Here is a 57,134-nt window from a genome sequence, read left to right as displayed (position 1 = left end):
CCGAGCCGGTGCGGACCAACTGGATCGCCGTGGTCTCGGCCGACCGGGACTACTTCACCGACATGATGGCCCGCAGCGGCCCCGAGGCGGCCGGCCTGTTCTTCCCGCCGTACTGCCCCGAGCGCCGGATCCCGCTGACCGGCCGCGGCCAGCTGCGGATCGGGCGGCGCAGCCAGCACCGCGGCACGGTGCCGGAGATCGACCTGTCCGTCCCGCCGGAGGACCCGGGCGCCTCGCACCAGCACGCGCTGCTCGCCGAACAGGCGGACGGCAGCTGGGTCCTGGTGGACCAGGACTCGACCAATGGCACCACCATGAACGGCGGCGCGGAGCCCGTCCCGCCGCACACCGCGGTACCGCTGAACGACGGCGACCGGATCCACATCGGCGCCTGGACCACCATCACCGTGCACCGCGGCTGACCGGCCGTCGGTCGGAGGGGATTCTCCGACTGAAAACCCGTCAAATCGTTACCTGACCACACGTCGGTGACAACTCCGGCCGGGCCGGGCGGAATTCGACATCCGCCCGGCTCGGATTTGTTTGGACCATCCTCAAAATATCCGCAAATTCGCTGCCGCAGGCGTGCGCCGGAGCCTTCCCTGCCCCTAGGCTCAGGCCACATGACTGCTGCTATATCCGCTGACGGCATCCGCCAGCGGTACGGGGATGTGCAGGCCGTCGACGGGGTGTCGTTCACCGTCGAGGCCGGCGAGTTCTACGGGATCCTGGGCCCGAACGGCGCCGGGAAGACCACCACGATGGAGATCCTGGAGGGCGTCCGGAAACCGGACGAGGGCCGGGTCGAGCTGCTGGGCATGGCGCCCTGGCCGCGAAATCCGAAACTGCTGCCGCGAATCGGCGTGCAGTTCCAGGCCTCCGCTTTCTTCCGGAAACTGACGGCCCGGGAGACCATCCGCACCTTCGCGTCGTTCTACGGGGTCGGCCCCAAGCGGGCCGACGCGATGCTGGAGCGGGTCGGCCTCTCGGACAAGGCCGAGACCCTGACCGACCAGATGTCCGGCGGCCAGGCCCAGCGCCTGTCGATCGCCTGCGCGCTGGCCCACGACCCGGAGCTCGTCTTCCTGGACGAGCCCACCACCGGGCTGGACCCGCAGGCCCGGCGCAACCTCTGGGACCTCCTGCGGGACATCAACGCCGAGGGCCGCACGGTCGTGCTGACCACGCACTACCTCGACGAGGCCGAGGTGCTCTGCGACCGGGTCTCGATCATGGACCACGGCAAGATCCTGCACACCGGCGCCCCGGCGGCGCTGATCCGCGAGATCGACGACACCGTCCGGATCAGCGTGGCCTCCGGCCAGCTCCCGCTCGAGCGCGCCCGGGAGCTGCTGACCGCGGCCGGCGCGGAGATCGCCACCCTGGAGGACGACAGCGTCTCGCTCTCCGTCTCCACCCGCCTCCCGGCTCCGGTGCTCAGCGTCCTCGCCGAGCAGAACGCGCTGCGCGGCCTGGAAGTGCGCGGCGCCACCCTGGAGGACGTCTTCCTCCAGCTGACCGGACGGGAGTTCCGCGCATGACCGCCACCACCCCCACCGAGCCGCAGGCCCCCGCCCGGCGCGGCGGCCCGGCCGCCGGCGAGCGGGAGCGGGTCAGCGCGTTCTGGAGCCTGTCCCGCGCCATGCTGCTCGGGATGAAGCGCGACCGCACCGCGGCCTTCTTCATCCTGCTGTTCCCGCTGGTGTTCCTGGTCTTCTTCGGCTCCGTGACCAAGGGCTCCGGCAGCCCGCACGCCAAGGTGGCGCAGGTCGGCGCGGTGAGGCTGTTCGACTCGATCCAGGGCGAGGACCGGGCCGGGCTGGACAAGGTCCTCACCATCACGAAGACCGACGACGAGGCCGGCACGCTGGAGAAGGTCCGCAAGGGCGACTACGACGCGCTGATCAAGCAGGGCCCGAACGGCACGGTCGAGCTGCGCTACACCGCCGCCGACCAGGTCCGGGCCGGCGCGCTCCAGGGCATCCTCAACTCGGTGGTCCAGAGCGCCAACCAGGCCGCCACCGGGCAGAAGCCGGCCTTCGTGCTGGACTCCCAGCAGGTCGAGGACAAGTCGCTCAAGCCGATCCAGTTCCTCACCCCCGGCCTGCTCGGCTGGGCCGTCGCCACCGGCGCGGTGTTCGGTGCCGCGCTGACCCTGGTCAACTGGCGCAAGACCAAGGTGCTGCGCCGGCTGCGGCTGGCCCCGCTCAGCGCCGGAACCGTGATCAGCTCCCGGATCCTGGTCTCGCTGCTGACCGCGTTCCTGCAGACCGCCGTCTTCCTGGTGGTCGCGACCGGCTTCTTCGGGCTCAAACTCACCGGCAACTGGTGGCTGGTCATCCCGCTGGTGGCCTGCGCGACGCTCGCCTTCATGTCGATCGGCCTGCTGGCCGGCTCGGTCGCCAAGACCGAGGAGGCGGCCAACGGCATCTCGCAGATCATCGTGCTGCCGATGTCCTTCCTGTCCGGCTCGTTCTTCCCGCTGGACGGCGCCCCGGAGTGGCTGAAGGCCGTCTCCAAGGTCATGCCGCTGCACTACCTGGTCGAATCCGCCCAGTCGGTGCTCACCCGCGGCGGCGGCGTCATGGACGCCGTGCCGACCATGGGCGGCCTGCTGCTCTTCGCGGCCGTGCTGACCGGCATCTCCTGGAAGCTGTTCCGCTGGGAGGACTGACCGTCCGGCGCTGATCTGCTACGCCGACGTCCGCGCCGACGTCCGCCGGTCCCCTCCCGACGGGGTCGTACGCCTTTGGTCCCGGTGTACGACCCCGTCGGCGTCTGCGACCATGGTCGGGTGAGAGAGATCCGGCGAGGCACGTTGAGCGAGGAGACCTTCTACGACCAGGTCGGCGGTGAGCCGACCTTCCGGCGGCTGGCCCACCGGTTCTACGAAGGCATCGCCGAGGACGAGTTGCTGCGGCCGATGTACCCCGAGGAGGACCTCGGGCCCGCCGAGGAGCGGATGGCCCTCTTCCTGATGCAGTACTGGGGCGGCCCGCGCACCTACAGCGAGCGGCGCGGCCACCCGCGGCTGCGGATGCGGCACGCGCCGTTCAAGGTCGACAAGGCCGCGCACGACGCCTGGCTCACCCACATGCGGGCGGCCGTCGCGGACCTGGAGCTGCCGGCCGAGCACGAGCAGCAGCTGCTCGAGTACCTGGTCTACGCCGCCGCCTCGATGATCAACACCCCGGGCTGAGCCCGGAGCGCTCCTCGGCGGGGCGGGCCGGGTTTCGGACCGCCGTTACCGGAGCGGGCTGAGGCCCAGCCCCGCGCCCGGCGCGGCCGCGGTCCGCACCACCACCGAGCCCACCGGGGAGCTCAACCGCAGCCAGCCGCCCGCCCGGTGCACCGAGAGCGGCGCCTCGGGGCTCAGGAAGCCGATCCGGTACGAGGCGTGGACGGCGCGCAGCGGCAGCTCCGGCAGCACCGAGACCGGGCGGGACCACACCTCGTCCGCCAGCCGGTCCAGCACCGCGCGGGTGCGGTGGTGCTCCGGGACGGCCTCGCTGCGCTCGCGGAACTCCCCGACCGCCGCCATCAGTTCGCGGCACACCTCGGCCGCCGGCGGGGTGCCGACCGGCCGCCAGCCGGTACGCGGCGGCAGCAGCCCGGCCCAGGCCGGACCGGTCACCGGCGCGGGCAGCGCGACGGCGCCCGAATCTGCGTCCACGCCGTCCAGCAACTGGCCCGCGGAGACGGTCAGGTCCACCGGCTCGTCCAGACCGTCCAGCCGGGCCGTGCGGATCGCCAGCACGCCCGAGTCGCCCAGCGGCAGCCGTCCGAAGACCGCCAGCACGCCGTCCCCCTCGCCCGGACCCACCGCCTGGATCCGGACGGCCGCCGCCCGGTCGAAGCGCAGCAGGCGCAGCAGGAAGGCGGAGAGGTCGGCGGCCTCCCCGGTGTCGGTCAGGGCGAGACGGGCGGTGATGGTCACAGTGGTTCAGCTCGAATCGTCGGGTGCGGTCAGACGGCGGCGACTACCGGCTCTTCGTCCATGAAGCGGCCGAGGAACTCCCGCTCCACCGGCGAGATCCGGCGCGGCCGGCCCTCGGCCAGGTCGTAGGGGACGACCACGGTGGACGCCCGGACGTACACGATGTCGCCGCCGTCCTCGGCGACGTCCTTGATCTCGTACGAGACGGTCAGCGAGGCGCCGCCGATCTTCGTCACCCAGGTCTCGATGGTGACCGGCTCGGGCCGGTGCACCAGCGGACGCTTGTAGTCGATCTCGTGGCGGGCCACCACCGAGCCGCCCGCGAACTCCCCGGCACCGGCCGCGGCGGCCTGGGTGAACATGAAGTCGATCCGGGCCTCCTCCAGGTAGCGCAGGAAGACCACGTTGTTGACGTGCCCGAAGGCGTCCATGTCGGACCAGCGCAGCGGGCAGGCGTAGATGTGGCGAGCCACGGGAGTTCTCCTCGGTGTCCGGTCGCCCGCCGCCGTCCACCGCCGGGGCGGCGGGCGGTCGGCGACGGGCCGCGGCCCGGCAGGCCGCCCCGGAGGGCAGTCTGCCGGGCCGTTGTGACGGCTGGGTGTCAGCCTCGGGTCAGCTTCTTGTACGTGGCCCGGTGCGGACGGGCGGCGTCGGCGCCGAGCCGCTCGATCTTGTTCTTCTCGTACGACTCGAAGTTGCCCTCGAACCAGAACCACTTGCTCTCGCCCTCGTAGGCGAGGATGTGGGTGGCCACCCGGTCCAGGAACCAGCGGTCGTGGGAGATGACCACGGCGCAGCCGGGGAACTCCAGCAGGGCGTTCTCCAGCGAGGAGAGCGTCTCGACGTCGAGGTCGTTGGTGGGCTCGTCGAGGAGCAGCAGGTTGCCGCCCTGCTTGAGGGTCAGCGCCAGGTTCAGGCGGTTGCGCTCACCACCGGAGAGCACGCCGGCCGGCTTCTGCTGGTCCGGGCCCTTGAAGCCGAAGGCCGACACGTAGGCGCGGGACGGCATCTCGACCTGGCCGACGTTGATCCAGTCCAGACCGTCGGAGACGACCTCCCAGAGGGTCTTCTTCGGGTCGATGTTGGCGCGGGTCTGGTCGACGTAGCTGATCTTGACCGTCTCGCCGACCTTGACCGTGCCGCTGTCCGGGGTCTCCAGGTCCTGGAGCATCTTGAACAGGGTGGTCTTGCCGGCGCCGTTCGGGCCGATGATGCCGACGATGCCGTTGCGCGGCAGGGTGAAGCTCAGGTCGTCGATCAGGACCTTCTCACCGAAGGCCTTGTTGAGGTTCTCGACCTCGATGACGATGCTGCCCAGGCGCGGGCCCGGCGGGATCTGGATCTCCTCGAAGTCCAGCTTCCGCATCTTGTCCGCCTCGGCCGCCATCTCCTCGTAGCGGGCCAGACGGGCCTTGGACTTCGCCTGGCGGCCCTTGGCGTTGGAGCGGACCCACTCCAGCTCCTCCTTGAGGCGCTTGGCGCGCTTGGCGTCCTTCTGCCCCTCGACCTTCAGGCGGGACTGCTTGGACTCCAGGTAGGTGGAGTAGTTGCCCTCGTAGCCGATCGCGCGGCCGCGGTCGAGCTCCAGGATCCAGCCGGCCACGTTGTCCAGGAAGTACCGGTCGTGGGTGACGGCGACGACGGTGCCCGGGTACTTGGCCAGGTGCTGCTCCAGCCAGTTCACCGACTCGGCGTCCAGGTGGTTGGTGGGCTCGTCGAGCAGCAGCAGGTCGGGGGACTCCAGCAGCAGCTTGCAGAGCGCCACGCGGCGCTTCTCGCCACCGGAGAGCTTGGTGACCGGCCAGTCGCCGGGCGGGCAGCCCAGGGCGTCCATGGCCTGCTCCAGCTGAGCCTCCAGGTCCCACGCGTTGGCGTGGTCCAGCTCCTCCTGGAGCTTGCCCATCTCGTCCAGCAGGGCGTCCGAGTAGTCGGTCGCCATCAGCTCGGCGATCTCGTTGAAGCGGTCGAGCTTCCCCTTGATCTCCTTGACGCCGTCCTCGACGTTCTCCAGGACGGTCTTGGTCTCGTCCAGCGGCGGCTCCTGGAGCAGCATGCCGACGGTGAAACCGGGCGAGAGGAAGGCGTCGCCGTTGGAGGGGTGCTCCAGGCCGGCCATCATCTTCAGCACGGTGGACTTACCGGCGCCGTTGGGGCCCACGACGCCGATCTTCGCTCCGGGGAGGAAGCTGAGCGTCACGTCGTCAAGGATGACCTTGTCTCCGTGAGCCTTGCGCACCTTGCGCATCGTGTAGATGTATTCCGCCACGTGAGATCGCTCCGGCGTCGTCGGGAGTATTCGGCTTGCAGCCTTCCATTGTGCCGCACCAGGCCCTGAGGCCCGAATCGCCTGGATGACCCCACCGGGGTATCCGGAAGCGCTCCCGCCCGCCCCGGCCCCGCCGACCGGACCGCGGCCGCCCGGCGCCCCCGCTCCCGCCCTCCCGGCCGCCTCTCCGCGGCCCGCACCCCGCCCGCCCCGGGCCCCGCCGCCCCGTGACCGACGCCCCCGGAGGCCCGCCCGGGAAACGCGACGGCCCGGCTCCCCGCAGCGGGTGCGGGGAGCCGGGCCGGTGCCGCTCTCAGGGCCTCGGGAGGTCGGTGACCCCCGGCCCGCTCGGGCGGTTCCGTCGCTTCGGGCGCTTCGGGCGCTTCGGGCGCTTCGGGCGCCTCAGGCGGTTCGGACGGTTCAGGCGGTGGTGCGACCGTGGCGGCCGCGGCGGCGCAGGACGAAGACGGCGGCGCCACCGGCCACGACCAGGCCACCGGCGACGGCGGCGAGGATCGGGGTGGAGTCATTGGCACCGGTCTGGGCCAGGCCACCGGTGCCCGGGGCGGCGCTGGTGGTCGCCGGGGTCGGCTGGCCGGCGCCGGTGCTCGGGGTGCCCGACGGGGCCGCGCTCGGGGTGCCGGACGGCGTGCCGGTCGCGGCGGGGGTGGTCGGGGCCGGGGTCGGCGTCACGCCGACCTTGCAGTCCAGGACGCCGGTGAACTGCTTGGTGTAGCCGTTCGGGCCGGTCACGGTGAAGTCGTAGTGCGCCTTCTCCTCGACCTTGACGAGCACGCTCTCGGTCTTGCCCGGCTGGACGGCGACCTGCTGCTTGCCGACCGTGACGGTGGCGGCCTCGTCACCGCTGTTGGTGACGGACACCCGCACGCCGCCGGTGGCGCACTCCTCCTTGGCGGTGCTGTCGATCAGCGCGCCCTTGCCCTGCTTCCAGGTGGCCTTGGCGCCGCCGGCGACGTTCACCTTGGTGGAGCCGGCCAGGATCATGGTCTGGCTGTGGCGGCCGCGGGAGTCCACGCCGCTCATGAAGACCCGGCCGCTGAGCACGGTGGCCTCGGCGGTGGCGTTGATGGCGGCCTTGCCGTCCGGGGTGCCGGCCGGCACGTCCAGGAACAGCGGGGTGTCCTTGCCGATCGGACCGGCCAGGCTGCCGTTGACCGGCTTGCTGTCCTTGTCCAGCAGCTTGATCTTGTCCGCGGCGTCGCCGGTGACGGTCAGCTTGACCTCGTTCGCGCTGGAGTTCAGCAGGAACGGGCCGAGCTTGCCGCCCGACTTCCCGGAGACCGAGTCCGGGGAGAGGGTCAGCGAGGGCTTCGGCTCGGCCGCGACACCCTTGTTGGCGTCGCCGACGAGGTAGTCGCGCAGCTTCTTGGCCTTGTCGTTGCGCGGGACGGCGTTCTTGTTGTCCGAGAACTTCCAGATCGCGGCCTGGGTGCCGGCGGCGGCGTCCGCGTCGGTCAGGCTGTCGACGCCGGCGGCCGTCGCGAGGGACGTCAGGCTGGCCTGCGGGTACGAGTTGTCCAGGATCCAGCGGATCTTGGGGGCGTTCGCGTTGCTGTTGAGCGAGCTCGACGCCCAGTCCGCCTCGTGGTACTTGGCGCCGCTGTCCAGGTAGACCGGGTTGTCGAAGTCGATGCAGTACGTCCGGAGCTTCTCCCCGGCAGCCGTCTTGAGGGTGAACAGGCCGCCGTCGACGGTGCCCTTGCCCTCGACGTCGATCTTCTCGCCGAGCATCTCGTTCTGGACTTCCGCCGTCACGCCCGAGGTCGGGGCGCCGGCCGCGACCGCCGCACCGGCCGCGAACAGGCCTCCGCCAAGCGCCAAGCTGGTCGTGAGCATGACAGTGGTTATCCGGGACAGACTCCGCCCCTGCCTCTGGAACATCTGGGATCCCTCCGGGCCGGGCCGCACCGAGTGGGCGGCCCGCCGACTTGCCGTTCCGCGCGTGCCCCCTGTGGCACTGCTACGGGTATGAACCAGACGAATCCTATTGAGCCCCAGAGGCCCGGAAACCCCCATGCGAAATCAGGACGATTCCGTATCTGGATCGTTATCAATCCCCTCAAGTCCCACACAAGCTGACGGTCGACCAGAAAGTCCCGGGCCGCTTTCTGTTATCCGGTCGGATTGCGCGTGCGGGCACAACGACGTTCTCGATCAACATATTTGTCGACAGGGAAGGTCACCGACCGATCAGGTCAGGGCATCCTCGGCGCCACCTCCCCGCTCCGCCCCGGACACCTCGCCCGACTCCCCCGCGGCCGGCCGCCCGCCCGGCGGCAGCGCCCGGACGACGGGCGCCGCAACCGCCGCCGGGGGCGCCCCGGAGCCCCTGCGCGCCTCCACCGCGCTGACGATCCACCCCGGCACGGTCTCGCCCCCGCCCTCCGCCCCGACCGGACCGGCGCCGCCCGGCGGCTGCCCGCGCACCCCCGCCGCCCACCGGAACGCCGTGGTACCACGGGTGAGGTCGTGTCCGACCGATCGGGCGTCGATCTCGGCCCGGCTCCGCTTCACCTCCCCCTCCGTCCACTCGCGCACCCTCAGCCGGCCGCTCACCAGCACCGGATCGCCCTTGGACAGCGAGCCGATCAGATTGACCGCCAGCGCCCGCCAGGCCGTCACCGCCACCCACTGCGTCTCGCCGTCCACCCAGCACTCGCGCTGCCGGTCGTACCGCCGCTCGGTGCAGCCGAGCCGGAAGTTCGCCATCGGCACCCCGCCGCTGGTTTCGCCGTAGCTCACCTCCGTCGCCACATTGCCGATCACCGTCACATGCGTCTCGCTCACGGCACACCCTCCGTTCTCGCCGATGCACCGTACGGAATCGACCGGTGCGCCTTGAGCGTGCACTTCGGGGGAAATCCGGGCCACCGACTTCCGAAATCCTGTGGATAACTCGGGCCTGTGGAACTGTTGTCACCCGCAGGGGTGAATTTCAGCCTTCCGTCGCCGCTTCGACCCCGCTTCTTCGCGGCCATGACAACAAACTCGCTGCTCGCCGCCCGGCCGGCGCACCCCGGAACCCGCCCGGGAAGGCGCCCCGGAAGGCGCCCCGACGGCCGTCCGCGCACGTCATACGACCGGCGCAACCGCGATTAAGGCCCCCACCCGCACCGTCGGCGCCGCATTCTCCGTGCCGAATCCATAACGGGTGAGGAGGCAGCCCCGTAACGACTGCACAACGTCCGGCGCGGAACACTCCCAGACCGCTGCACTCACGGCCTTCACCTGCGATTATCGGACCGCTCCACCGAACCGACACACCAACGGCGGTGTCGTCACACCCGGCCTGGGAACCGGTCACCCTTATCCTGTCCCCGACAGGGCGAGGGCCCACCACCCCCACCCCCACCCTCAGGTACGGGGCCGGACAGCGCGCGCCCCGGCGCTCGCCAGCCCGATCCCGGCCACGGTCGCGCCCGCCAGGGCACCGCCCGTCCCGCCCCCATAGCTCAGCGGATAGAGCACCCGCCTTCTAAGCGGTAGGTCGCAGGTTCGAATCCTGCTGGGGGCACCACCCCGCAATTCCGCAGGCCACCACTCCGGCGGACACTTTCCGTGTCCGCTCCGGACCAGTCGGTAATCCCGTACACCAACCGTTCCGCGCACTCATCGCACAGAACTCGTGACCATGCGTGTCGGACCGTCGGGAAAGCGGGGCGAAAAACGGGTCCAACCGGAACAACCGGAATTCCCGGTGAATCCCCCACCCCGAACACGCCGGCCCCGGGCCGGGCCGGCGCGCCCGGAAGCGCCCCGGCCTACCCCGCCAGCCCGGCCAGGTAGGCGTCCAGCAGCTCCGTCTGCCGCTCCGCCGGGAACTCCTCCGGGGCGAACAGCGCCTGGACCACCAGGCCCAGCACGAAGGCCTGCGCCCCCGCCGCGAGCGCGGCCGGGTCGGCCCGCGCCGGGAGCTCCCCCAGCCGCTGGGCGTCCGCGACGTGCGCCGTGAGCGCGGTGCGCGAGCGCGCGTAGCGGCCCGCGTGGGCGGCCGCCAGCTCCGGGTCGGCCAGGGCGTGGTCCCAGGAGCCGACCCAGATCCGGTTGTCGGCGGCGGCCTCGCCGTCCAGCGGCAGCACGTCCAGCAGCGACGCCCGCACCCGGGCCAGGCCGGCCGGCGGCGCGCTGCCGTCGGCGGGGGCGGTGCGCCGGGGCCGGGCCAGCGAGCGCCGGTCCAGCTCCTCCAGGGCGTGGCTCAGCAGCGCCCGCTTGTTCGGGAAGTAGTGCGTCAACAGCCCGGTGGAGGCACCCAGTTCGGCGGCCACCGCGCGCAGGGTCAGCCCCTCGAAGCCCCGGGTGGAGAGCACCCGCCACACCCCCTCGGAGACTTCCGAGCGTCGGGCGTCATGGTCTCCACGGGCCGGTGTCATGGGGGCTATCTTACGTACCAAACGTTTGTTATGAATAGTCCAGCCAACCTCAGCACCACCCGTGAAAGGCCGCCCGTGTTTGCCGTACCGCTCACCGAGAACGCCGAACTGCGCCCGCTGGAGCCCTGGCAGGCGCCCGAGTTCCTGACCCACCTCGACCGCGCCCGCGCCCACACCGACCCGTGGATCCCCTGGGCCACCTTCTCCGTCGACCTGGAGTCCGCCCGCGCCACCCTCCAGCGCTACGCCGACGGCCTGGCCGCCGACCAGAAGCGGATCTACGGGATCTGGCTGGACGGCACCCTGGTCGGCGGCGTGATGTTCGTGAGCTTCGACGCCCGGTCCGGCGTCTGCGAGATCGGCGCCTGGACGGAGCCGGCCGGCGAGGGCCACGGGCTGATCACCACCGCCGTCAAGCAGCTGCTCGACTACGCCTTCACCACCCGCGGCATGCACCGCGCCGAGTGGTGGTGCTCCTCCGTCAACGCCCGCAGCCGGGCGGTCGCCGAGCGGGTCGGCATGACCCGCGACGGCGTGCTGCGCGAGTGGTACCCGTACAACGGGGTCCGCTACGACAAGGAGATCTGGGCCGTGCTGGCCGACGAGTGGACCGGCCGGGCCTGAACCGGCAACGGCGCCGGGCCCGGTGGACTCCCCCGCCCACCGGGCCCCGCGCCGAACCGCACCGCACCGCACCGCACCGTCCCAGCGGCCCACCAGCCCGCCGGCCGCCGACCCGTCAGGCGGCCGGCGCCACCCCCGCTGACCCGGCCGAGCCCGCCAGCTCGGCCGGCCGCAGCCGCAGCACGCACACCAGTGCCAGCGCCAGCACCCCGCCCGCCGACAGGAAGACCACGTCCACCGCGTCCGTGAAGCTGCGCACCGCGTGCTCGCGCGCCGCCCCGGTCAGCGCCCGGACCGCGCCGAGCGGCCGCCCCGGCTCGCCCGCCTCGAAGACCCGGGTCAGCACGGTGCCGAAGAGCGCCGCGCCGAGCGCGCTGCCGAGGCTCTGGAAGAACCGGATCCCGGTGGTCGCCACCCCCAGCTGGTGCCGGGGCGCGGTCTCCTGCACCACCGTGACCAGCTGGCCGATCAGCTGCCCCAGCCCGCAGCCCAGCAGGGCGAGTTCGGCCAGCACCGCCCACAGCCCGGTGTCCGGCCCGCTGAGGCCGAGCAGGGCGAGGGCGAGCGTGGCGCAGGCCGCGCCGGCCGCCAGGAAGGTCCGGGGCGGGTGGCCGCGCCCGGTCAGCCGCCCGACCAGCAGGCCGGCCGCCGTCATCCCGGCCGCCATCGGGACCAGGTAGAGGCTGGCCGAGGTCGGGGCGACGCCCCGGGCGATCTGCAGGTAGAGCATCACGTACATGATCGAGCCGACCATGCCCATCCCGACCAGCCCCTGGATCGCGAAGCCCAGCCGCACCGCGCGGATCCGGAACAGCGACAGCGGCAGCACCGGCTCGGCGGCGGTGGCCTGACGCCACAGGAAGAGGCCGAGCGCGGCCAGGGTGGCGGCGGCGAGCCCGAGGATCACCGGGGAGGTCCAGGCGTGGTCCTTGCCGCCCCACTCGGTGACGAGCAGCAGCCCGGTCGCGAAGGCCGCCGCGAGGGCCGCGCCGACGAAGTCCAGGCTCCGGCGGCCGGTCGCCCGGGGCAGCCTGACCACCAGGGCGACGCCGACCAGCACCAGCAGGCCGAGCGGCAGGTTGACGTAGAAGACCCAGCGCCAGCCGAGGTGGTCGGTGAGCAGCGCGCCGACCAGCGGGCCGACCGCCATGCCGAGGCCGGCGACGATCCCGCCCACGGCCCCGCCCTTGGCCCCGCCGCGCTCCTCCGGGTCCTTGAACTGGGCGATGACCACCATGGTGACGCTCATCAGCCCGCCGCCGCCGACGCCCTGCACCGCCCGGAAGGCGATCAGCTGGTCCATCGACTGCGCCGCCCCGCAGAGCGCCGAGCCGAGCAGGAAGGTGCCGACGGCCCCGAGCAGCACGCGCTTGGCGCCGTACACGTCGCAGAGCCTGCCGTACAGCGGCAGCAGCGCGGTGGCGGCCAGGGCGAACGCGCTGACCAGCCAGGGCAGCCGGTCCACGCCGTGGACGGGGTCGAGGTCGCGGACGATCGGCACGGTGGCGGCCGACACGATGTTCATGTCGAGCACCGCCAGCACGATCGTGACCAGGCAGAGCAGCATGCCCAGCTTGCGCTGGGCCGGGGTCATCAGCGCGGTGTCCGGCGGCGCGGGTGCGGCAGCGGGTACAGCGGCGGCGGTGGCCATGGTCGGGTCCCCCCAGGGTCCGTCGGGTTCGCGCCGGGGCCGGGGCGGCCGGCGGCACGCCCTCACCATCGCAGCGTTTTTGGACTCGGTCAATTCTTCATCTCGACCAATCTTTCTGCCGGGTCAACATTTGATCCTGGTACAGTCTCCCCATGGCGATGCGACCCGCTCAGGACTTCGGCCCCGACGTCGACCTCGACGCCCTCCCGCTGCGCGAGCGCAAGAAGTTCCAGACCGGCATGCGGATCTTCCGCACGGCCGTCGCGCTGTTCACCGAGCGCGGCTTCGACCAGGTCTCGGTCGCGGAGATCGCCGCCGCCGCCGAGGTGTCCAAGATGACCGTCTTCAACTACTTCCCCACCAAGGAAGACCTGGTCATGGGCCCGATGGAGCAGCACCTCGACGAGCCGGCCCAGGCGGTGCGCGACCGCGCCCCGGGCACCTCGGCGGTGACGGCGCTGCGCGAGCAGTTCCTCGCCGCACTGGAGCGCTTCGACCCGGCCGCCGGGCTGAACGACGACCGGATCGTGCTCGACGTGGTCCGGCTGATCCACCGCACCCCCGCGCTGACCGCCCGCGCCACCCACGGCTTCGACCGGCTGGCGCACGCCGCGCTCGCCGCCGAACTGCTCGCCCAGGACCCGGCCCACGACGAGCTGACCGCCCGGGTCGCCACCGCCCAGCTGCTCGCCGTCCGGGTCGCGCTGATCGCCGCCAACCACCGGCGGATGCTGGCCGGCGAGCGCGCCGCCGACGCCCTGCCCGCCGTCCTGGAGGAGGCCCGCCGCGCCTTCGCCCTGCTCGAGCACGGCCTCGGCGACTACTGCACCCGCGCCGCCTGAGAGAGTTGGCGCACCACGACCGACCGGAGGTGCGCATGGACCAGCCGCTGCTCACGCGGGACCGCTCCGCCCTGCCCGCGCAGGCCGAGGGCCTCAACGCGTACGTCGGCGAGGACGGCGTCGCCGTCCTGGAGTTCGCCCGCCCGCACCGCCGCAACGCGGTGACCCTGGCGGTCTGGCAGGCGCTGCCCAAGGTGCTGGAGCAGCTGGCCGGCCACCCGGGCGTGCGCGTCCTGCTGCTCACCGGCGCGGGCAACACCTTCAGCGCGGGCGCGGACATCGCCGAACTCTCCGAGGTGTACGGCGATCCGGACCGCGCGGAGGCCTACCACGCGACCAACGTCGCCGCCGAGGAGGCGCTGGCGGCCTTCCCGCACCCGACCCTCGCCGTGGTGCACGGCGCCTGCGTCGGCGGCGGCTGCCAGCTGGCCGTCGCATGCGACCTGCGGTTCGTCGCCGAGGACGCCCGGCTCGGGATCACCCCGGCCAAGCTCGGCGTGGTCTACCCGGCGGTGCCGACCGTACGGCTGGCCCGGCTGATCGGCCCGGCCCGGGCCAAGTACCTGCTGTTCTCCGGCGAGTTGGTGGCCGGCCGGGACGCGCTGCCGCTCGGCCTGGCCGAACGCGTCCTGCCGGACGCCGAACTGGACGCCGCCGCCCTGGACTTCGCCCGGCTGCTGACCCGTCGCTCCGCCCAGACCGTCGGCGCGGCCAAGGCCGTCCTGGACGCCCCGCCCGAGCGGGCCGACGAGGTCCTGGCCCCCTGGCTGCTCCGCGCCCGGGAGGGCTCGGACGTCCGCGAGGGCCTGGCCGCCTTCCTGGAGGGCCGGCCCGCCCGGTTCTGAACGGGAACGGGTCCGGGCGGGAACGCTCCCGCGCGGGAACGGTGCGGGCCCGGCGGAAGGGGCCGCACCAGCACCCGTACGATCATCCGGCCGGAACCCGTCCACCCCTTCCCGCCCCCGGAGCACCCACCCCGATGACGACCGAGGCCCAGGCCGTGCCCGCCCCGCCCGCCCCCACCCGCCGGACGGCCCTGGCCCGCCGGATCACCGACGGCCTGGAGCCGAAGAACGTGATCCTCGTGCTGCTCCCGCTGCTGGGCGGCCTCCGCTACGGCTGGGCGGGCATCGGCTGGGCGCTGTTCGCCGCCCTGTTCGCCGCCGTCGTCCCGACCCTGATCATCGGCCACGGCATGCGCAAGGGCACCGTGGCGGACCGTCACGTCGGCCGACGGCAGCGCCGGCTGACCCTCTTCCCGCTCATCATGGGCTCGGTGCTGCTCAGCTTCGCGGTGATGATCGGACTGGACGCCCCGGCCGACCTGACCGCGCTGGTGCTGGCGATGTTCGCCTCGCTGGTCCCGATCCTGGTGATCACCGTCTGGTGGAAGGTCTCCGTGCACACCGCCGTGGCCACCGGCGCGGTGGTCTGCCTCGCCATCGCGCTCGGCCCGCTCTGGCTGCTGCTCGGCGCGCTGGTCCCGCTGATCGGGTGGTCCCGGGTGGTGCTGCGGGACCACACCGCCGCGCAGACGGCCGTCGGCGCGGCGGTGGGCGCGCTCGCCGCCGGCCTCACCTTCTGGGCCGCCCGCTGACGGACGGCCCACCGGCCCGGGCGGCCAGGGCGACCGGTCAGCGGATCGGCACCCCCGAGATCGCCCGGGCGATCACCAGCCGCTGGATCTCGCTGGTCCCCTCGAAGATCGAGTAGATCGCGCTGTCCCGGTGCATCCGCTCCACCGGGTACTCCCGGGTGAAGCCGTTGCCGCCGAGGATCTGCATCGCCTGCGCGGTCACGTACTTGGCGGTCTCGCCCGCGTACAGCTTGGACATCGAGCCCTCGGCCGCCGTGAACGGCTGGTTGTTGACCGCCATCCAGGAGGCCCGCCACACCAGCAGCCGGGCCGCGTCGATCCGGGTCCTCATGTCGGCGAGCTGGAAGGCCACGCCCTGGTTGTCGATGATCGGCCGGCCGAACTGCTCCCGGGTCCTCGCGTAGTCCAGCGCCACCTCGTACGCGGCCCGGGCGATGCCGATCGCCTGCGCGCCGACGGCCGGCCGGGAGGCCTCGAAGGTGGCCATCGCCGCGTTGCCCCTGCCGCCGGGGCGCTTGACGCCCTCGCGGGCCCGGGCGAGGCGCTCGTCCAGCTTCTCCTTGCCGCCGAGCAGGCAGCTGCCGGGCACCCGGACGCCGTCCAGCACCACCTCGGCGGTGTGCGAGGCGCGGATGCCGTGCTTCTTGAACTTCTGGCCCTGGCTCAGCCCCGGGGTGCCCGGCGGGACGACGAAGGAGGCCTGGCCCTTGGCGCCGAGCTCCGGGTCGACGGTGGCGACCACCACGTGGACGGCGGCGATCCCGCCGTTGGTGGCCCAGGTCTTGGTGCCGGTGAGCACCCACTCGTCCTTGGCCTCGTCGTACACCGCCCGGGTGCGCAGCGCCGAGACGTCGGAGCCGGCGTCCGGCTCGGAGGAGCAGAAGGCGGCCACCTTGACGTCCTCCGGGGTGCCGAACATCTGCGGGGTCCAGGTGCCGATCTGCTCGTCGGTGCCGTTGGCCAGCACCGCGACGGCGGCCAGGGTGGTGCCGACGATGGACAGCCCGATGCCCGCGTCGCCCCAGAACAGCTCCTCCATGGCGATCGGGATGCCGACGCCGGAGGGGTCGAAGTACTGCTGGGCGTAGAAGTCCAGCGAGTAGATGCCGAGTTTGGCGGCCTCCTGGATGACCGGCCAGGGGGTCTCCTCGCGCTCGTCCCACTCGGCCGCGGCGGGGCGCATCACGTCGGCGGCGAAGCCGTGCAGCCAGTCGCGTACAGCGAGCTGGTCCGCGCCCGGGTCCAGCGAGAACGTGCTGCTCATGGTGCGTGCCTCCGAAGACGTGTGCGGCCGACCGGGGTGTTACCTCGGGTAACATCGTCGGAGTCTGCTACTGATTGGTAACCGGTGTCAACGCCCAGACAGACCCCAACTCCGAGGAGCAGCGCATGTCCCGAGAGCCCCGCCGCGAGCAGCTGCTCAACGCCGCCGACCGGGTCGTCCAGCGCGAGGGGCCGGGCGCCAGCATGAACGCCATCGCCGCCGAGGCCGGCATCACCAAGCCGATCCTCTACCGCCACTTCGGCGACCGGAACGGCCTGATCAGAGCCCTGACCGAGCGCCACACCGGCGGACTGCTGGCCGCCGTCCGGGCCGCCCTCGCCGAGCCGCTGGAGCGCCGCGACCGGGTCGAGCACGTCCTGGACACCTACCTCGCCGGCATCGAGGCCCGCCCCCAGGTCTACCGGCTGCTCACCCACCCCGAGCCCGGCGACCCGAGCGGCGCCGGCAACGCCCTCGCCCCCGCGCTCCGGCAGATCGCCGAGGAGATCACCCGGGCCGTACAGAGCCAGGTCGACCTCGGCGCCGACCGCGACCTGCTCGCCGAGGCCTGGGGCCGGGGCATCACCGGGATGGTGCTGGCCGCCGGGGACTGGTGGCTGGAGACCAGACCCTGCTCGCGCGCCCGGATGGTGCAGGCGCTGGCCGACCTGCTCTGGGGCCGGCTGGCCGCCGCCGCGGACCGGCCGACCGCCGTCCTGCCGACCGCGCCCGAACCGGCCGCGGACTGAGTCCTCCGTAGACCGAACTCTTGTGCGGCGCACGGAAGTCCGGGCATCATCGGGCCCCACCCCCACCCCCCGCCGTGCGAGGTCCCCGATGCGCCTGCGCCGCACCGCCGTCGCCCTGCTGCTCGCCGCCACCGCCGTCCTGACCGCCGTCCCGGCCTCGGCCCACGACGGCCCCCCGGACCGCTTCCCCACCGGAACGGCCACCGCCGCCGACGGCCGCACCGCCCTCACCGACGCCCAGGGCCGCCGGCTCCTCCTGCGCGGCTTCAACCTCGACAAGTACGCCGAGGCCACCCCGGCCGACCTCGACTCCGTCGCCGCCCAGGGCTTCACCTTGGTCCGGCTGCCGGTCTCCTGGACCAGGCTGGAACCCCGGCGCGGCCGCCTCGACCCCACCGAACTGCACCGCGTCCAGCGGCTCCTCGACCGGGCCGACCGGCTGGGCCTGCTGGTCCTGGTCGACCTCCACCAGGACGTCTACGGGCCCGCGTTCGGCGGCGGCACCAACGGCGTCCCCGTCTGGGCCACCCGGGACGACGGCCTGCCGTTCACCCCGGACCCGGACGACTGGTTCGCCGGCTACTTCCAGCCCGCCGTCCAGGCCGCCTTCCGCCACCTCTACGACGACCCCGACCTGCGCGCCTGGCAGGCCGACTTCTACACCCGGCTCGCCCGCGAACTGCGCGGCCACCGCTCGCTGCTGGGCTACGACCTGTTCAACGAGCCGTTCGGCCCGGTGGACGGCGACCCGAGCGACCCGGCCGTGCTGGCCGCCGCCGCCTCCGCCCTGGAGCAGGGCCGGCTCGCCGACATGTACCGCCGCCTGATCGCCGCCGTGCGCCGGGCCGACTCCCGCGCCTGGCTGTTCGTCGAGCCGACCGTGCTGGTCGGCCAGGGCGTGCCCACCAGCCTGCCCGGCTTCGCCGACCCCCGCCCCGGCGCGGCCCGGCTCGGCTACGCGCCGCACTTCTACGACACCGCGGTCGAGGGCGGCGCCGACTGGAACCCCGCCGACGGCTTCGTGGAGCGGTACACCGTCGCGATCACCGGCTACCCGGCCGCCCACCGCCTGCCCGTCCTGGTCGGCGAGTGGGGCCCGCCGGACTCCCGCACCCCGGGCAACACCGAGCTGGTCCGCCGTCAGACCGCCGCGATGGATGGCTTCGCCGAGGGCTGGACGATGTGGTACTGGTGCCGGGGCAACGGCGGCTACTGCGCGCTCGACCCGGCCGGGCGCCCCGCCCCCGGCGACGAACCCGCCTTCGGCCCGTACCCGGTGGCCGTCGCGGGCACGGACGTCCGCACCGACGCCCGCGCCGACGGCGCCACCGTCCGCTGGCGCGCCGACGGCACCGGGCGCGGCAGCGAACTCCTGCTCCCCCCGGCCGCGTTCCCGCACGGGGCCCGGGTCGCCGTCTCCCCCGCCGGCGCCCGGGTCGAGGTCGACCAGCCGACCGGCGGGCGCGCGGGAACCGTCCGCGTCCGGCTCCCGCACACCCGCCGGGGCACAACCGTGACGGTCACGCTCACCGCGGCCTGACCGTGACGGTGACGGTCAGACCAGCCCCCGGCGGGCCAGCAGCGGCCCGGTCTCCGGTGCCCGGCCGACCACCGCGCGGAAGGACTCCAGCGGGTCCCGGCTGAACCCGCGCGCCAGCAGCTCGCGCCGGAACAGCTCACCGCTCTCCCGCACCGCGCGCCCGTTGGTCTCGAACCACTGCACGGTGTCGGCGTCCAGCACCTCCGACCAGATGTACGCGTAGTACGCGGCGCTGTAGCCGCTGGAGAAGATGTGCTGGAAGTACGTCGTCCGGTAGCGCGGCGGGACCGCGTCCACCGCGATCCCGGCCGCAGCGAGCGCCCGCGCCTCGAACTCCTCGGCGTCCGCGACCTCCTCGCCGCGCGGCACGGTGTGCCACGCCCAGTCCAGCAGCGTGGCCGCCAGGTACTCCACCGTCCGGAAGCCCTGCCCGAAGCCCTCGGCCGCCGTCATCCGCTCGACCAGCTCGGCCGGCAGCGGCTCCCCGGTCGCGTGGTGGCGGGCGTAGTTGGCCAGCACCTCCGGCCGGACCATCCACATCTCGTTGACCTGCGAGGGGAACTCGACGAAGTCCCGGGGCACCGAGGTGCCGGAGAACAGCGGGTAGCGCACGTCCGAGAACAGCCCGTGCAGCGCGTGCCCGAACTCGTGGAACAGCGTGCGCACCTCGTCCCAGTCCATCAGCACCGGCTCGCCGGGCGCCGGGCGCGGGATGTTGAGGTTGTTCAGCACCACCGGGCGCTGCCCGGTCAGCCCGGACTGGGCCACCATCGCGTCCATCCAGGCGCCGCCGCGCTTGGACGCCCGGGCGTGGAAGTCGCCGATGAACAGGCCCAGCGGGGTGCCGTCCTCCTCGAACACCTCGAAGACCCGGGCGTCCCGGTGGTGGGCCGTCAGCTCCGGCCGCTCGGTGAAGGTCACCCCGTACGCCAGGTTCGCGGCGAAGAACACGCCGTCCCGCAGCACCCGCTCCAGCTCGAAGTACGGGCGCAGCACGGCCGCGTCCACCTGGTAGGAGCTCTGCCGGACCTTCTCCGAGTAGTACGCCCAGTCGTGCGCGGCGATCTCCGTGATGCCGTCCGCGGCGGCCGCCCTGGCCAGCTCGGCGGCCTCCCGGCGGGCGTTGGCCACCGCCGGCTCCACCAGCCGGGCCAGCAGCGAGGAGACCGCCTCGACGGTGCCGGCCGTCTCGTCCGCCACCACGTACGCGGCGTGGCTCGGGTACCCGAGCAGCGCCGCCCGCTCGGCACGCAGCCCGGCCATCCGGATCGCCAGCGGGCCGTTGGCCTCGACGCCCCGGCCGAGCGAGGCGGCCAGCAGCCGCTCGCGCACCGCGCGGTCGGTGAGCTGGGCCAGCTCGGGCTGGCCGGAGGTGTTCTTCAGGCTCAGCACGTACCGGCCGTCGTGGCCCAGCACCCGGGCGTTCTCGGCGGCCCCGGCGATCGCGCCCCCGGACAGCCCGGCGAGCTCCTCGGCGGAGTCCAGGACCAGCGCGGCGGCCCGGGTGGCGGCGTTCACGTTCTGCTGGAACGTGGTGCCGAGCGCGGCGAGTTCGGCGTTCAGCTCGCGCAGCCGGGCCTGCTCGGCCGCGCCCAGCCGGGCGCCGGAGCGCACGAAGGCGGTGTACCGGCGCTCCAGCAGGCGCAGCGACTCCGGGTCCAGGCCGAGCCCGGCGCGGTCCCCGTACAGCGCCTCGATCCGGGCGAACAGCGCGAGGTCCAGGTGGATCGCGTCGTGGTGGGCGGCGAGCAGCGGGCTCACCTTCGCCTCCACCTCGTCCAGCACGTCGGTGGTGTCCGAGGAGGACTGGTTGCGGAACACCGCGTCGACCCGGCGCAGCAGCTCCCCGGAGCGCTCCAGGGCCACCAGGGTGTTCTCGAAGGTCGGCAGGCTCCGGTCCGCGGTGATCACCGCGATCTCGGCCAGCTGCTCGGCCATCCCCCGCTCGTACGCGGGCAGGTAGTGCTCCTCGCGGATCTCGGCGAACGGCGGGAGCTCGTAGACCAGCGGGCTGGCCTGGAAGAACGGGTTCACGGTCATTTCGCGAACCCTACGCCGTGTCCCGAGCCGTGCCCACGTGCTTTTACCGCCCCTCGCGGGGCCCGCGTGCCGCCCGTTGTCGTACCCACCCGTTAACGTCGACGCGCGGGCCCGTCGGTCGCGGGCCGCGGCGTGCCCGTCCGCGGGCCCGCGTCCCCGTACCCGTCCCCGCACGCCCGACCGCGCGCCGGAGAGGAGCAGCCCCCGTGGCACCCAGGACCGCCATCGCGCCCGATCCGCACGGCCCCGGCGGCCGGCTCCAGCCGCTGGACGACACGGGCCGGCCGCTCGGCCCGCCGGAGGCCGTCCGCGACCTCGCCACCGCCGTCGCCGCCCGGGAGGCCGCCGACCACCCGCGCTGGGTCTGGGCCGCCGCCGACTCCGGGTACGCCCCGCTGCTGCCGCGCCTGCCCGACCGGCTCGCCCGCTGCCACGACCTGCGGCTGGTCGAGGCGCTGCTGCTGGCGCACGAGGGCCGGTTCGGGGCGCCGCGCTCGCTCGGCGCCGCCTGGGCCCGGCTGCGGAACCTGCCCGTCCCGGCGGACCTGCCCGAGCCCGGCCTGGCCGACGCCGACGACGGCCAGGACACCCTGTTCGCCCCCGACCGGCTGCAACTGCCCCCCGGCGCCGACCCGTTGGAGGCCGTGGTCGCCGTCCACGCCGAACAGCAGCGCCGGATCGCCGCCATCGCCGACCCGGCCGCCCGGCAGCGCTTCCGGCTGCTGGTCGCCGCCGAGTCGGCCGGCGCCCTGGTGGCCGCCGAGACGGCCCACGACGGGCTGCCCTGGCGGGCCGACGTCCACGACCGGCTGCTGACCGAACTGCTCGGCCCCCGGCCGACCGTCCCCGGCACCCAGCCCAGGGTCCTCGCCGAGCTCGCCGTCGACCTCCAGCAGGCCCTCGGCGCCAAGCCGTTCAACCCCGACTCGCACACCCAGGTGCTGCGCGCCTTCGCCGAGGCGGGCATCCAGCTCGGCTCCACCCGCTCCTGGGAGCTCAAGGGCGTCGACCACCCGGCCGCGCAGCTGCTGGTCCGCTACAAGGAGCTGTCCCGGATCCACGTCGCGCACGGCTGGGCCTGGCAGGACGCCTGGGCCCGCGGCGGCCGGTTCCGGCCCGAGTACGTGGTCGGCGGCGTGGTCTCCGGCCGCTGGGCCAGCCGCGGCGGCGGCGCCCTGCAGATCCCGCGCATCCTGCGCCGCGCCGTGGTCGCCGACCCGGGCTGGCTGCTGGTCGTCGCCGACGCCGCCCAGCTGGAGCCCCGGGTGCTCGCCGCGCTCTCCCAGGACGCCGGGCTGGCCCGCACCGCCGCCGGCGGCGACCTGTACGAGGCGCTCGCCGCCCAGGCCTTCCAGGGCGACCGGGACAAGGCCAAGCTCGGCCTGCTCGGCGCCATGTACGGGCAGACCAGCGGCGACATCGGCCCGCTGCTGAACACCCTGCACCGCCGCTACCCGGCCGCGATGGGCTACGTCGAGGCCGCCGCCCGCACCGGCGAGGACGGCGGCGTGGTCGCCTCCCGGCTCGGCCGGGTCTGCCCGCCGGCCTCCGCCGACTTCCTCGACCTCACCGAGGGCGAGGGCGCGGGCGAGGCCGGCGGCCGCACCGCCCGCGCCCGCGGCCGCTTCACCCGCAACTTCGTCATCCAGGCCAGCGCCGCCGACTGGGCGCTGGCCCTGCTCGCGGCCCTGCGCCGCCGGCTGAACGAACTGCCCGCCGCGGGCCCGGAGGACCGCCCGCACCTGGTGTTCTTCCAGCACGACGAGGTGATCGTGCACACCCCGGCCAACCTCGCCGACGAGGTGGCCGCCGCCGTCGCCGAGGCGGCCGACGAGGCCCGCCGGCTGGTGTTCGGCGACACCCCGGTGCGCTTCCCGCTCAGCACGGCGGTGGTGGACTGCTACGCGGACGCCAAGTGAGCCGCGGGCACTGGACGACGCCCGGACACCGGGCCGTCAGAGCTTCCGGAACCCGCGCGCGTCCTCGGCCGCCGCGACCACCTCGGCCAGGCCCGCCCCGGTCGAGGCGGTGACGGCGGCGGCCACCGCTCCCTCCACGAACGGCGCGTCCACCAGCTGCACGCCCGGGCGCGGCTCGTCCTCCAGCACCGTGACGGCGGTGAGCACCGAGCTGCCGAGGTCCGGCAGCACGACCACGCCCGCCCCGGCGTCGGCCCGCGCGATCGCCCCGGCGATCAGGTCGTAGCTGGTGCCGAGCCCGCCGTCCTCGGTGCCGCCCGCGACGACCACCCGCACGCCGTCCGAGGCGAGTTCGCCGAGCAGCTCGCGCAGCCCCTCCGCGAGCCGGGCGCTGTGCGAGACCAGAACAATGCCCACGTTCTCACTCATGCGGCCGACCCTACGGCCGGAACCAGGTACTCCGGGAGAGTGATCGGAATCCCGCGTGTCGCACCCCGTGCCCACCACCCCCGTCTGGCGTAGCGTCGGGGCTACGGCGTCGCCGGCCGTGGCGTCCTCACCCAGGTCACCCAGGTCACCAAGGGAGCGAAGAGCGTTGAAGAAGCTGATCAACACCCCGGAGAGCGTCCTGGAGGACGCGCTGGCCGGGATCGCCGCCGCCCATCCGGAGCTGACGGTGGACGTCCCCAACCGGGTGATCACCCGGGCCGCCCGCCCGGCCGGCCCGAAGGTCGCGCTGATCTCCGGCGGCGGCTCCGGCCACGAACCGCTGCACGGCGGCTTCGTCGGCCCCGGCATGCTCGACGCCGCCTGCCCCGGCGAGGTCTTCACCTCGCCCGTCCCGGACCAGATGCTGGCCGCCGCCAAGGCCGTGGAGACCGGCGCCGGCGTGGTCTTCGTCGTGAAGAACTACACCGGCGACGTGATGAACTTCGAGCTCGCCGCCGAACTCGCCGCCGAGGAGGGCCTGGAGGTCCGCACCGTCCTGGTCAACGACGACGTCGCGGTCGAGGACTCCACCTGGACGGCCGGCCGCCGGGGCACCGGCGCGACCGTGCTGGTCGAGAAGACCGCCGGCGCGCTGGCCGAGCGCGGCGCCCCGCTGGACGAGGTGACCGCCCTGGGCGAGCGGGTCAACGCCGCCTCCCGCTCCTTCGCTGTCGCGCTCACCGCGGCCACCGTCCCGGCCGCCGGCAAGCCCGGCTTCGACCTGCCCGAGGACGAGATCGAGGTCGGCGTCGGCATCCACGGCGAGCCCGGCCGCCGCCGCGAGAAGCTCCGCCCGGCCCGCGAGCTGGCCGCCGAGGTCGTCGACACCATCCTGACCGACCACCACCTGACCCCGGGCGACGAGGTGATCGCCCTGCTCAACGGCCTCGGCGCGACCCCGCTGCTGGAGCTGTACGTGGTCTACGGCGAGGTCGCCGCCCGGCTCGCCGAGCGCGGCATCACGGTGGCCCGCAGCCTGGTCGGCAACTACGTCACCAGCCTGGACATGGCGGGCTTCTCGCTCACCCTCACCAAGGCCGACGCCGAGCTGCTGGAACTCTGGGACGCCCCGGTCGACACCCCCGCCCTCAAGCGGGCCTGAGGAGGACGCACGATGGACTTCGACACCCCGCTGGCCGAGGCCTGGGTCCGCGCGATCGCCGCGGCCGTCGAGAAGGAGCGGGCCCGGCTCACCGACCTGGACTCCGCGATCGGCGACGGCGACCACGGCAGCAACCTCCAACGCGGCTTCGCCGCCGCCCTGACCGCCCTGGACGGCCTCCAGCCCGCCGGCCCCGGCGCCGTCCTCACCAAGACCGGCACCACCCTCATCTCCAAGGTCGGCGGCGCCTCCGGCCCGCTCTACGGCAAGGCCTTCCGCGCCATCGGCGCCGCCCTGCCCGACCCGGCCGACCCGGCCGCCGTCGCCGAGGCCCTGTCCGCCGGCCTGGACGCCATCCGCCTCCTCGGCAAAGCCGCCCCCGGCGACAAGACCATCGTGGACGCCTGGACCCCAGCCGTCGCCGCCTTCCGCGCCACAGCCGCCACCGGCGCCGACCTCCCCACAGCGGCCGCCGCGGCCGCCGACGCCGCCGAACAGGGCGCCCGCGACACCATCCCCCTCCAGGCCCGCAAGGGCCGCGCCTCCTACCTCGGCGAACGCAGCATCGGCCACCAGGACCCGGGCGCCACCTCCACCGCCCTCGTCTTCCGCACCCTCGCCGACATCACCACCACCTGACCCCCACCCACCGCCCACACACACCCACCCCACCCCACACCACACCCACCCCACCCGCACCAGGGCCACCTCCCCCACCCCCACCCACCCGCACCAAGACCACCTCCCCCACCCCCACCCACCCGCCCCTCCCCCCGCGAGAGGGACGCGCTGCGGGAGGGGGTGGCGCAGGGGGTGGCCGCGGAGAGGGGCGTGACGGGTGATTTTCAGACTGCCAACGGTCTGAACGCCCCACCTCCAGGGTTGGCAGTCTGAAAATCATCCAGCCCCCGGAGCGGCCCCCCCCCGGGGGGCCCCCCCCCCCCCCCCCCCCCCCGGCGCCCCCCCCCCCCCCCCCCCCCACAATGGACCCATGTCGGGAGCCGAACCCACCATCACCGTCCCCACCTGGCTGACGCACAGCGTCACCGCCACCCAAGGCGAAGCCGCCCACCCCTGGCTCGCCACCCTCCCCGCCAGGACCGCCGCCCACCTCGCCGCCTGGAACCTCACCCTGGAACGGGTCCTCGACCCCGGCGGCAGCCTCAGCCTCGTCGCGTACGTCCACCGCGACGACCTCTCCCCCGCCGTCCTCAAGGTCGGCTTCCCCACCCCCGAGACCGTCCACGAGCACACCGCCCTGGCCCACTGGGCCGGCCGCGGAGCCGTCCTCCTGCTCGACTCCGCCCCCGCCGAGGGCGTCCTGCTGCTCGAACGCCTCCACGGCGGGATCCCGCTGCGCTCCCTCGCCGAGCCCAAGGCCATGCTGGAGGCCACCAGCCTGCTGCACCGCCTCTGGACGGAGCTCCCCGAGGGCCACCCGTTCCCCGCGCTCTCCCAGCGGGTCGACGCCGCCGCCCGTCTCGCGGAACTCCCCCACCCCGTCGCCGCCGAGGCGCGGCCGCTGATCGCCGAGGCCCTGGACACCGCCCGGGACCTGGCCGGCTCCGCCGACGAGTCCTTCCTCCTGCACGGCGACTTCCACCACGGCAACGTCCTGGCCGCCGACCGCGCCCCCTGGCTGGCCGTCGACCCGCGCCCGCTGGCCGGCGAACGCGCCTACGACCTGGCCCGGCTGGCGCTGGACCGCGCCGACACCCTGTTCGGTTCCCCCGGCGCCCCCGCCGCCGTCCGCCGCCGCCTGGGCCGGCTCTCCGAAGCCCTCGAGGTCGACCAGGACCGCCTCCGCGGCTGGACCCTCTTCCGCGCCGTCGACCTCGCGCTCCGCGCCCTCACCGCGGACCGCCGCGAGGACGCCGAGCTCTACCTCGAGTTCGCCGACACCCTCTGACCCGCGGGACCGCCAACTCCCCCCGCCCCGAGGGCAGTTACCTCCCGGCCCCCCGCAGGGGCAACGGCGCCCCCATCACCGCGTACAGCCGGTCCGTCGCCGGGAACCGCACCGCCCGCGCCAGGTCCCGGTACCCCAGCGCCCGGTAGAGCCGCCGCGCCGGCGTCTCCGCGTCGATCGCCGAGAGGATGCTCCGCTCCAGCCCCGACCCCTCGCACAGCGTCCGGATGATCCGCGAGCCGACCCCCTGCCCCTGGAACTCCGGCAGCACGTGCAGTTCGGTGACGGCGAAGACCCCGTCCAGCCAGTCCCCGTACCCGCGGGCGGCCAGGTAGGGCTCGATCACCGTGCTCCACCAGTGCTCCCGCTGGTTGGGCATCCCGTACCCGAACCCGACCAGCCGCCCCCCGCTCATCGCCCCGAGCGCGATCACCCCCGGCTGCTGGGCGTGCCGCCCCACGATGTGCAGCCGTACCGCGACCTCCTCGGGCGTCAGCCCGAACGCCACCGCCTGGACCTCCAGCGCCTGCGGCGCCCAGTCCGCGAGGTCGATGGCCCCGATCGTCACCCCGGTCAGCTGATCCATGCTCCGGACGTTACTACCAGCGGCCCCGCGGCGCGGCCGAAGATCCCAACAGCGCCCCGCGCGGCCCGAACGGGCCGCTCAGAACAGCACGCTCATGAACGCCCCGACCTCCTGGAACCCCACCCGCCGGTACGCGGCCCGGGCCCGCAGGTTGAAGTCGTTGACGTACAGCGACACCACCGGCGCCACCTCCCGCAACGCGACCTCCAGGACCGCCGCCATCCCCGTCTCGGAGAGCCCCCGCCCCCGGTGCTCCGGAGCGACCCAGACCCCCTGGATCTGGCAGGCCCCCTCCGTCACCGCCCCGATCTCCGCCTTGAAGACGACCTGCCCGTCCTCGCCGAACCGCGCGAACGACCGTCCGGTGGACACGAGTTCGGCCACCCGGGCCTGGTAGAGGAGCCCTCCGTCCCCGGCGAGCGGCGACACCCCCACCTCCTCGGTGAACATCGCCACGCAGGCCGGCATCAGGGTCTCGACCTCGTTGCGCCGCACCCTCCGCACCAGCGGATCCGGCGCGATCTCCGCCGACGGCACCGAGGTCGCCATCAGCGGCTGGTGCGCCCGTACGTCCCGGGGCGGGCCCCAACTGCGCTCCAGCAGCGCCCAGAAGGCCGCCGTGGCCGCCGCCGGCCCGACGATCGAGGAGCAGCGCCGCCCCTGGCGGCGGGCCCGTTCCGCGAACGCCGCGACCGCTTCCGGCCCGGCGTCGACCAGGACCAGGTTCGCCCCGGCGTAGCAGAGCGCGCCCAGCACGCCGTCCCCGTCGTACCAGCCCCACATCTCCCCGCCGAGCCGCCACGGGTCCAGCCCGACGGCCTCGACCCTGGTCGCGACGAAGGCGTTGGCCACCGGGTCGCGGTGGAGGATCTCCAGGGCCTCCGGCAGGTCCGGCGGCTCCAGCACGCGGGTGGTGGCCAGGGCCCGGGCGGCCTGGAAGGAGCTCGGGAGCATCACACCGCGATCGAGCATCGGGACAGCACCTCACTGAGACGACTCTGGCCGCACCCTACTCCGTGGCCCCACCCGGCTACGGCCGCGGGGCCGTCCGCGAACGGACGGCCCCGCTTCCGGAAAACACCGCGCGGACGCTCCCGCACGGTCAGGACAACCTACGGCTGTCGGAAACACGCTGCGCGGGGGCCGCTCCCCCCGCGGCCCTTCACTCCCCGGCGACCACGGTCGGCGCCCCCGCCTCGACACCCGCCGCCTGCATCTGCTCGGCGAGCTTGAGGGCCTCCTCGATCAGGGTCTCGACGATCTTCGACTCCGGAACGGTCTTGATGACCTCGCCCTTGACGAAGATCTGGCCCTTGCCGTTGCCGGAGGCGACCCCGAGGTCGGCCTCCCGGGCCTCGCCCGGGCCGTTCACGACGCAGCCCATGACGGCCACCCGCAGCGGCACCTCCATGCCCTCCAGCCCGGCGGTGACCTCCTCCGCGAGCTTGTAGACGTCCACCTGGGCGCGCCCGCAGGACGGGCAGGAGACGATCTCCAGGCCGCGCTCGCGCAGCCCGAGCGACTCCAGGATCTGGTTGCCGACCTTGATCTCCTCGGCCGGCGGGGCGGAGAGCGAGACCCGGATGGTGTCGCCGATGCCCTCGGCCAGCAGCGCGCCGAAGGCGACCGCCGACTTGATGGTGCCCTGGAAGGCCGGCCCGGCCTCGGTCACGCCGAGGTGCAGCGGGTAGTCGCACGCGGCGGCGAGCTGGCGGTAGGCGTTGATCATCACGACCGGGTCGTTGTGCTTGACCGAGATCTTGATGTCGCGGAAGTCGTGCTCCTCGAACAGCGAGCACTCCCACAGCGCCGACTCGACCAGCGCCTCCGGGGTGGCCCGGCCGTACTTCTCCAGCAGGCGCTTGTCCAGCGAGCCGGCGTTGACGCCGATCCGGATCGGCACGCCCGCGTCCTTGGCGGCCTTGGCGATCTCGCCGACCTTGTCGTCGAACTGCTTGATGTTGCCCGGGTTCACGCGCACCGCGGCGCAGCCGGCGTCGATCGCGGCGAAGACGTACTTGGGCTGGAAGTGGATGTCCGCGATGACCGGGATCTGCGACTTCTTGGCGATGATCGGCAGCGCGTCGGCGTCGTCCTGCGTGGGCACGGCGACCCGGACGATCTGGCAGCCGGACGCGGTGAGCTGGGCGATCTGCTGCAGCGTGGCGTTGATGTCGGAGGTGACCGTGGTGGTCATCGACTGCACCGAGACCGGGGCGTCGCCGCCGACCGGCACGTTGCCGACCATGATCTGCCGGGAGTAGCGGCGCTTGGCCAGCGGCTTGAGCGGCAGGGACGGAATACCGAGCGAGATCGCGGTCATGTGCGCAGGGTTCCCCGGGGTTGAGGTGTGGTCGACCGCCCGGCCGTGACACGGCCGAGGCCGGGCGCGCTGACGATCGCGCACCCGGCCTCCACGGTACGGCACCGCAACGGCGCCCAGCACACCCGTGGTACCCGAACGCCCTAACTGATCTTCACCGGGTTCACCAGGTCGGCGACCATCACCAGGAGCGTGAAGCCGATGAAGATGCTGGCCACCACGTACGCCACCGGCATCAGCCTGGCGACGTCGAACGGGCCCGGGTCGGGCCGCCTGAACAGCTGTGCGAAGCGGCGCCGGACCGCCTCCCAGGCCGCGCCGGCGATGTGCCCGCCGTCCAGCGGGAGCAGCGGCAGCATGTTGAAGAGGAAGAGCGACAGGTTGATGCCGGCCAGCAGGTTCACGAAGAACGCGATCCGCTGGGTGGCGGGCAGGTCGAGCGAGAAGACCTCGCCGCTGACCCGGGCCGCGCCGACCATGCCGACCGGGGAGTCCGGGTCGCGCGGGGCGTCGCCGACGACGGCGTTCCAGAGCCCGGGGATCTTGCCCGGCAGGGCGGCCAGCGACTTCACCCCGTTCTCGGCCATGTCGTACATCCGGTCCACCGACTGCCCGAAGCCGAGCTGGACGGTTTCGCTCTTCGGGGTGAACCCGAGGAACCCGGCCTGCACGGTCTGGCCCTTCAGCGGCACGCCCTTGCCGTCGTACTTCTGCACGTCGTTGACGGCGATGGTGGGCGTGAAGGTGAGCCGCTCGCCACCGCGCTCCACGACGATCGCCACCTGCTTGCCGGCCGACTTCCGGATGTCCGCCTGGAGCTGGTCGTAGTCGCGGATCCGGTCGCCGTCGAAGGAGAGCACCTTGTCGCCCTGGCGCAGCCCCACCTCGTTGGCCGGGGTCTTGGGCGCGTCGGCGGGGCAGGTGTCGGTGGGCTGGCCGGCCTTGACCACGCACTGGGCGACCGAGCCGATGGTCGGCACCGTCATCGAGACGCCGAAGCCCATCATGACGGTCAGGAAGAGCCCGAACGCCAGGACCAGGTTCATGAACGGCCCGGCGAACATCACGATCATGCGCTTCCACGGCTTGCGGGTGTAGAAGAGCCGGCTCTCGTCACCCTCCTGGAGCTCCTCGTAGGAGGCCTCGCGGGCGTCCTCGATCATGGTGCGCCAGGGCGAACTGCTGCGCTTGGTGATCCGGCCGTCCTCGCCCGGCGGGAACATCCCGATCATCCGGATGTACCCGCCGAACGGGATCGCCTTGATGCCGTACTCGGTCTCGCCCTTCCGGCGCGACCAGAGGGTCGGGCCGAAGCCGACCATGTACTGGGGCACCCGGATGCCGAACAGCTTGGCCGTGGAGAGGTGGCCGAGTTCGTGCCAGGCGATCGAGACGAGCAGCCCGATGACGAAGACCAGGATGCCGACCACCGTCAAAACCGTTGCCACCGCTGGTCCTCCGTCATGCCGCTCCGCTCATCGTCTCGTCCTACCGCAATCGGGGTCGTCGGTCGACCGTCAGCCGGCCGCCAGCTCGCGGGCCCGGGCGCGCGCCCAGTCCTCCGCGTGCAGGACGTCCTCGACCGTCAGGGAAGTTCCCGCCGCCGGAGCGCCGTCCCGCTGACCGTGCTCGGCCACGACCTTGGCAACAGTGTCCACGATTCCGGTGAAAGCGAGGCGGCCCTTCAGGAACGCCTCCACACACTCCTCGTTGGCCGCGTTGAACACCGCCGGGTTGGTACCGCCCAGGGTGCCCACCTCACGGGCCAGCTCGACCGCCGGGAAGGCCTCGTCGTCCAGCGGGAAGAACTCCCAGGTGGCGGCCCTGGTCCAGTCGCAGGCGGGGGCCGCGTCCGGCACCCGGTCCGGCCAGCCCAGGCCCAGCGCGATCGGCATCCGCATGTCCGGCGGGCTGGCCTGCGCCAGGGTCGAACCGTCGGTGAACTCCACCATCGAATGCACCACCGACTGCGGGTGGACCACGACCTCGATCCGGTCGAACGGCACGTCGTACAGCAGGTGCGCCTCGATCACCTCCAGGCCCTTGTTCACCAGGGTGGCCGAGTTGATCGTGACGACCGGGCCCATCGCCCAGGTCGGGTGCGCCAGCGCGTCCTGCGGGGTCACCCCGGCCAGCTGCTCACGGGTGCGGTTGCGGAACGGGCCGCCGCTCGCGGTGACCACCAGCTTGCGCACCTCGGCCCGGGTACCGCCGGCCAGCGCCTGGAACAGCGCCGCGTGCTCGGAGTCCACCGGCACGATCTGGCCCGGCTTCGCCACCGCCTTCACCAGCGGACCGCCGACGATCAGCGACTCCTTGTTGGCCAGCACCAGCACCCGGCCCGCCTTCAGCGCGGCCAGCGTCGGCCGCAGGCCGATCGACCCCGTGATGCCGTTCAGCACCGAGTGGCACTCCAGGGCAGCCAGCTCGGTCGCCGCGTCCGGGCCCGCCAGCACGGTCGGCAGCGCACCGCCCGCCGCCTTCGCGGCCAGCGCCTCGCGCAGCGCCGGGACGGCCGCCGGATCGGCCACCGCCACGGTGTGCACGCCCAGCCGCACCGCCTGCTCGGCGAGCAGCTCCACCCGACCGCCCGCCGCCGACAGGGCGACCACCCGGAAACGGTCCGGGTTGCGGAGCACCACGTCGATGGCCTGGGTACCGATCGACCCGGTGGAACCCAGGATCACCAGCTCCCGGGGGCCGGAGGGGTCCGCCACGGTGGGCGTGAAACGCAGCTGCGGGTGGGCGAGCGAAGTCATGCGCCCATTGTGTCCTGTTCGCGGCACTCCCCAGGACGACTTCCGACCCTTCGGACTACCGTCGGACCATGCGTACCGTCATCGCCGGGGGCCACGGACAGATCGCGCTCCACCTGGAACGGCTGCTCGCCGCCCGCGGCGAGCGCCCCGCCGGGATCATCCGCCGCCCCGAACAGGCACAGGACCTCGTCGACGCCGGCGCCGAGCCGCTGCTGCTCGACCTGGAGGCCGCCACCGCCACCCGGCTCGCCGCACTGCTCACCGGCGCCGACGCGGTGGTCTTCGCCGCCGGCGCCGGACCGGGCAGCGGCGCCGCCCGCAAGAACACCGTCGACCGGGACGCCGCCGTGCTGCTCGCCGACGCCGCCGAACTCGCCGGGGTCCGCCGGTACCTGATGGTCTCGGCGATGGCCGCCGACGCCCAGGCCCATTTCCCCGCCGACGAGGTCTTCGAGACCTACCTGCGGGCCAAGGGCGCCGCCGACGACGCCGTCCGGGCCCGCACCGCTCTGGACTGGACGGTGCTGCGCCCCGGACGGCTCACCGACGGCCCCGGCACCGGCCTGGTCCGGCTCGCCCCCTCCGTCGACCGCGGCGCGGTGGACCGGGCCGACGTCGCCGCCGTCCTGGCCGCCCTGCTGCGCGAACCGGGCACCGCCGGGCTGACCCTGGAGCTGGTCGCCGGGAACGCCACCGTCGAGGAGGCGGTCGCGGCGGCCGCCGGACACGACGGCTGAGCCCGCGCCGGGGCGCGAACGCGAAGAGGGCCCGGTTCGGCGAACCGGGCCCTCCCGCCTACGACGACACCGCGTCGGTCAGGGGCCTCACAGCCCCGGCGATCTCAGAGGTCTCTGAGGTCTCAGAGGCCTCAGAGGTCGAGACCGGTCAGGACCATGACCTTCTCGACGGTGTAGTCGTCCATCGCGTACTTGACGCCCTCACGGCCGACACCGGAGTCCTTGACGCCGCCGTACGGCATCTGGTCGGCACGGTAGGACGGCGCGTCGCCGATGATCACACCGCCGACCTCCAGCTCCCGGTGGGCGCGGAAGGCGGTCTGCAGGTCGTGGGTGAACACGCCCGCCTGGAGACCGAACGCCGAGTCGTTGACGGCCGCGAAGGCCTCGTCCACTCCGTCCACCCTGTGCAGCGACAGCACCGGGCCGAACACCTCGGCCTTGGCCAGGATCGCGTCACCGGGCAGGTCGGCCAGCACGGTCGGGGCGTAGGTCGCACCCTCACGGGTACCGCCGGTGAGCACCTTGGCGCCCTTGGCGACCGCGTCCTCGACCCAGGACTCGACGCGCTTCGCGGCGTTCTCGTCGATCAGCGGGCCGACGTCGGTCGCGTCGTCGGCCGGGTCACCGGTGACCTGCGCCCTGACCTTGGCGACGACCTTCTCCGCCAGCGCGTCGTACACCGAGGCGTCGGCGATCACCCGCTGCACCGAGATGCAGGACTGGCCGCCCTGGTAGTTCGCGAACATCGCGATCCGGGTGGCCGCCCAGTCCAGGTCGGCCTCCGAGGACCAGTCGGCGAGCACCACGGCCGCGGCGTTGCCGCCGAGCTCCAGGGTGCAGTGCTTGCGCGGCACCGAGTCCATGATCTGGTAGCCGACCTTGTCCGAACCGGTGAACGAGATCACCGGCAGGCGCTCGTCCTGCACCAGGGCCGGCATCCGGTCGTTCGGCACGGTCAGGATCGACCAGGAGCCGACCGGCAGGTCGGTCTCGGCCAGGATCTCGCCCAGCACCATCGCCGACAGCGGGGTCGACGGAGCCGGCTTCAGGATGATCGGGGCGCCGACCGCGATCGCCGGGGCGACCTTGTGGGCGACCAGGTTCAGCGGGAAGTTGAACGGGGCGATCCCCAGCACCACACCGCGCGGGAAACGGCGCACCACCGCGAAACGGCCCACGCCGCCCGGGTCGGTGTCCAGCCGCATGGTCTCGCCGTTGGTGCGGCGCGCCTCCTCGGCGGCCCAGCGGAAGACCGACACCGCGCGGCCGATCTCACCGCGGGCCCACTTGATCGGCTTGCCGTTCTCGGCGCTGACCAGCTGGGCGAGCTCCTCGGTGCGCTCGGTCAGCCGCTTGGCCACGTGGTCCAGGGCGGCGGCACGCTGGTGCGCCGGGGTGGCGGCGAACACCGGCAGCGCGGCCACGGCGGCGTCCAGCGCCTCCTCGACCTGCGCCTCGGTCGGGATGCTCACCTTGCCGACCAGACGGCCGTCCCAGCTGTTGTGCACCTCGAAGTCGGCGTCACCGCTCGCCCGGCGGCCGGCGAGCCAGAAATCGTACGTGGTGGTCACCGTGGTACCGGCCCTCTCCTCGTCTGTCCTACGGCCCACGGACGTGGGACCCGGTTTTGAGGGTAGGCGCGGCGGCGCGCCGACCGGATTGGCCGACTAGGAGCGTTCGCCCCCGGGGCCACTCCACCGCGTCCTACCGGCGCCCCGCGGGCCGCCGGAACCCCACGCCCCGCCGGCGCCTCACTCCTCGCCGGAGCGCAGCGCCAGCCACAGCTCCATCCGCACGTCCGTGTCGTCCAGCGACCGGCCCAACAGCTCCTCGACCCGGCGCATCCGGTAGCGCAGCGTGTGCCGGTGCACACCCAGGTCCGCCGCCGCCGCGTCCCACTGGCCGTGCCGCGACAGCCACGCCCGCAACGAGGCCACCAGATCCCCGCGGGCCGTCCGGTCGTGCTCCCGCAACGGCCGCAGCAGCCCCTCCGCGAAGGCCGTCACCGCGTCCTCGCCGAGCAGCGGCAGCAGCGACCCCGCGCCGACCTCCTCGTGGTCCACCGACCGGCGGCCACCGCGCAGCGCCACCGCCAGCGCCCGCTCCGCCTGCGCGTTCGCCGTCCCCGCCTCCTCCAGCGCGGCCGGCGCCGAGACGCCCAGCGACAGGCCCTCGTGCTCCTCCACCGCGCCCAGACAGGCCCGGTGCACCGCGCCGTTGTCCAGCGCCAGCACCATCAGCCGCGGCCCGTGCGCACCGTCCTCCCGCGCCACCAGCAGCTTCTCGCCCACCCGGGCACCCGCCTGCTCGGCCCGGTCGCCCAGCTCCCCGAGCGCCTCCGCGGCATCCGCGTTGGCCGGACCGGCCCCGGCCACCAGCACCCGTATCGTCCCCTCCGGCAGCCCCCCGAACAGCCCCACCGCCACCTGGCGGGCCGTCGCCACCTCACCGGCCAGCACCATCCGCAGCAGCGCCGCGCCCATCCGCTCCTCGGCCTGCCGCAGCTCCCGCGAACGCTCCAGGGTGAGGGTCAGCAGCGCCACCGCCGCGTTCAGCACGTACCGCTCGGTCGGCGTGATCCGGTCCTCGGTCCCGACCGCCAGGAAACCCCGGGCCCGCCGGTCCGCCCCCAGCGACTGGACCACCACGTAGTCCTCGTCCGCCGTGTCTATCCCCGGCGCGCGCCCCTGCAACGCCGCACTCGACGGCGCCGGACGCCGACGCAGCCGGTCCACCTCCGCCGCCAGCCGCCCAGCCCGGCGCGCCGCCCAGTCCGGCGCCACCACCGACAGCGCGCCCGACCCGTCGTACAGCGCCGCCCAGCCACCCAGCCGGGCCGCCAGCCGGCGCACCACCGCCGTCGTGCCGTCCTTGCCCAGCGCCGCCCGGGTCAGCTCCTCCTGCGCCTCGAAGCTGGTCGTCACCGCCTCGTACTGCTCCGCGGCCAGCGCCGCCGACACCACCTTGCTGATCGCGATGAACGGCGTCGGCTCCGGCACCCGCAGCAACGGCAGCCCGCGCTGCGCCGCCGCGTCCACCAGCGGCTGCGGCACCTCCGTGTGCGACAACCCCACCCCGAGCCCCAGCCCGACCACCCCCGCGTCGGCCAGCCGGTGCACGTACGCCTGCAACTGCGCCGCCGTACGGCCCAGCTTGATACCGGTGGTGAGCAGCAGCTCACCACCCTCCAGGAACGGCGTCGGGTCGTCCAGCTCACTGGTGTGCACCCAGCGGACCGGCCGCTCCAGGTGATCCGCACCGGCGAGGACCGTCAGATGGAGCGACGTGTTGCGGACGACGGAGGCGAGTGTGGGGGGCATGGCACCTTCGAAGGATCGACCTGACCGCGCCGTTGCGGCCGGGCGAGGAGAGGGACGTGGGACTGGTGAGGGTCTCTCCCCTTCATTATGGACGCCCCGGACAACCCGCACTGCCGAATCCACCTCGAAGGCGACTTCCCCCGCCGCCCGCCCTCAGCCCCTGAGGTCCACCAGCAGCGGCGGAACCTGCTCCCCCGACACCGCCGTCAACGACACCACCGCATGCCCCGCCGGCAACGCGTGCGCCAGATCCGACGGCGACCACCGCAACCGCTCCACATCCCGCGTCGTCACCGACTCCGTCTGCGCCGTCGTCCCCGACAACGCCTTCCGCCCGACCCGCCCCGCCCGCCGTATCACCCCACCGGAGGTGTCGGGGGTGTGGGTGACCTCCGTCTCGTGGACGACGTGCGTACCCCACGCCTCCGAGAAGAACTTCCCGTCCCAGGGAGCGATACCGGGGAAGACCATCCGACAGCCCACCGCCCCGAACAAGGGGGTCCTCAGCGATTCCGGCAGATCCATCAGGGTGCGGAGCAGCAGCACCGCGCCCGCATTGGCTCCCCGCATCCGCTGGAGGCCGCGAACGGTGTTCGCATCCAGTGCGGCGGACGCATCGTCCACCACAAGTCCGGCGAACAGAGAGCGGTCCTCGCGGCCGGCTGCCGCCACGACGAACTGTCCCACCACGAGACGGGAGAGGATCCGGGACGCCTCCGGGTGGCTCCGCTCGGGCAGCTTCACCCGAACCCGGAGAGGGTGGTCGAGCGCACGCATGGCGAAGGGAAGACGGCCTGTGCCGTCCGTGGCGAAGGCTCCTTCGAACGCCGGCCGGTCGAGCAGTGCCAAGCGGTCCGCAAGAAGGACCCCCGGGTCATCGGCGCGCTCCTGATGCCGCTGCCGGTACTCGAGGTCCCGCTCGTAGACCGACAACCGACCCGTTGTCCGAAGAGCCTTGACGAGCGGTTCCATCACGCCCGGCTCCCCGGAGAGAAGCGCCCGCAGTTCCCGGACCCCCGGGTAGCGCCCGTAGGCGGTGCTGAACGGTCCAACCACCTGTTGAAGGGTCGTCCGGGCGCTCTCCGCGCGCGCGATCAGTTCGTCCGGCAGCAACGCGTCCGCGAGTCTGGCGGCTGCCTCGTCGGGATCCTGCGTCGCTCCGTAGAGGTCCAACCCGTAGACCGAACCCGGCTCGCCCGGGGCGATCACCACGTCGTACCAGTCGTCCGGGCCGAGGTCCGCGTCCGCTGCGCCGACCACTACGACGCATGCCGTCCCAGCCAATGTCTGGAGGCACAGGGCCTCCGTGACGGGACGGGCGAGTCGAGCCGTCTTGCCGGTTCCGGCGGGGCCGACAGCCAGCAGCGACGTCCCCAAGACGGTCGGGTCCAAGGCGAATCCGGTCGACCGGTGGCCGTGCGGGTTCTTCACCACGTCCTGCGTCGTGCCGAGCCGCACCTGTTGCAGCAGCAGGTCGTGCCAGGCCTTCCTGGTCGCCAGGTCCCGGGCCTCCGAGGGATGCGCAAAAGCCGCAGCACCGCGTGCGAGCACCTGGTCGACGAATGCGGGGAGGAAGACGGCATCGGCCTGGGCGGACTCCCACGCCCGCTGGATCCGGACGTAGTCGACGTCCCCGGCCTTCGAGTGGTCCAGTTTCTCGGCCGCTGCCGACGCTCCGCCAGATCGCTGGGCGAACCACGGGTCGGCGGCGGGCAACAGCTCAGCGCCGCCAGCAGGCCTGGCCGGGGCGGGCCCCTCGTGGGTGATCGCCCGAGCAAGGACCGGAGCGACGTTCCTCCGCCACCCGGAACGTGTGAGGAACCGGCGGCCGACCTCGCGCCACCGGCCGGTACGCCAGAACACCGCGGCCGCGCAACCGATGGTGACCAGGTTGATGAGGACCTGGACGGTGTTGAACTGCTCCGGCGACGTCCCGGCGAACCCTCCGAGGAGTCCCACCACCCACACGAGCACGAACGTACCGATGTAGTAGGTCGCGACAGTGGCGACAAGGTTCAGGACGGCACGCCACAGCAGCTGCCCGGTCGGAACCTTCGCCTCCTCCGCCTCGGTGGGATCGGTCCACTTGTAGCCCTGCCGGAAAATCCCGGGAGCTGCCTCCGGCCGAGGAATCGCCACCCACACCGGAAGGTCGAAGGCCCCGTCCGAGCCCGCCGCGGGCCGTTGGTGGGGCAGGGGGGTCGGGGGTCTGGTGGTGGTGCGCTCGCCGTGGTGGTGTGCCCCGTCCTGTGCCATGTACGGTCCCGTTCCCTCGCCCGCCCGCCCGGCCCGACCGCCGTCGGTGCCGCCATACCCATGCCGCCGTACCGGCGACACGCCCGCGCTCAGGGTAGTGGAGCGCGGCCTGCGGGTAGTCGCGCCACCCGCGCTGGCCGTGCCGGACAAGTCGGACGGCGCACTGCTACCGAGTGGCGCGTGCCGGGGTGGGGAGGGCGGCCGTAGCCTGCGAAGCACCGAGCCGAGAAGTCTGGAGATACCCCATGAGCGCCGCAACGCCGCTCCCGCAGGAGCGCCGCCTGGTCACCGCGATCCCCGGTCCGAAGTCGCAGGAGCTGCACGCCCGCAAGCTGGGTGCGGTGGCGGCCGGTGTCGGCACCACCCTGCCGGTGTACGTGTCCCGTGCCAACGGCGGCGTGCTGGAGGACGTGGACGGCAACTCGCTGATCGACTTCGGTTCCGGCATCGCCGTGACCAATGTCGGCAACAGCGCCGAGGCCGTGGTGGCCCGGACGACCGAGCAGCTGGCCAGCTTCACGCACACCTGTTTCATGGTGACCCCGTACGAGGGTTACGTGGCCGTCGCCGAGCAGCTGAACGAGCTGACCCCGGGTGACCACGAGAAGCGCACCGCGCTGTTCAACTCGGGCTCCGAGGCCGTCGAGAACGCGGTGAAGATCGCCCGCGCCTACACCAAGCGCCAGGCCATCGTGGTGTTCGACCACGGCTACCACGGCCGCACCAACCTGACGCTGGCGCTGACGGCGAAGAACATGCCGTACAAGCAGGGCTTCGGTCCGTTCGCCCCCGAGGTCTACCGGGTGCCGGTCGCCTACCCGTACCGCTGGCTGACGGGTGCGGAGAACGCCGCCGCCGAGGCCGCCGCCCAGGCGATCGACACCATCAACAAGCAGATCGGTGCCGAGAACGTCGCCGCGATCATCATCGAGCCGATCCAGGGCGAGGGCGGCTTCATCGAGCCGGCCAAGGGCTTCCTGCCGGCGATCGTGGAGTTCGCGAAGGCGAACGGCATCGTGTTCGTCGCGGACGAGATCCAGACCGGCTTCTGCCGCACCGGCCAGTGGTTCGCGTGCGAGGACGAGGGCATCGTCCCGGACCTGATCACCACCGCCAAGGGCATCGCCGGCGGTCTGCCGCTGTCCGCGCTGACCGGCCGCGCCGAGATCATGGACGCCGCGCAGACCGGTGGTCTGGGTGGCACCTACGGCGGCAACCCGGTGGCGTGTGCCGCCGCGCTGGGTGCCATCGAGACCATGAAGGAGCAGGACCTCAACGGCAAGGCGCAGCGGATCGGCGAGATCATGCTGGGCCGCCTGCGGGCCATGCAGGAGAAGTACGAGATCATCGGCGAGGTCCGCGGCCGCGGCGCGATGATCGCCGTCGAGCTGGTGAAGCCGGGTGGCAAGGAGCCGAACGCGGAGGTCACCGCGGCCATCGCCAAGGCGTGCCACGCGGAGGGCCTGGTCGTGCTGACCGCCGGCACCTACGGCAACGTGCTGCGCTTCCTGCCGCCGCTGGTCATGCCGGAGCACCTGCTGAACGAGGGCCTGGACATCCTGGAGGGCGCGTTCGCCGCTCTCTGAGCGGTGTCGCCCGTCAGGTCGTGAACCCCCTTCCGGAGGGTTGTCCGGACAGCGCTGAACGGCCCGTGGGGACCTCTGGTCCGCACGGGCCGTTCGGTTGTCCGGGCGCGTCGCGCGGGCGGCCGGGGCATGATCGACGGGGCGCCTCCGAGGTTGCCCCGCGCAGGGTGAAGATGGTGTGCGGAATCGCTGAAGGCGCTCGGCGCGGAAGGGCTGTTGACGTAGTGTCATCGCAGATGGACAGCGAGCCTCAGCCATGGGCGCGGCCGTCCGCGGGGCCCCCTCCGGGGCCGGTTCCGCGGGTGCCGAACGAGGACGACCAGGTCGGCCCGGGAGGGCCGGCGCACACCGAAGGCCGATCGACCGACCGTCCGACCCACACCCCCCGGGGCGCACGGAACGGCGATCATCAGGGCCGCCCCGGAGCTCTCCCCCCTGCTCCGGGGCGGCTGTCCGTCGTCCTGGGCCGGGTGGCCCGGTCGGTGGCCGTCCCGGTGACGGCGGCGGTGCTGCTGGTGGTGGTGTCCTGGCAGGTCGCGGTGGAGGGGCCGCTGCTCGGCGTGGACCGTTCGGTCCGCCGGGCCGTCCGTACGGCCCACCGGGACGTCCCGGACGCGCTGCTCGACCGGCTCGGCCACTTCCTGTCGGACCTGGGCGGCGGCGTCCCGGCGGTCCCGGTGCTGCTGCTGGCCGGCGCGTTGGCGGCTTGGCGGGGGCGCCGGGCCGGGGCCGGGCGCTGGTGGCTGCCGCTGCCGGTGGCGGCGCTGACCTCGGTGCTGATCCCGCTGCTGGTGGTCCCGGCGAAGTCGGCCTTCGCCAGGCCCGGTCCGCTCGGGGAGCCGCTGGCGGCGGGCCAGTGGGGCTGGTACCCGTCCGGGCACACCGCGACCGCGGCGATCTCGTACGGGGTGGCGGCGCTGCTGCTGGCCCGGGTGGCGGGGCCGCGCGCCGCCCGGGGGCTGGCGGCGGGTGCGGCGCTGCTGTCGCTCGGGGTGGGCGCGGGTCTGGTGTGGAGCGACTTCCACTGGCTGCTGGACGTGGTGGCGAGTGGGTGCCTGGCCGTCCTGGTGCTGTGGCCGCTGGCCCGGTGGCTGCCCGGGCCGGGTGCCGGGGGCGGTCAGGCCTCGGGGTCCTCGTTGCGGTGAACCAGGCCGGGCTCGCCGTTGTCCCGGTGCCACTCGATGACGAGTTCGTCGCGGGCGCCGAAGCGGACCAGGTGGCGGCCGACGACGTCCTCCAGGCCGGGCAGCTTGTCGCGCTCGCCCTCGACGGTGAGCAGCAGCGCGTCCGGCTGGGCCTCCAGGGTGGCGGTGCCGGCGCCGAAGACCATCGTGCCGCGGCCGGTCTCCTCGGAGTAGACGGCCTCGATCTTGCGCCCCATGTGGGCGGTGAGCTGCTTGGCGTAACGGCCCGGGCGGTCGGTGGCGACGCGGGCTTCGGAGCGGGGCATGGGCCCTCCATTGGTCGGGGACGGGAACTTAGGGTTCCCTCACTTGGGAGCAACGCTAACCCAGATACTGAGCCAAGCTCAACATATTTCCGCGATCGTCTTCCGCCGCCCGCCACGGGCCCCGGACCGACGGCTACCCTTGGGCGGACGCCAGCCGAGGAGACCGCCGATGACCACCACGCCGACCGACGAACCGGCGGACCCCTCCCCCGGCCCCCGGCCCGGCGCCCCGGGCACCGCCGCCGAGCTGGCCGACGCGATGACCAGGGCGATCAAGCGGATCCGCCGTCAGACCGGCTGGCGGCTGGAGCCGTACGGCATCACCCCCGGCCAGGCCCGGGCCCTGCGCACGCTCGCCCACGTGCCCGGCTGCGAGACGCCGGACCACGCGATGCGGCTGAGCGACCTCGCCGACAAGCTGCACATCGCCCCGCGCTCGGCGACCACCGTGGTCGACGCGCTGGAGGAGGCCGGCCTGGTCGAGCGCAGCCCCGACCCGGCCGACCGGCGGGCGGTGCGGATCCTGCTGACCGAGGCCGGACGGGCGGCGGTGGAGCGGATCGGGCAGGTCCGGGACGAGGTGGCCCAGGAGTACTTCGGCGAGGTCAGCCCCGCCGACGAGGAGGTGCTGCTGCGGGTGCTGCGCTCCGCCGAGGCCCGCTTCCTCGCAGCCGGGCCGCCACGGCGGTAGCGGCACCGGGACGCAGCGCGGTGATCCCGATCCCGGTGATCACCAGCAGCGCGGCCGCGGCGGCCGTCGGGCTGATCCGCTCGCCGAGCAGCAGCCAGGCCGAGGACATCCCGAACACCGGCACCAGCAGCGAGTAGGGCGCGACGGCGGTCGCGTCGTAGCTGCGCAGCAGGAAGCTCCAGGCGACGAAGCCGAGCAGGGTGGAGACCAGCCCGACGTAGCCGATCGCCCCCAGTCCGGCCGGGGTGATGTCGCGCAGGGCGCGCAGGTCCGCCTCGGGGCCCTCGACCAGCAGGGACAGGCCCAGCAGCGGCAGCGGCGGGACGGCGCTGACCCAGACCATCCAGCGCAGCGCGTCCGGCGGCGCGGCCCTGCGGGTCAGCACGTTGGCCAGCCCCCACGCGACGGCGGCCAGGACGACCAGGGCGAAGGCCCCGAGCGGGCCGCCGGCGCCCTGGTCCCAGGCGCTCAGCGCGATGCCGGCGAAGGCGACCGCCAGGCCCGCCAGCCGCTGCCCGCCGGGGCGTTCGCGCAGCAGCACGGCGGCGAACAGCGCGGTGAAGCCGGCCTGCCCCTGGAGCACCAGCGAGGAGAGCCCGGCCGTCATCCCGGCGTGCATGCCGAGGAAGAGCAGCCCGAACTTGACCACCCCGAGGACCACGCCGACCGCCAGCACCCAGCGCCAGGCCACCTTGGGCGGGCCGACGAAGAAGACCGCCGGCACCGCGACGACGGCGAACCGCAGGGCGCAGAAGAGCAGCGGCGGGAAGTTGTCCAGGCCGACGTGGATCAGGACGAAGTTGAGGCCCCAGACGGCGGCCACCAGGACGGCCAGGGCGATGTGGCGGGGGCTCATGCCGCCCCGGCCGCCGGTGCCGGTCGTGCCGGTCGTGCTGCCTGTACTGCTCATGCTGTTCCGGCCGCTCGGAGCGGCGGCGGTTGTCGCGGTCATGGGTCGAGCATGGTCGCGCCGGACCGTTCAGCACCAGCGATGAATTCTGAAGGGGACGCTTTAGTATCGCTGCATGATGGACCTGGGGCGCCTGCGGGCGCTGCACGCGGTGGCGGTGCACGGCTCGGTCGGCGGGGCGGCCGCGGCACTCGGCTTCACGCCCTCGGCGGTCTCGCAGCAGATCGCCAAGCTGGAGCGGGAGACCCGGACGGTGCTGCTGGAGCGGCAGGGCCGCGGCGTGGTGCTGACCGACGCGGCGCGCGAGCTGGCCGTCACCGCGCAGACCGTGCTGGGGCTGGTGGAGCAGGCCGAGGTGCGGCTGGAGGAACAGCGCGGCCAGGCCGTCGGGCGGCTGCTGGTGGCCGCGTTCCCGTCCGGTGCCCGCGGACTGATGCCCGGGGCGCTGGCCGACCTGCGGCGGCGCTGCCCGGAGCTGGACGTCCGGCTGCTGGAGCGCGACCCGTACCCGGCGGCCGAGCTGGTGGCCCGGGGCGAGGTGGACCTGGCGCTGGTGCAGGACTGGCCGACCGTGCCGCTGCCGGTGCAGGAGGGGGTCTCCCGGATGGACCTCGGCACGGACCCGGTGGACCTGCTGCTGCCCGCCGACGACGACCTGGCCGCGCTCGACCCGGTGCCGGTGGAGCGGCTGTGCGGGCAGCGCTGGATCAGCGTGCCACCGGGCAACATCTGCCACGACTGGCTGGTCCGCACCCTGCGCGAGGCCGGCGAGGAGCCGGACGTGCGCTACCAGGTCGGGGAGTTCGAGACGCAGATCGCGCTGGTCGCGGCCGGTCTGGGGATGGGCCTGGTGCCGAGGCTCGGGCGGGGCCCGCTGCCGCCCGGGGTGGCGGGCCGCCGGGTGGCGCCGGAGCCGGGCCGCCGGGTGTTCGCGCTCTGGCGCTCCCAGGCCTCCCGGCGGCCGGCCATCACCGAGGCGCTGGCCTCGATGCGGGAGTGCTGGGGGCGGCTTCCGGGCTGAGGGCCGCGGCGGCCGGTCGCCCGACCGCCGGGCTGATCGGTCCGAGGGCGAGGACCGGTGCGGGCCTCAGCCCGCGAAGCCGATCACCAGCCACATGAAGCCGACCCCGGCCACGGTGCAGAGCAGGGTGCTGCGCGAAGGGTGCGGGCTGTGCGCCTCGGGGAGGATGTCGGAGGTCGCCAGGTAGAGCAGGAATCCGGAGAAGAAGCCCAGGTAGAGGCCGAGCAGGTGCCCCGGGATGGTGAACGCCAGGGTGATCGCCGCGCCGGACACCGGGGCCACCGCGTCCGCGGCGAGCAGGGTCAGCGCCCGCCGCCGGTTGTTCCCGTACAGGCGGGTGATCGTGTACGTGTTGAAGCCGTCGGCGAAGTCGTGCGCGACCACGGCGATGGCCACCACCGTGCCGACCGTGGTGCCCGCCTGGAAGGCGGCGCCGATCGCGAAGCCGTCCATCACGCTGTGCCCGACCAGGGCCAGTGCGGCGGTCAGCCCGACGCCCTGGTGCCCGGCGGAGCGGGCGTCCCCGTGGTGGTGGCCATGGGAGTGCGCGGCGTACTCGCCCTCGTGGCCGCGGTGGATCGCGACGGCGCGCTCGATCACGTGGATGGTGAGGAAGCCGGCCGCGAACAGCAGCAGCGCCTGCGGCACGCCGTGCACCTCGCCCGGCGCCTGGTGGAGCGCCTCGGGCAGCAGGTCGAAGGCGACCACGCCGAGCATCAGTCCGGCGGCGAAGCCGAGCACCAGGTGGCGGCGGTCGCGGGTGCGCTGGGCGACGAAACCGCCGATCAGGGTCATCAGGAACGCCGCGGCGGCGACCAGTACCGCGGTCATCGGTCCGGCTCCTTCACAGGTCCGGCCGAGTCGCCGGGGCCTTCGCCGGGTGGTGCGCCGAGCGCTCTGCCCATTCCTCTCCCCCTGGGATCCGCCCGTGGCCGGGCCGACCGCCGACCGTACCGGACGCCCGTTCGACGGTGATCACCCGGGGGTGCCGGGGCCGGGGTGCCGTTCCCCCAGCCTCGGCCCGGACCTGCCGGGGCGCCCGACGGATGGGCCGTTCGGGTGAGGCCGGCGACGGGCCGACCCGCCGGGACGGGGCGGTGGGCAAAGGCTGCTGAGCAGGGCCGATGTGGTGAGCGGGCGGCGGGTCAGCCGCCGGTGGCGAGCGGCAGGCCGAGGTGGGTGTGGGCGAGTTCGCGGACGCCGTCGCCGTCGATCAGGTGGATGTGCCGGCGGCCCTCCTCGGCGGTGAGGTCCAGCACCTCCTCGGTGAACCGGCCGGTGGTCAGCCGCAGGCCGCGCTCGGCGGACTCCTCCCCGACCGCCTCGGCCAGGGTCTCGATCTGCTCGGCGCCGATCGACCCGGTGTCCCGGGAGGCCCACACCACCCAGCGGCCGGGCAGCGAGGTGCCGGGGGCGCCCTCGCCGGTGGCGACCAGCCCGGCCGGGCCGCGCAGCCGGACGCTCCACTGCGCGATCCCGCCGCGGGTCAGAAGGTCCCGCACCAGCTGGGCGAACTCGTTGGCGGACAGGTCGGCGGCGGCCGGCACGGTGGCCCCGGCCTGGGCGGCGGGCCGGACACCGGCCCGGTCGTACGGGTCCGGGGTGACGGCGGCGCCGAGCTGGCGCAGCCGTACCAGGGCCTCGTCCTGCTCGGCGTCGGCGTAGACGCCCTCGTCGTCGCGCTCCTCGTACGGGGTGCCCGGCGGCAGCAGCCGGGTGCGGGCCAGTGCGTCGCGGTCGGCGTCCACGCTGACCAGGCAGAGCGGCTCGGCCGTGGCGGGATCGCGCAGCCAGCCGTTGAGGACGACGCCGGCGAGTATCTCGTCGGTGTCCACGGCGTCGGCGGCCTGCAGGGCCCGCAGGGCGAGCCGGGCGACCAGCCGCAGGTAGTCGGTGGCCCGGTCCGCGGGCGGGCGCGGCACCGGGAGGATGTCGCCGTCCGGGGCGAGCCGGTAGCCGGCGAGCGAGGGCACCAGGTCGAGCGGCGGCAGGTCGAGGTCCAGCACGGCGGTGCGGGTGAGCGGGCGGAAGACCGCCCGGCACGGGGCGGGCAGGTCCTGGGTGGCGGTCTCGGCGGCGGCCAGCGCCCGTTCCAGCAGCGACTCCACGGCGGCCGGCTCGGCCAGCCGGTAGGCCCGACGGCACTCCTCCAGGCTCTCGTTGTACTCGCGCACGGCGCGGGCCCGGGCCTCCTCGGCCGCCTCGTGGGCGCGCCGGGACTCGTCGGCGGCCGGGCTGCCGGCCTCGGCCCGGCGGGTGCGCCACTCGCGCAGGGCGCGCTGGTGGGTGAGCCGGGCCTGGGCCAGCTCGCGCTGGTAGCCGGAGTCGAGCAGCCGGCGGGACGGGCCGCCCTCCGGGTCGGCCACGGGCGGCTCGGCGGGCGCGAAGTCCTGCCAGCGGGGCTCGGACTCCTCCTCGGCGCCGCCGCCGGGGCCGTCGGCCGGGTAGGGGCGGGGCTGGTAGTGGCGCAGCTGGCTCTCGAAGTCCATGGCGGAGACGGGCAGCGCGGCGCGGCGCAGCAGGTCGGCCAGCCGGTCGTGCTCGGCCTGGACGGCGCGGGTGCGGTGGTGGGTCAGGGTCGCGGCCCGGGCGTGCGCCGCCACGGCCTCGTCCGGGTCGGCCTCGCCGGGGCCGGGCTCGGACGGTCCTTCACCGGTCGGTCCGTTGCCAGTGGGGCCGTTGTCGGCCGGTCTGTCACCGGCCGGCCCGTCGCCGGACGGGCCGTCACCGGTCGCACCGCCACGGGGGCGGTCGGCGGCGGCGCCGTCCGGCTCCTGGCCGTTCTCGGCTCCGAGGTCGCGGAAGACCGAGGCGAGGAAGCCCGGCCGGGGGAACTGGACGGTGGCGGTTCCGTCGGACTGGCCGTCTGCTGAGTACTGCATCGGTCGTCGTTCCCCCATGCTCGTCCGGCGCCTGCCCGGGGCGATCGGCGAACCTGTGGGCCCGCCCCTGCCGGACATTGTCCCCCGAACGGGCGCGGCGGTCAGCCAAGCCGCTCAGTTGGTCCGGGTGTTGGTGAGGTGCAGGCCGATGTAGCCGACGTAGATCCGACCGCTGCCGGAGCAGTCGTCCAGGTAGTGCAGCCGGGGCGCGGTGCGGCCGCCGCCGATCCGCAGGTGCGCGCCCATGAACGCGCGCCGGGAGGAGTCGACGCATTCCGGCACCGGCAGCATCCGCTCGCGCTTCCACTTGGTGTGGCTGAACACCGTCCGGGACTCCCCGCGGACCGCCTTGCGGGGTGGGAAGCGGTGACAGCCCTCGGGGGTGCGCTCGCACCACTGCTTGAAGTCCCCGCCGGCCGCACCGCGCACGGCCGCCTCGGCGTACTCCTGGAGTGCCGTCAGCCCGTCCCAGGCGAGCCGGGCCCAGCCGGCGCCGGCGCACTGCAGCTCGTCCAGGGCGAGCGCGACCTTCTGGTCACCGGTGAAGGTCACCAGCGGGAACTCGCCCAGTCTGGCCATGAGTTCGGTGAAGGTGTCGGGCGTGCCGCAGCCGTCGGGGGGCTGGACCACGGAGTGCGGCCCGCCGACCGGTCCACCGCCCGGCGCCACGCAGTGGCGCCCGGTCAGGGCGCGGGCTCCGGAACGGAGGCGCCCCTCGCGGACGTCCCGGCCGTCGCGCCCCTCCCGGCCCTGGCCCCGTTCCCGGTGTTCGCGGCGCTCCACGCGCAGGGTGTGCCGGACCCGCTCCAGCTCGTCGGCCCTGGCCTGCTGCTCGGCGCGGTCCTGTTGCTCCTCCCGGGCGAGCGCGGCCAGCTCGACGCCCTGGTACGGGGCGGCCGGGCCGGAGGTCCGTTCGACGACCTGCTCGGCGGTGCCCGCGGGCGCCCCCTCGACGGTCTCCTCGGCCACCTGACCGACGGCCTGCTCCGTGGCGTGTGCCACGGCCTGCTCCCCGGTCTGCCCCGCGTCCCGGCGGAGCTGCGGCGGCGGGACGCGCAGCACCGGGACGGCCGCCAGCGGCGGTGGCAGCGGCTGCTCCGCGGCCAGGCGGCGCGGCTCGCGGGCGAGCAGCCCGGCGGCGCGGCGCAGGTCCTCTTCTATTCGGCCCCGGGCGAGTACCGGATGTCGGGCGCTGTCCTGCCGGGAGGCCGGGTCGACCTCGGGGAGGTAGGTGCGCACCGCCCCGCCGTAGACGGTGTGGTACTCCAGTGCGACGTTGAACCCGGTGCGGGCGCCGGGGTCCAGCACGTAGGCGGTGGCGAGGCCGGGCAGCTGCTGGCAGAGCGGGGCCACCACGTCCCGCACCCAGCTGTCGAGCGGCAGGTTCACCGGGACGCTGGCCACCACGGTGGGCAGCCTGCGCTCGGGGTCGCACAGCTCGTCGATCAGGGCGTCGACCTCGTCGGCCGTGATCACCCGAGGGCCGGAGTGGACGGCGGTCGGGCCGTCGGTGGCGTCGAGCAGCGGGAGGAGCGTGCGGGCGAGTTCGGGCACCGGCACCCGGCACGGGGTGCGCACACCGCTGCCGGTGCTGTGGGTCTCGGCCTCCAGCCGGACCCAGGTGGGGCCGTCGGAACCGGTGGCCACGGTGAGGGTGAGCTGCTGGGTGCCGTGCGGGGCCGGGGTGCGCAGGCGGCGGCGGTCGTACCGGCCGGCGCCCGGGCCGCCGCGCAGCGGACCCTGATCGCGGTCGAGCAGGACGCGCTCGCCCAGGCGGAGGCGCTCGGCGGTGGGAGCCGGCTCGGTGCCCTGCTCGGCGGGGGCGCGGTGGGCCGGCGGGGGCTCTTCGAAGCCCTCCTGCTTCAGCCAGCAGGCCAGTTGTTCGTCGGCCAGGGCGACGGCCTCGGCGTGCGTGAGGGCCGTGGTGACCGTCATCCGGTAGGGCGTCGCGGGGCCGCGGGGGCCGGGCAGGTCTGCGGCGGCGTGCGAGCGGACGCGGTTCGGGACGGGGCGGTTCGCGATCGGATGGTTCGAGGTCGGACGGCTCGTCGGGTGGTTCGTCGAGTGGCTCGTGGGGCGGTTCGAGGTCGGGTTCGTCGCGGACTGGGAATTCGAGGTCGACCGATCCGAGGTCATGCGCATACCTCCGTGGTGCGGGGTGGGGTCCTGTGTCCTCCATCGATGGTTTCGTCCGGTTCTGCCGGAGCCTTGCCCAGGAAACGCCACGGCCCGGAGCGGAAGTTCCAACTCCGGGCTACGACACTACGTTCGGGTGAATCTGCTCAAGCGGTCTTCCGCGTGGCGCGGGGCCTGGGCTACGGGAAACGGCCGGTCACGGGCCGTCCGACGGATCGTCCGACCCCCGGGGCCCAGGAGCTACCCCCCGCCCCGGCGACCAGAGCGGCACCTCGGGTCAGACCGGCACCTCGACGTACGTACGGCCGGCCGGGACCGCCACCGCGGTACCGCCGGTCGCCTCGGCCAGCCAGGTGTGGAAGTCCGCCACGTCCGGCTCCGGCACCCCCACCTCGATCCGCACCCCGGCGGCCTCGTAGGCCAGGTCGCTCACCGTGTACCCGGCCGCCCGCAGGTCGTTCTCCACCCGCCCGGCCCTGACGTGGTCCACCGTCACCGCGAGCAGCGCGACCGGGCGGCGCTCCAGCAGGCCGACCGCGTCCACCGCCTCCGACACCGCGTTCCCGTACGCCCGCACCAGGCCGCCCGCACCGAGCTTGATCCCGCCGAAGTACCGGGTGACCACGGCGACCGTGTCGGTCAGCCCGCGTCGGCGCAGCACCTCCAGCATCGGCACCCCGGCCGTGCCGCCGGGTTCGCCGTCGTCGCTGGAGCGCTCGCGGCGCTGCTCGTCGCCGACCACGAAGGCGGTGCAGTTGTGCCGGGCGTCCCAGTACTGCTTGCGGATGCCCGCGATGAAGGCCTGCGCCCCCTCCTCGTCGGTGACCCGGGCGAGGTGGCAGATGAACCGGGACTTCTTGATCTCGGTCTCGTGGCTGCCGGCCCGCCGGATGGTGAGGTACGGCCTGGCGGTGGGCTCCGGCGTGGCGGACATGGCGCGGGGGTCCTCCCGAGGACGGTGAAGGCTGACGGCGCGCCCCGGGACACCGGGGCGGCACCGCCAGCCTAGTTGGCGCACGACGGGAGGGATCAACGGCCGGGGGCCGGGAGCCGGCCGAGCCGGAGGATCGACGGCCGGGACCCGACTGTCGGACGCGGACGGGTCAGCGGCCGGCCAGGGCGTTCAGCCGCCCGCGGTCCAGGCCGGTCAGCGCGGTGACCTCGGTGAGGTCGACGGCGCCGCAGTCCAGTCCGCGCAGCAGGTAGCCGCTCAGCGCCCGGGCGGTGGCCGGTTCGTCCATCACGTCGCCGCCCGCCTTGGCGACGTACGCGGCCAGCCGTGCGGCGGCGGCCGCCAGGCCCTCGCGGTAGAAGGAGTAGACGGCGACGTAGCGGGTGGGCAGGTGCGCCGGGTGCATGTCCCAGCCCTGGTGGTAGGCGCGGGCCAGCGAGCGGCGGACCAGGCCGTGGTGGAGCTTCCAGGCGGCGTGCACCTGTTCGGTGGAGCCGGTCGGGACGACGTTGGTCGAACCGTCGGAGAGCCGCACCCCGGTGCCCGCGGCCGCCACCTGCATGACCGCCTTGGCGTGGTCGGCGACCGGGTGGTCCATGCTCTGGTGGGCCGCGCTGACGCCGCAGGCGGCGCTGTAGTCGAAGGTGCCGTAGTGCAGGCCGGTGGCGCGCCCCTCGGCGGCCTCGATCATCCGGGCGACGGTGGCCCGGCCGTCCGGGCCGAGGATCGCCTGGGTGGTCTCGATCTGGATCTCGAAGCCGATCCGGCCGGCGGGCAGCCCGGCCCGGCCCTCGAAGTCCTCCAGCAGCCGGACCAGCGCGGTGACCTGCTCGGCGTAGGTCACCTTGGGCAGGGTCAGGACCAGGCCCTCCGGGAGCCCGCCGTTGGCCAGCAGGGTGGCCAGGAACAGCTCCAGGGTGCGGATGCCGCGGGCCCGGACGGCGGCCTCCATGCACTTGGTCCGGATGCCGAGGTACGGCGGGGCGCCGCCCTCGGCCACCGCCGCGGCGACCAGTTCGGCGGCGCGGACGGCGGCCGCGTCCTCCTCGGCGTCGGGGCGGGGTCCGTACCCGTCCTCGAAGTCGATCCGCAGGTCCTCGACCGGCTCGCGCTGCAGCTTGGCGCGGACCCGGGCGTGCACGTCGGCGAGCAGCTCGTCGTCCGCGACGCCGAGGGCTCGGGCCAGTTCGGCGGGGGTGGCGGCGTGGCGGTCGAAGGCCTCCAGGGCCCGGCGGCCCCACTCCCGCACGGTGTCGGCACCGAAGGCGTCGGCCGGGACGTAGACGGTGTGCACCGGCTGCCTGGTCCCGGGCTCACCCGGGTAACGGCGCGCCAGATCGGCGTCGACCGGGGCGAGCAGTGCCTCCACCGCGGCGCGGGCCCCGGTGGAGAAGGAGGCCCCGTCCGCCGGCCCGTTTCCGTCGACCCCGACCCGTGTCATCCGCACTCCCCATGCCGAACCAGCGCTTCAACAGTTTGTTGAGGCGAAGGTAGCTCCGGCGGGATCGGGCGTCAATGGCCGCCCGAGCCCTGGACGGTGGCGGCGGCGGTCAGTCCCGCCCGGCGGCGGCGTAGCGCTCGTTCAGCTCCGGGTAGAGGTCGGCGACCTCCTTGGGGTGGACCGAGCCGTCCGGTCCCTTGCCGGTGACGCCGTACTCCCTGGTCAGCCAGTCGGCGAGGCGCTGGGGGTCGGGCTGGTGGCTGTGGGCGTCCATGTACGAGACGAGCGCGGCGTAGGCGACGTCCGGGTCGAGGCGCGCGGGCGCCGGGGAGAACGCGGACTGCTCGGCGCGGGCCGACTCGGCGGCCGGGACCGGCTGCGCGAGCCCGGTGGGCTGCTCGGGCTGCTCGAACTGCTCGGACCGCTGCTGCGGGCCGACCGGGTGCTGGGCCTGCGGACCGGGCGCGGGCTCGGCGGCCGGGCCCGGGGCGACGGCTGCGGCAGGGGCGGGGGCGGAGGCGGGCTCCTCGGCGACCGGGCGCGGGGGCTTGAACCAGGGCGAGGCCTGCCCGGGCACCCGACCGCCCGGGGCGGCGTCGGTCGGGTGGCCGGTGGTGCGGACCGGGCGCTCGGTCCAGACGTTCAGCTCCTCGCCGCGCGGCTGCGGGGCGGCCTCCGCCGCCGCGTCCGGCTCCTGGGCGGCCCGCAGCCGGACGGCGGCCAGCTTCGCGAGCATCGGCGCGGCGACCTCGGCGGACAGCGGGGTGACGGCAGCGGGCGACTGCGGCTGCTCGGGCTGGGCCTGCGGCTGCCCCTGGACCTGGTCGGGCTGGGCCTGCTGGGCGTGCTGGACCTGCGGGGCGGCCGGCTGGACGGCCTGCGGTGCCTGCTGCGGGTGCGGGGGCTGCTGGGCGTGGGCCTCGGCGGCCGGGGCGATGGCCGCGGCGACGCGGTTCTCCTGCGGGGCCACCCCCGGCGTCTCCTGCTCCGCCGGCACCTCCTTGACGTCGCGCGCCCGGCCGTCGTCGTCGAGCCGGTCGAGCAGCGCCGGGTCCAGCGGCACGCCGAACTTGGCGAGCTTGAGCGGCAGCAGTGCCTGGATCGGTGCCGAACGGCGCCAGCCGCGGCCGTACCGGAAGCGCAGCTGCGCCCGGTAGACCAGGCGGTTCTGCTCCAGCCGGATGACCTCGTCGTAGGAGCGGAGCTCCCAGAGCTTCATCCGCCGCCAAAGCCGGAAGGTCGGCACCGGGGAGAGGAGCCAGCGCATCACCCGGACCGACTCCATGTGGCGGTCCGCGGTGATCGCCGCGATCCGGCCGACCGCGTGCCGCGAGGCCTCGACCACGACGACGAAGAGCACCGGGATGACGGCGTGCATCCCCATACCCAGCGGGTCGCCCCAGGAGGCGGCCGCGTTGAAGGCGATGGTGGCGACGGTCAGCAGCCACGCGGTCTGCCGCAGCATCGGGAAGGGTATCCGCAGCCAGGTCAGCACCAGGTCGAGCGCGAGGAGCACGACGATGCCGGCGTCCACACCGATCGGGAAGGCGTAGGAGAAGGCGCCAAAACCCTTCTGCTCGGCCAGGTCGCGCACCGCGTTGTACGAACCCGCGAAGCCGATGCCCGAGATGATGAAGGCACCGGCCGCGACCAGGCCGAGCAGGCCCCGATGGGCCTTGGTGAGCGTTGGGCGTGCCATTACGTCTATCAACCCCTGGATGTCGGCTGCTGCCGTACGCTGCCTCGGCTGCCGGGTCCCGTTTGGTCGGGCCGCCGGACCCCGTTGGTCGGGCCGCCGGACGGCTGGGCAACCTCCGGGCTCGGCTCACCGGAGTTTACTCGTACAGGTGTTTAGCGTGCCCACAGCCTGGGGTGTCACAGTGCGGCGGCCCGGCACCCGGCCCCCGGCACCCCGCGGGGTCGGAGCGGAGGCGCCGCCGGATCGTCAGCCGGTCTGCCCCGCCGTGCCGTTGAGGTAGGTCAGCACCGCCAGCACCCGGCGGTTGGCGTCCTCGTCGGGGGCGAGTTCGAGCTTGCCGAAGATGTTGGCGATGTGCTTGGCCACCGCGCCGTCGCTCACCGAGAGGCGGGCGGCGATCGCCGAGTTGGAACAGCCCTCGGCCATCAGCTCCAGCACCTCGCGCTCGCGCGGGGAGAGCCGCAGCAGCGGACCGGGCCGGCGCGAGGTGGTCTGCATCAGCTTGGCGATCACGTCCGGGTCCATCGCCGTACCGCCCGCCGCCACCCGGCGGACCGCGTCGATGAACTGCCCGGCGTTGAACACCCGGTCCTTCAGGAGGTAGCCGATCCCCCCGGTGCCGTCGGCCAGCAACTCCCGCGCGTAGAGCTGCTGGACGTGCTGCGACAGCACCAGCACCGGCAGGCCCGCGATCTCCCGACGGGCCTTGAGCGCCGCCTGCAGGCCCTCGTCGGTGAGCGTCGGGGGCAACCGGACGTCCACCACGGCCACGTCCGGCCGGTGGGTCAGCAGCGCGTCCAACAGCTCGGGCCCGGTCTCCACCGCCGCGGCGATGGTGAAGCCGTGCGCTTCCAGCAGCCGGATCAGGCCTTCGCGAAGGAGGTAGAGGTCCTCGGCGAGGACAACTCGCACGGCAACTCCAAGGTGATGGTGGTGGGTCCGCCCGACGTGCTGTCGATGGAGAGGACACCGTCGAAGGTACCCAATCGCTTCTCGATCCCGCGCAGTCCGGTCCCCCGCGAAGGGTCCGCCACCCCCACCCCGTCGTCCGTCACCGTGACCCGCAGGAAGCCGGCCCGGTAGAGGATGTCCACCCACACCTGCTCCGCCTCCGAGTGCTTGGCCGCGTTGGCCAGCAGCTCGCAGATGCTGAAGTACACGGCGGCCTCCACCGGCGCCGGCGGCCGGTCCGGCAGGCTCACGCACACCTCGGTCGGCAGGGCGCTGTCCAGCGCCAGCGCCCGGACGGCGTCGCCCAGTCCGCGCTCGGCGAGCACCGGGGGGTGGATGCCGCGCACCAGGTCCCGCAGCTCCTGGAGGGCCCGGGCCGAGGACTGGCGGGCCTCGGCGAGGAGCTCCCGCGCGGCCTCCTGGTCGGTGTCCATCAGGTGCTCGATGGTGCCCAGCGTCATCCCGATCGCGACCAGTCGCGCCTGGGCGCCGTCGTGCAGGTCCCGCTCGATCCTCCGCAGCTCGGCGGCCTGGTTGCCGACCGCGTCCGCCCGGGTCTCGGTCAACTCGGCCACCCGCCTGGTCAGCTGGGCGTTCGTCGCCCGGCCGTCCTGGTCCAGCACCCGGCGGGCGGCCTCCACGTACCCCCGCACCGCGTACGGTGCCGCGAGTATGCCCGCGACGATCATGGCGGCCCCGAGCACGGCGCTCAGCAGGACGGCCACCATCCGGCTGCTCAACGGGCCGAACCCGTCCGCCGGCACCGGCCCGGCCAGGATGTAGGCGACGCCCAGCCCGAGCAGGACGGCCACCGGGCCGGCCAGGGCCACCACGAGGAACGGGTTCGCCAGCAGCCAGAGCAGCTCGGCGCGGGTGGTCCGGTCCCGCAGGCCCCAGTGGACCACCTGGACGTACTTCGCCACCGTCCGCGACCGGTGGTAGGTGTAGCCCGTCCACCAGTGCCCCCGGCCGTCCAGCTCCAGCTCCGGCCGGGGCTCGTAGACCACCGGCAGCCGGATGCCGAACCAGCGCTCCAGCTGGCCGCGGGTGCGGTTCGCGGTACGGCGGATGCTGGCCGCGGCCACCACGGCGCCGACGGTCGCTGCCACCAGGAGCGAGAGGAAGACGCCCAGGTCGTACGACTGCAGGAGCCGGGCCGTGACCGCCCCCGAGCAGATCGCCGCGCCCACCGGCAGCACCACTCCCGGCACCGCGGCCAACACCACCACACCGAGCCGCGCCAGCCCCTCACCGCCGGCCTTGAAGGCCGCCTGGGCCTGAGCACGTACGGACGCGCCGCTCGTACGACTCACTGTTGTCACGGGAAGCTCCTGATGCCGGTACCGATCGTCCTCCATCAGTCTTCACGAACCGTCCATCACCCACACTGGCCATGGCACCCCAAAACCGAGGTAGACCTAGGACCACCTGTGAGTGGAGGAAGTGACACCGACCGATGAGACAGTCTGAAAACGCGAAGAACCCCCATCCGGGACCCGGATGGGGGTTCTTCTGAAGAATTGTTCGGCGGCGTCCTACTCTCCCACAGGGTCCCCCCTGCAGTACCATCGGCGCTGTAAGGCTTAGCTTCCGGGTTCGGAATGTAACCGGGCGTTTCCCTCACGCTATGACCACCGAAACACTATGAAACTGTCAACCGCACGCTCTTCAAAAAGAGCGGGTCGTTGTTTCAGAACAACACAGTGGACGCGAGCAACTGAGGACAAGCCCTCGGCCTATTAGTACCGGTCAACTCCACCCCTCACAGGGCTTCCATATCCGGCCTATCAACCCAGTCGTCTACTGGGAGCCTTACCCTCTCAAGGAGGTGGGAGTGCTCATCTCGAAGCAGGCTTCCCGCTTAGATGCTTTCAGCGGTTATCCCTCCCGAACGTAGCCAACCAGCCATGCCCTTGGCAGGACAACTGGCACACCAGAGGTTCGTCCGTCCCGGTCCTCTCGTACTAGGGACAGCCCTTCTCAACACTCCTACGCGCACAGCGGATAGGGACCGAACTGTCTCACGACGTTCTAAACCCAGCTCGCGTACCGCTTTAATGGGCGAACAGCCCAACCCTTGGGACCTACTCCAGCCCCAGGATGCGACGAGCCGACATCGAGGTGCCAAACCATCCCGTCGATATGGACTCTTGGGGAAGATCAGCCTGTTATCCCCGGGGTACCTTTTATCCGTTGAGCGACGGCGCTTCCACAAGCCACCGCCGGATCACTAGTCCCTACTTTCGTACCTGCTCGACCCGTCAGTCTCACAGTCAAGCTCCCTTGTGCACTTACACTCAACACCTGATTGCCAACCAGGCTGAGGGAACCTTTGGGCGCCTCCGTTACCCTTTAGGAGGCAACCGCCCCAGTTAAACTACCCACCAGACACTGTCCCTGATCCGGATCACGGACCCAGGTTAGACATCCAGCACGACCAGAGTGGTATTTCAACGACGACTCCACAACAACTGGCGTTGCTGCTTCAAAGTCTCCCACCTATCCTACACAAGCCGAACCGAACACCAATATCAAGCTATAGTAAAGGTCCCGGGGTCTTTCCGTCCTGCTGCGCGAAACGAGCATCTTTACTCGTAATGCAATTTCACCGGGCCTATGGTTGAGACAGTCGAGAAGTCGTTACGCCATTCGTGCAGGTCGGAACTTACCCGACAAGGAATTTCGCTACCTTAGGATGGTTATAGTTACCACCGCCGTTTACTGGCGCTTAAGTTCTCAGCTTCGCCTGGACGAATCCAAGCTAACCGGTCCCCTTAACGTTCCAGCACCGGGCAGGCGTCAGTCCGTATACATCGCCTTACGGCTTCGCACGGACCTGTGTTTTTAGTAAACAGTCGCTTCTCGCTGGTCTCTGCGGCCACCCCCAGCTCGGAGTGCAAGACTCGTCACCAGGAATGGCCCCCCTTCTCCCGAAGTTACGGGGGCATTTTGCCGAGTTCCTTAACCATAGTTCACCCGAACGCCTCGGTATTCTCTACCTGACCACCTGAGTCGGTTTGGGGTACGGGCCGCCATGAAACTCGCTAGAGGCTTTTCTCGACAGCATAGGATCATCCACTTCACCACAATCGGCTCGGCATCAGGTCTCAG

Annotated in this window: 47 protein-coding genes, 1 tRNA gene and 2 rRNA genes (1 of these 50 running past the window's edge); 20 read left to right on the top strand and 30 right to left on the bottom strand. The window is 73.3% G+C overall.

Annotation, left to right across the window (positions count from 1 at the left end):
- The 4 genes from ACFCY1_RS01830 to ACFCY1_RS01815 all read left to right on the top strand — a co-directional run.
- Window positions 1–422: the final stretch of an FHA domain-containing protein gene (locus ACFCY1_RS01830; RefSeq protein WP_375873170.1), read on the top strand. The gene continues 886 nt to the left of window position 1, outside the view; only the last 422 of its 1,308 coding nucleotides appear in the window; the start codon falls outside the window, past its left edge; the stop codon is at window positions 420–422.
- 201 nt (window positions 423–623) lie between these two features.
- Window positions 624–1,541 carry an ABC transporter ATP-binding protein gene (locus ACFCY1_RS01825; RefSeq protein WP_049657872.1) on the top strand — a complete coding sequence of 306 codons (918 nt, stop codon included), beginning with the start codon at window positions 624–626 and terminating at the stop codon, window positions 1,539–1,541.
- Window positions 1,538–2,674, top strand: a complete 1,137-nt coding sequence (locus ACFCY1_RS01820; RefSeq protein ID WP_117489800.1) for an ABC transporter permease — start codon at window positions 1,538–1,540, stop codon at window positions 2,672–2,674. The genes ACFCY1_RS01825 and ACFCY1_RS01820 overlap by 4 nt, the downstream gene beginning before the upstream one ends.
- A gap of 120 nt (window positions 2,675–2,794) precedes the next feature.
- A complete protein-coding gene (locus ACFCY1_RS01815; protein ID WP_049657871.1) occupies window positions 2,795–3,199 on the top strand; it encodes a globin in 405 nt (134 codons plus the stop codon).
- Between the two features lie 45 nt (window positions 3,200–3,244).
- Here ACFCY1_RS01815 and ACFCY1_RS01810 read toward each other — a convergent pair whose 3' ends face one another.
- From ACFCY1_RS01810 to ACFCY1_RS01790, 5 genes are all read right to left on the bottom strand, one after another.
- Entirely contained in the window at window positions 3,245–3,937 is a 693-nt protein-coding gene (locus tag ACFCY1_RS01810) for a hypothetical protein (RefSeq protein ID WP_375873169.1), read from the bottom strand.
- 29 nt (window positions 3,938–3,966) lie between these two features.
- The gene (locus ACFCY1_RS01805) at window positions 3,967–4,410 is read right to left on the bottom strand and encodes a thioesterase family protein (RefSeq protein WP_049657866.1); all 444 of its coding nucleotides are present in this window, start codon (window positions 4,408–4,410) and stop codon (window positions 3,967–3,969) included.
- Window positions 4,411–4,538: 128 nt separating this feature from the next.
- On the bottom strand, window positions 4,539–6,203 hold the full coding sequence (gene ettA / locus ACFCY1_RS01800; RefSeq protein ID WP_049657863.1) for an energy-dependent translational throttle protein EttA: 1,665 nt from the start codon (window positions 6,201–6,203) through the stop codon (window positions 4,539–4,541).
- Window positions 6,204–6,623: 420 nt separating this feature from the next.
- Window positions 6,624–8,060 carry a Cys-Gln thioester bond-forming surface protein gene (locus tag ACFCY1_RS01795; RefSeq protein WP_181970694.1) on the bottom strand — a complete coding sequence of 479 codons (1,437 nt, stop codon included), beginning with the start codon at window positions 8,058–8,060 and terminating at the stop codon, window positions 6,624–6,626.
- 354 nt (window positions 8,061–8,414) lie between these two features.
- The gene (locus ACFCY1_RS01790) at window positions 8,415–9,011 is read right to left on the bottom strand and encodes a single-stranded DNA-binding protein (RefSeq protein WP_375873168.1); all 597 of its coding nucleotides are present in this window, start codon (window positions 9,009–9,011) and stop codon (window positions 8,415–8,417) included.
- 654 nt (window positions 9,012–9,665) lie between these two features.
- Between ACFCY1_RS01790 and ACFCY1_RS01785 the strand changes: the two genes are divergently transcribed.
- Window positions 9,666–9,741, top strand: a tRNA-Arg gene (locus ACFCY1_RS01785).
- Between the two features lie 244 nt (window positions 9,742–9,985).
- Here ACFCY1_RS01785 and ACFCY1_RS01780 read toward each other — a convergent pair.
- Entirely contained in the window at window positions 9,986–10,594 is a 609-nt protein-coding gene (locus tag ACFCY1_RS01780) for a TetR/AcrR family transcriptional regulator (RefSeq protein WP_198959493.1), read from the bottom strand.
- Window positions 10,595–10,669: 75 nt separating this feature from the next.
- Here ACFCY1_RS01780 and ACFCY1_RS01775 point away from each other — a divergent pair, with 75 nt between their 5' ends.
- Window positions 10,670–11,218, top strand: coding sequence for a GNAT family N-acetyltransferase (locus tag ACFCY1_RS01775; protein WP_375873167.1), 549 nt, complete (start codon window positions 10,670–10,672; stop codon window positions 11,216–11,218).
- 115 nt (window positions 11,219–11,333) lie between these two features.
- On the opposite strand, the gene ACFCY1_RS01770 is transcribed toward ACFCY1_RS01775, so the two are convergent.
- Window positions 11,334–12,869, bottom strand: a complete 1,536-nt coding sequence (locus ACFCY1_RS01770; protein ID WP_375873166.1) for an MFS transporter — start codon at window positions 12,867–12,869, stop codon at window positions 11,334–11,336.
- Window positions 12,870–13,021: 152 nt separating this feature from the next.
- Between ACFCY1_RS01770 and ACFCY1_RS01765 the strand changes: the two genes are divergently transcribed.
- The 3 genes from ACFCY1_RS01765 (at window position 13,022) to ACFCY1_RS01755 (ending at window position 15,308) form a co-directional block, all read left to right on the top strand.
- Complete coding sequence (locus tag ACFCY1_RS01765) at window positions 13,022–13,711, top strand: TetR family transcriptional regulator (protein WP_241853153.1); 690 nt, start codon at window positions 13,022–13,024, stop codon at window positions 13,709–13,711.
- Between the two features lie 35 nt (window positions 13,712–13,746).
- Window positions 13,747–14,556, top strand: a complete 810-nt coding sequence (locus ACFCY1_RS01760; RefSeq protein ID WP_117489790.1) for an enoyl-CoA hydratase/isomerase family protein — start codon at window positions 13,747–13,749, stop codon at window positions 14,554–14,556.
- Between the two features lie 134 nt (window positions 14,557–14,690).
- Entirely contained in the window at window positions 14,691–15,308 is a 618-nt protein-coding gene (locus tag ACFCY1_RS01755; protein WP_375873165.1) for a hypothetical protein, read from the top strand.
- Window positions 15,309–15,345: 37 nt separating this feature from the next.
- On the opposite strand, the gene ACFCY1_RS01750 is transcribed toward ACFCY1_RS01755, so the two are convergent.
- Window positions 15,346–16,572, bottom strand: a complete 1,227-nt coding sequence (locus tag ACFCY1_RS01750) for an acyl-CoA dehydrogenase family protein (protein WP_049655719.1) — start codon at window positions 16,570–16,572, stop codon at window positions 15,346–15,348.
- 125 nt (window positions 16,573–16,697) lie between these two features.
- Between ACFCY1_RS01750 and ACFCY1_RS01745 the strand changes: the two genes are divergently transcribed.
- Together ACFCY1_RS01745 and ACFCY1_RS01740 are read left to right on the top strand one after the other, a co-directional pair.
- The gene (locus ACFCY1_RS01745; protein WP_049655722.1) at window positions 16,698–17,321 is read left to right on the top strand and encodes a TetR family transcriptional regulator; all 624 of its coding nucleotides are present in this window, start codon (window positions 16,698–16,700) and stop codon (window positions 17,319–17,321) included.
- A gap of 88 nt (window positions 17,322–17,409) precedes the next feature.
- Window positions 17,410–18,861 (top strand): cellulase family glycosylhydrolase, encoded by a 1,452-nt coding sequence (locus tag ACFCY1_RS01740; protein ID WP_375873164.1) that lies wholly within the window; start codon window positions 17,410–17,412, stop codon window positions 18,859–18,861.
- A gap of 15 nt (window positions 18,862–18,876) precedes the next feature.
- On the opposite strand, the gene ACFCY1_RS01735 is transcribed toward ACFCY1_RS01740, so the two are convergent.
- The gene (locus tag ACFCY1_RS01735; RefSeq protein ID WP_375873163.1) at window positions 18,877–20,901 is read right to left on the bottom strand and encodes a M3 family metallopeptidase; all 2,025 of its coding nucleotides are present in this window, start codon (window positions 20,899–20,901) and stop codon (window positions 18,877–18,879) included.
- A gap of 206 nt (window positions 20,902–21,107) precedes the next feature.
- Between ACFCY1_RS01735 and ACFCY1_RS01730 the strand changes: the two genes are divergently transcribed.
- A complete protein-coding gene (locus tag ACFCY1_RS01730; protein ID WP_074005551.1) occupies window positions 21,108–22,820 on the top strand; it encodes a bifunctional 3'-5' exonuclease/DNA polymerase in 1,713 nt (570 codons plus the stop codon).
- A 36-nt stretch (window positions 22,821–22,856) separates the two neighbouring features.
- Here the strand turns inward: ACFCY1_RS01730 and dhaM are convergent, their stop codons facing one another.
- Window positions 22,857–23,249: a dihydroxyacetone kinase phosphoryl donor subunit DhaM gene (gene dhaM, locus ACFCY1_RS01725; RefSeq protein WP_049659695.1), complete on the bottom strand. Its 393-nt coding sequence runs from the start codon at window positions 23,247–23,249 to the stop codon at window positions 22,857–22,859.
- Between the two features lie 166 nt (window positions 23,250–23,415).
- Here dhaM and dhaK point away from each other — a divergent pair, with 166 nt between their 5' ends.
- The 3 genes from dhaK (at window position 23,416) to ACFCY1_RS01710 (ending at window position 26,320) form a co-directional block, all read left to right on the top strand.
- Entirely contained in the window at window positions 23,416–24,411 is a 996-nt protein-coding gene (gene dhaK / locus ACFCY1_RS01720) for a dihydroxyacetone kinase subunit DhaK (RefSeq protein ID WP_375873162.1), read from the top strand.
- A gap of 12 nt (window positions 24,412–24,423) precedes the next feature.
- The gene (gene dhaL, locus ACFCY1_RS01715) at window positions 24,424–25,050 is read left to right on the top strand and encodes a dihydroxyacetone kinase subunit DhaL (RefSeq protein WP_375873161.1); all 627 of its coding nucleotides are present in this window, start codon (window positions 24,424–24,426) and stop codon (window positions 25,048–25,050) included.
- Between the two features lie 352 nt (window positions 25,051–25,402).
- A complete protein-coding gene (locus ACFCY1_RS01710) occupies window positions 25,403–26,320 on the top strand; it encodes an aminoglycoside phosphotransferase family protein (RefSeq protein ID WP_375873160.1) in 918 nt (305 codons plus the stop codon).
- Window positions 26,321–26,357: 37 nt separating this feature from the next.
- On the opposite strand, the gene ACFCY1_RS01705 is transcribed toward ACFCY1_RS01710, so the two are convergent.
- From ACFCY1_RS01705 to dxr, 5 genes are all read right to left on the bottom strand, one after another.
- Window positions 26,358–26,906 carry a GNAT family N-acetyltransferase gene (locus tag ACFCY1_RS01705; RefSeq protein WP_375873159.1) on the bottom strand — a complete coding sequence of 183 codons (549 nt, stop codon included), beginning with the start codon at window positions 26,904–26,906 and terminating at the stop codon, window positions 26,358–26,360.
- Window positions 26,907–26,984: 78 nt separating this feature from the next.
- A complete protein-coding gene (locus ACFCY1_RS01700; protein ID WP_049651309.1) occupies window positions 26,985–27,860 on the bottom strand; it encodes a GNAT family N-acetyltransferase in 876 nt (291 codons plus the stop codon).
- Between the two features lie 208 nt (window positions 27,861–28,068).
- Window positions 28,069–29,229, bottom strand: a complete 1,161-nt coding sequence (gene ispG / locus ACFCY1_RS01695; protein WP_049651296.1) for a flavodoxin-dependent (E)-4-hydroxy-3-methylbut-2-enyl-diphosphate synthase — start codon at window positions 29,227–29,229, stop codon at window positions 28,069–28,071.
- Window positions 29,230–29,372: 143 nt separating this feature from the next.
- A complete protein-coding gene (locus tag ACFCY1_RS01690; RefSeq protein ID WP_049651297.1) occupies window positions 29,373–30,677 on the bottom strand; it encodes an RIP metalloprotease in 1,305 nt (434 codons plus the stop codon).
- A 69-nt stretch (window positions 30,678–30,746) separates the two neighbouring features.
- On the bottom strand, window positions 30,747–31,988 hold the full coding sequence (dxr, locus tag ACFCY1_RS01685; RefSeq protein WP_049651298.1) for a 1-deoxy-D-xylulose-5-phosphate reductoisomerase: 1,242 nt from the start codon (window positions 31,986–31,988) through the stop codon (window positions 30,747–30,749).
- A gap of 68 nt (window positions 31,989–32,056) precedes the next feature.
- Here dxr and ACFCY1_RS01680 point away from each other — a divergent pair, with 68 nt between their 5' ends.
- Window positions 32,057–32,725 (top strand): NAD(P)H-binding protein, encoded by a 669-nt coding sequence (locus ACFCY1_RS01680; protein ID WP_117487826.1) that lies wholly within the window; start codon window positions 32,057–32,059, stop codon window positions 32,723–32,725.
- A gap of 131 nt (window positions 32,726–32,856) precedes the next feature.
- Here ACFCY1_RS01680 and ACFCY1_RS01675 read toward each other — a convergent pair whose 3' ends face one another.
- The 3 genes from ACFCY1_RS01675 to ACFCY1_RS01665 all read right to left on the bottom strand — a co-directional run bounded on the left by ACFCY1_RS01675 (window position 32,857) and on the right by ACFCY1_RS01665 (window position 38,304).
- Window positions 32,857–34,299, bottom strand: coding sequence for an aldehyde dehydrogenase family protein (locus tag ACFCY1_RS01675; RefSeq protein ID WP_049651300.1), 1,443 nt, complete (start codon window positions 34,297–34,299; stop codon window positions 32,857–32,859).
- Between the two features lie 180 nt (window positions 34,300–34,479).
- Complete coding sequence (locus ACFCY1_RS01670) at window positions 34,480–36,048, bottom strand: PucR family transcriptional regulator (protein WP_049651301.1); 1,569 nt, start codon at window positions 36,046–36,048, stop codon at window positions 34,480–34,482.
- Window positions 36,049–36,201: 153 nt separating this feature from the next.
- A complete protein-coding gene (locus ACFCY1_RS01665) occupies window positions 36,202–38,304 on the bottom strand; it encodes an ATP-binding protein (protein WP_375873158.1) in 2,103 nt (700 codons plus the stop codon).
- A gap of 245 nt (window positions 38,305–38,549) precedes the next feature.
- Here ACFCY1_RS01665 and gabT point away from each other — a divergent pair, with 245 nt between their 5' ends.
- Window positions 38,550–39,890, top strand: coding sequence for a 4-aminobutyrate--2-oxoglutarate transaminase (gene gabT, locus ACFCY1_RS01660; protein ID WP_049651302.1), 1,341 nt, complete (start codon window positions 38,550–38,552; stop codon window positions 39,888–39,890).
- A 482-nt stretch (window positions 39,891–40,372) separates the two neighbouring features.
- Complete coding sequence (locus ACFCY1_RS01655) at window positions 40,373–41,035, top strand: phosphatase PAP2 family protein (protein WP_375873157.1); 663 nt, start codon at window positions 40,373–40,375, stop codon at window positions 41,033–41,035.
- Here the strand turns inward: ACFCY1_RS01655 and ACFCY1_RS01650 are convergent.
- The gene (locus tag ACFCY1_RS01650) at window positions 41,008–41,340 is read right to left on the bottom strand and encodes a DUF2218 domain-containing protein (protein ID WP_049651304.1); all 333 of its coding nucleotides are present in this window, start codon (window positions 41,338–41,340) and stop codon (window positions 41,008–41,010) included. The genes ACFCY1_RS01655 and ACFCY1_RS01650 overlap by 28 nt on opposite strands.
- 169 nt (window positions 41,341–41,509) lie before the next feature.
- Between ACFCY1_RS01650 and ACFCY1_RS01645 the strand changes: the two genes are divergently transcribed.
- Window positions 41,510–42,031: a MarR family winged helix-turn-helix transcriptional regulator gene (locus ACFCY1_RS01645; RefSeq protein WP_375873156.1), complete on the top strand. Its 522-nt coding sequence runs from the start codon at window positions 41,510–41,512 to the stop codon at window positions 42,029–42,031.
- On the opposite strand, the gene ACFCY1_RS01640 is transcribed toward ACFCY1_RS01645, so the two are convergent.
- Complete coding sequence (locus ACFCY1_RS01640) at window positions 41,946–42,887, bottom strand: EamA family transporter (RefSeq protein WP_375873307.1); 942 nt, start codon at window positions 42,885–42,887, stop codon at window positions 41,946–41,948. The two genes, ACFCY1_RS01645 and ACFCY1_RS01640, sit on opposite strands and share 86 nt — an antisense overlap.
- Before the next feature lie 169 nt (window positions 42,888–43,056).
- On the opposite strand from ACFCY1_RS01640, the gene ACFCY1_RS01635 reads away from it, so the two are divergent.
- Window positions 43,057–43,962, top strand: a complete 906-nt coding sequence (locus tag ACFCY1_RS01635; protein WP_375873155.1) for a LysR family transcriptional regulator — start codon at window positions 43,057–43,059, stop codon at window positions 43,960–43,962.
- Between the two features lie 66 nt (window positions 43,963–44,028).
- On the opposite strand, the gene ACFCY1_RS01630 is transcribed toward ACFCY1_RS01635, so the two are convergent.
- The 10 genes from ACFCY1_RS01630 to ACFCY1_RS01585 form a co-directional block, all read right to left on the bottom strand.
- Window positions 44,029–44,793, bottom strand: a complete 765-nt coding sequence (locus ACFCY1_RS01630; RefSeq protein ID WP_049651307.1) for a ZIP family metal transporter — start codon at window positions 44,791–44,793, stop codon at window positions 44,029–44,031.
- A gap of 314 nt (window positions 44,794–45,107) precedes the next feature.
- Complete coding sequence (locus tag ACFCY1_RS01625; protein WP_375873154.1) at window positions 45,108–46,844, bottom strand: restriction endonuclease; 1,737 nt, start codon at window positions 46,842–46,844, stop codon at window positions 45,108–45,110.
- 114 nt (window positions 46,845–46,958) lie between these two features.
- On the bottom strand, window positions 46,959–48,779 hold the full coding sequence (locus ACFCY1_RS01620; RefSeq protein WP_375873153.1) for a hypothetical protein: 1,821 nt from the start codon (window positions 48,777–48,779) through the stop codon (window positions 46,959–46,961).
- Between the two features lie 478 nt (window positions 48,780–49,257).
- Complete coding sequence (locus tag ACFCY1_RS01615; protein WP_375873152.1) at window positions 49,258–49,914, bottom strand: YigZ family protein; 657 nt, start codon at window positions 49,912–49,914, stop codon at window positions 49,258–49,260.
- Window positions 49,915–50,083: 169 nt separating this feature from the next.
- A complete protein-coding gene (locus ACFCY1_RS01610; RefSeq protein WP_107086637.1) occupies window positions 50,084–51,373 on the bottom strand; it encodes a DUF6986 family protein in 1,290 nt (429 codons plus the stop codon).
- Window positions 51,374–51,482: 109 nt separating this feature from the next.
- Window positions 51,483–53,072: a DUF2637 domain-containing protein gene (locus tag ACFCY1_RS01605; protein ID WP_375873151.1), complete on the bottom strand. Its 1,590-nt coding sequence runs from the start codon at window positions 53,070–53,072 to the stop codon at window positions 51,483–51,485.
- Window positions 53,073–53,318: 246 nt separating this feature from the next.
- Window positions 53,319–53,984, bottom strand: a complete 666-nt coding sequence (locus ACFCY1_RS01600) for a response regulator transcription factor (protein ID WP_049659962.1) — start codon at window positions 53,982–53,984, stop codon at window positions 53,319–53,321.
- Window positions 53,936–55,345: a sensor histidine kinase gene (locus ACFCY1_RS01595; RefSeq protein ID WP_375873150.1), complete on the bottom strand. Its 1,410-nt coding sequence runs from the start codon at window positions 55,343–55,345 to the stop codon at window positions 53,936–53,938. Before ACFCY1_RS01595 ends, ACFCY1_RS01600 begins: the two co-directional genes overlap by 49 nt.
- Before the next feature lie 200 nt (window positions 55,346–55,545).
- Window positions 55,546–55,662, bottom strand: a 5S ribosomal RNA gene (gene rrf, locus ACFCY1_RS01590).
- An 80-nt stretch (window positions 55,663–55,742) separates the two neighbouring features.
- A 23S ribosomal RNA gene (locus ACFCY1_RS01585) occupies window positions 55,743–57,134 on the bottom strand; the annotation flags it as partial.

It is taken from the genome of Kitasatospora sp. NPDC056273 (assembly GCF_042268845.1).
In the GTDB taxonomy this organism is placed as follows: Bacteria; Actinomycetota; Actinomycetes; order Streptomycetales; family Streptomycetaceae; genus Kitasatospora.
The sequence above is the reverse complement of the archived record's forward strand: the minus strand, read 5'-3'. Positions and strand labels throughout refer to the sequence as shown.

Coding starts and splice junctions, on each gene's coding strand:
- ACFCY1_RS01825 (WP_049657872.1), top strand. CDS start 624: ATGACTGCTGCTATATCCGCTGACGGCATCCGCCAGCGGTACGGGGAT.
- ACFCY1_RS01820 (WP_117489800.1), top strand. CDS start 1,538: ATGACCGCCACCACCCCCACCGAGCCGCAGGCCCCCGCCCGGCGCGGC.
- ACFCY1_RS01795 (WP_181970694.1), bottom strand. CDS start 8,060: ATGCTCACGACCAGCTTGGCGCTTGGCGGAGGCCTGTTCGCGGCCGGT.
- ACFCY1_RS01780 (WP_198959493.1), bottom strand. CDS start 10,594: ATGACACCGGCCCGTGGAGACCATGACGCCCGACGCTCGGAAGTCTCC.
- ACFCY1_RS01770 (WP_375873166.1), bottom strand. CDS start 12,869: ATGGCCACCGCCGCCGCTGTACCCGCTGCCGCACCCGCGCCGCCGGAC.
- ACFCY1_RS01765 (WP_241853153.1), top strand. CDS start 13,022: ATGGCGATGCGACCCGCTCAGGACTTCGGCCCCGACGTCGACCTCGAC.
- ACFCY1_RS01760 (WP_117489790.1), top strand. CDS start 13,747: ATGGACCAGCCGCTGCTCACGCGGGACCGCTCCGCCCTGCCCGCGCAG.
- ACFCY1_RS01755 (WP_375873165.1), top strand. CDS start 14,691: ATGACGACCGAGGCCCAGGCCGTGCCCGCCCCGCCCGCCCCCACCCGC.
- ACFCY1_RS01750 (WP_049655719.1), bottom strand. CDS start 16,572: ATGAGCAGCACGTTCTCGCTGGACCCGGGCGCGGACCAGCTCGCTGTA.
- ACFCY1_RS01745 (WP_049655722.1), top strand. CDS start 16,698: ATGTCCCGAGAGCCCCGCCGCGAGCAGCTGCTCAACGCCGCCGACCGG.
- ACFCY1_RS01740 (WP_375873164.1), top strand. CDS start 17,410: ATGCGCCTGCGCCGCACCGCCGTCGCCCTGCTGCTCGCCGCCACCGCC.
- ACFCY1_RS01735 (WP_375873163.1), bottom strand. CDS start 20,901: ATGACCGTGAACCCGTTCTTCCAGGCCAGCCCGCTGGTCTACGAGCTC.
- dhaM (WP_049659695.1), bottom strand. CDS start 23,249: ATGAGTGAGAACGTGGGCATTGTTCTGGTCTCGCACAGCGCCCGGCTC.
- dhaL (WP_375873161.1), top strand. CDS start 24,424: ATGGACTTCGACACCCCGCTGGCCGAGGCCTGGGTCCGCGCGATCGCC.
- ACFCY1_RS01710 (WP_375873160.1), top strand. CDS start 25,403: ATGTCGGGAGCCGAACCCACCATCACCGTCCCCACCTGGCTGACGCAC.
- ACFCY1_RS01705 (WP_375873159.1), bottom strand. CDS start 26,906: ATGGATCAGCTGACCGGGGTGACGATCGGGGCCATCGACCTCGCGGAC.
- ACFCY1_RS01700 (WP_049651309.1), bottom strand. CDS start 27,860: ATGCTCCCGAGCTCCTTCCAGGCCGCCCGGGCCCTGGCCACCACCCGC.
- ispG (WP_049651296.1), bottom strand. CDS start 29,229: ATGACCGCGATCTCGCTCGGTATTCCGTCCCTGCCGCTCAAGCCGCTG.
- dxr (WP_049651298.1), bottom strand. CDS start 31,988: ATGACTTCGCTCGCCCACCCGCAGCTGCGTTTCACGCCCACCGTGGCG.
- ACFCY1_RS01680 (WP_117487826.1), top strand. CDS start 32,057: ATGCGTACCGTCATCGCCGGGGGCCACGGACAGATCGCGCTCCACCTG.
- ACFCY1_RS01670 (WP_049651301.1), bottom strand. CDS start 36,048: ATGCCCCCCACACTCGCCTCCGTCGTCCGCAACACGTCGCTCCATCTG.
- ACFCY1_RS01665 (WP_375873158.1), bottom strand. CDS start 38,304: ATGGCACAGGACGGGGCACACCACCACGGCGAGCGCACCACCACCAGA.
- gabT (WP_049651302.1), top strand. CDS start 38,550: ATGAGCGCCGCAACGCCGCTCCCGCAGGAGCGCCGCCTGGTCACCGCG.
- ACFCY1_RS01650 (WP_049651304.1), bottom strand. CDS start 41,340: ATGCCCCGCTCCGAAGCCCGCGTCGCCACCGACCGCCCGGGCCGTTAC.
- ACFCY1_RS01645 (WP_375873156.1), top strand. CDS start 41,510: ATGACCACCACGCCGACCGACGAACCGGCGGACCCCTCCCCCGGCCCC.
- ACFCY1_RS01640 (WP_375873307.1), bottom strand. CDS start 42,887: ATGAGCCCCCGCCACATCGCCCTGGCCGTCCTGGTGGCCGCCGTCTGG.
- ACFCY1_RS01635 (WP_375873155.1), top strand. CDS start 43,057: ATGATGGACCTGGGGCGCCTGCGGGCGCTGCACGCGGTGGCGGTGCAC.
- ACFCY1_RS01630 (WP_049651307.1), bottom strand. CDS start 44,793: ATGACCGCGGTACTGGTCGCCGCCGCGGCGTTCCTGATGACCCTGATC.
- ACFCY1_RS01625 (WP_375873154.1), bottom strand. CDS start 46,844: ATGCAGTACTCAGCAGACGGCCAGTCCGACGGAACCGCCACCGTCCAG.
- ACFCY1_RS01620 (WP_375873153.1), bottom strand. CDS start 48,779: ATGACGGTCACCACGGCCCTCACGCACGCCGAGGCCGTCGCCCTGGCC.
- ACFCY1_RS01615 (WP_375873152.1), bottom strand. CDS start 49,914: ATGTCCGCCACGCCGGAGCCCACCGCCAGGCCGTACCTCACCATCCGG.
- ACFCY1_RS01610 (WP_107086637.1), bottom strand. CDS start 51,373: ATGACACGGGTCGGGGTCGACGGAAACGGGCCGGCGGACGGGGCCTCC.
- ACFCY1_RS01605 (WP_375873151.1), bottom strand. CDS start 53,072: ATGGCACGCCCAACGCTCACCAAGGCCCATCGGGGCCTGCTCGGCCTG.